This is a genomic window from Thiocapsa rosea, from assembly GCF_003634315.1.
In the GTDB taxonomy this organism is placed as follows: domain Bacteria; phylum Pseudomonadota; class Gammaproteobacteria; order Chromatiales; family Chromatiaceae; genus Thiocapsa; species Thiocapsa rosea.
The window spans coordinates 457,747-515,417 of the sequence record NZ_RBXL01000001.1 but is presented as its reverse complement, the minus strand read 5'-3'; the positions used below and the strand labels follow the sequence as shown (position 1 = coordinate 515,417).

At 65.0% G+C, this 57,671-nt stretch carries 50 protein-coding genes (2 of these 50 only partly in view); 24 read left to right on the top strand and 26 right to left on the bottom strand.

The window, feature by feature from the left end; translation table 11 throughout:
* The 3 genes from BDD21_RS02240 to BDD21_RS02230 all read right to left on the bottom strand — a co-directional run.
* Positions 1–629 carry the 5' portion of an ERCC4 domain-containing protein gene (locus BDD21_RS02240; protein WP_120795759.1) on the bottom strand. Its footprint begins 109 nt before the window's first position, so only the first 629 of its 738 coding nucleotides appear in the window; the start codon lies at positions 627–629; its stop codon lies off the left edge, out of view.
* 78 nt (positions 630–707) lie between these two features.
* Positions 708–1,154: a hypothetical protein gene (locus BDD21_RS02235; protein WP_120795758.1), complete on the bottom strand. Its 447-nt coding sequence runs from the start codon at positions 1,152–1,154 to the stop codon at positions 708–710.
* A 249-nt stretch (positions 1,155–1,403) separates the two neighbouring features.
* Positions 1,404–1,769 (bottom strand): cupin domain-containing protein, encoded by a 366-nt coding sequence (locus BDD21_RS02230; protein ID WP_120795757.1) that lies wholly within the window; start codon positions 1,767–1,769, stop codon positions 1,404–1,406.
* A gap of 576 nt (positions 1,770–2,345) precedes the next feature.
* On the opposite strand from BDD21_RS02230, the gene BDD21_RS02225 reads away from it, so the two are divergent.
* A complete protein-coding gene (locus BDD21_RS02225) occupies positions 2,346–2,819 on the top strand; it encodes a hypothetical protein (protein ID WP_120795756.1) in 474 nt (157 codons plus the stop codon).
* A gap of 108 nt (positions 2,820–2,927) precedes the next feature.
* On the opposite strand, the gene BDD21_RS02220 is transcribed toward BDD21_RS02225, so the two are convergent.
* From BDD21_RS02220 to BDD21_RS02200, 5 genes are all read right to left on the bottom strand, one after another.
* A complete protein-coding gene (locus BDD21_RS02220; protein WP_120795755.1) occupies positions 2,928–3,365 on the bottom strand; it encodes a CoA-binding protein in 438 nt (145 codons plus the stop codon).
* A 442-nt stretch (positions 3,366–3,807) separates the two neighbouring features.
* Positions 3,808–4,665: an HvfB family MNIO-type RiPP peptide maturase gene (locus BDD21_RS02215; protein WP_120795754.1), complete on the bottom strand. Its 858-nt coding sequence runs from the start codon at positions 4,663–4,665 to the stop codon at positions 3,808–3,810.
* 19 nt (positions 4,666–4,684) lie between these two features.
* Complete coding sequence (locus BDD21_RS02210) at positions 4,685–5,005, bottom strand: HvfA family oxazolone/thioamide-modified RiPP metallophore (protein ID WP_120795753.1); 321 nt, start codon at positions 5,003–5,005, stop codon at positions 4,685–4,687.
* Between the two features lie 159 nt (positions 5,006–5,164).
* Entirely contained in the window at positions 5,165–6,073 is a 909-nt protein-coding gene (gene nhaR / locus BDD21_RS02205; protein ID WP_120795752.1) for a transcriptional activator NhaR, read from the bottom strand.
* Positions 6,074–6,483: 410 nt separating this feature from the next.
* Positions 6,484–7,254 carry a DUF2189 domain-containing protein gene (locus BDD21_RS02200; protein WP_120795751.1) on the bottom strand — a complete coding sequence of 257 codons (771 nt, stop codon included), beginning with the start codon at positions 7,252–7,254 and terminating at the stop codon, positions 6,484–6,486.
* 322 nt (positions 7,255–7,576) lie between these two features.
* On the opposite strand from BDD21_RS02200, the gene BDD21_RS02195 reads away from it, so the two are divergent.
* The 11 genes from BDD21_RS02195 (at position 7,577) to BDD21_RS02145 (ending at position 24,481) form a co-directional block, all read left to right on the top strand.
* Positions 7,577–8,224 (top strand): CDGSH iron-sulfur domain-containing protein, encoded by a 648-nt coding sequence (locus BDD21_RS02195; protein WP_120799698.1) that lies wholly within the window; start codon positions 7,577–7,579, stop codon positions 8,222–8,224.
* A gap of 220 nt (positions 8,225–8,444) precedes the next feature.
* On the top strand, positions 8,445–9,077 hold the full coding sequence (locus tag BDD21_RS02190) for an HAD hydrolase-like protein (RefSeq protein WP_120795750.1): 633 nt from the start codon (positions 8,445–8,447) through the stop codon (positions 9,075–9,077).
* Between the two features lie 158 nt (positions 9,078–9,235).
* Positions 9,236–10,300, top strand: a complete 1,065-nt coding sequence (locus BDD21_RS02185; protein WP_245969367.1) for an AAA family ATPase — start codon at positions 9,236–9,238, stop codon at positions 10,298–10,300.
* A gap of 12 nt (positions 10,301–10,312) precedes the next feature.
* Entirely contained in the window at positions 10,313–11,323 is a 1,011-nt protein-coding gene (locus BDD21_RS02180; protein WP_120799696.1) for a DUF58 domain-containing protein, read from the top strand.
* Positions 11,320–11,886: a DUF4381 domain-containing protein gene (locus tag BDD21_RS02175; RefSeq protein WP_120795749.1), complete on the top strand. Its 567-nt coding sequence runs from the start codon at positions 11,320–11,322 to the stop codon at positions 11,884–11,886. Before BDD21_RS02180 ends, BDD21_RS02175 begins: the two co-directional genes overlap by 4 nt.
* A 417-nt stretch (positions 11,887–12,303) precedes the next feature.
* Complete coding sequence (locus BDD21_RS02170) at positions 12,304–13,320, top strand: VWA domain-containing protein (RefSeq protein ID WP_120795748.1); 1,017 nt, start codon at positions 12,304–12,306, stop codon at positions 13,318–13,320.
* Positions 13,310–15,316, top strand: coding sequence for a VWA domain-containing protein (locus BDD21_RS02165; RefSeq protein ID WP_120795747.1), 2,007 nt, complete (start codon positions 13,310–13,312; stop codon positions 15,314–15,316). The genes BDD21_RS02170 and BDD21_RS02165 overlap by 11 nt, the downstream gene beginning before the upstream one ends.
* A gap of 69 nt (positions 15,317–15,385) precedes the next feature.
* Complete coding sequence (locus BDD21_RS02160; RefSeq protein ID WP_170164667.1) at positions 15,386–17,350, top strand: BatD family protein; 1,965 nt, start codon at positions 15,386–15,388, stop codon at positions 17,348–17,350.
* Between the two features lie 63 nt (positions 17,351–17,413).
* Entirely contained in the window at positions 17,414–21,481 is a 4,068-nt protein-coding gene (locus BDD21_RS02155) for a CHASE domain-containing hybrid sensor histidine kinase/response regulator (protein WP_120795745.1), read from the top strand.
* Positions 21,482–21,661: 180 nt separating this feature from the next.
* Positions 21,662–22,621, top strand: coding sequence for a DUF368 domain-containing protein (locus BDD21_RS02150; protein WP_120795744.1), 960 nt, complete (start codon positions 21,662–21,664; stop codon positions 22,619–22,621).
* 387 nt (positions 22,622–23,008) lie between these two features.
* Complete coding sequence (locus BDD21_RS02145; protein ID WP_120795743.1) at positions 23,009–24,481, top strand: Fic family protein; 1,473 nt, start codon at positions 23,009–23,011, stop codon at positions 24,479–24,481.
* A 54-nt stretch (positions 24,482–24,535) separates the two neighbouring features.
* Here BDD21_RS02145 and BDD21_RS02140 read toward each other — a convergent pair whose 3' ends face one another.
* On the bottom strand, positions 24,536–25,456 hold the full coding sequence (locus tag BDD21_RS02140) for a LysR substrate-binding domain-containing protein (protein ID WP_120795742.1): 921 nt from the start codon (positions 25,454–25,456) through the stop codon (positions 24,536–24,538).
* A 311-nt stretch (positions 25,457–25,767) separates the two neighbouring features.
* Here BDD21_RS02140 and BDD21_RS02135 point away from each other — a divergent pair, with 311 nt between their 5' ends.
* The 5 genes from BDD21_RS02135 to BDD21_RS02115 all read left to right on the top strand — a co-directional run bounded on the left by BDD21_RS02135 (position 25,768) and on the right by BDD21_RS02115 (position 31,575).
* Entirely contained in the window at positions 25,768–26,307 is a 540-nt protein-coding gene (locus BDD21_RS02135; protein ID WP_147430970.1) for a hypothetical protein, read from the top strand.
* 105 nt (positions 26,308–26,412) lie between these two features.
* On the top strand, positions 26,413–26,880 hold the full coding sequence (locus tag BDD21_RS02130) for a hypothetical protein (RefSeq protein WP_245969366.1): 468 nt from the start codon (positions 26,413–26,415) through the stop codon (positions 26,878–26,880).
* 164 nt (positions 26,881–27,044) lie between these two features.
* Positions 27,045–27,710: a hypothetical protein gene (locus BDD21_RS02125; protein WP_245969364.1), complete on the top strand. Its 666-nt coding sequence runs from the start codon at positions 27,045–27,047 to the stop codon at positions 27,708–27,710.
* A gap of 459 nt (positions 27,711–28,169) precedes the next feature.
* Entirely contained in the window at positions 28,170–31,139 is a 2,970-nt protein-coding gene (locus tag BDD21_RS02120) for a hypothetical protein (protein WP_120795739.1), read from the top strand.
* Between the two features lie 112 nt (positions 31,140–31,251).
* Positions 31,252–31,575 carry a BrnA antitoxin family protein gene (locus BDD21_RS02115; RefSeq protein WP_120795738.1) on the top strand — a complete coding sequence of 108 codons (324 nt, stop codon included), beginning with the start codon at positions 31,252–31,254 and terminating at the stop codon, positions 31,573–31,575.
* 231 nt (positions 31,576–31,806) lie between these two features.
* On the opposite strand, the gene yhbY is transcribed toward BDD21_RS02115, so the two are convergent.
* The gene (yhbY, locus tag BDD21_RS02110) at positions 31,807–32,109 is read right to left on the bottom strand and encodes a ribosome assembly RNA-binding protein YhbY (RefSeq protein WP_120795737.1); all 303 of its coding nucleotides are present in this window, start codon (positions 32,107–32,109) and stop codon (positions 31,807–31,809) included.
* 471 nt (positions 32,110–32,580) lie between these two features.
* On the opposite strand from yhbY, the gene aroA reads away from it, so the two are divergent.
* From aroA to ihfB, 4 genes are all read left to right on the top strand, one after another.
* Positions 32,581–33,930 (top strand): 3-phosphoshikimate 1-carboxyvinyltransferase, encoded by a 1,350-nt coding sequence (aroA, locus tag BDD21_RS02105; RefSeq protein ID WP_120795736.1) that lies wholly within the window; start codon positions 32,581–32,583, stop codon positions 33,928–33,930.
* A 945-nt stretch (positions 33,931–34,875) separates the two neighbouring features.
* On the top strand, positions 34,876–35,553 hold the full coding sequence (cmk, locus tag BDD21_RS02095) for a (d)CMP kinase (protein ID WP_120795734.1): 678 nt from the start codon (positions 34,876–34,878) through the stop codon (positions 35,551–35,553).
* Between the two features lie 138 nt (positions 35,554–35,691).
* Positions 35,692–37,371: a 30S ribosomal protein S1 gene (gene rpsA / locus BDD21_RS02090; RefSeq protein WP_120795733.1), complete on the top strand. Its 1,680-nt coding sequence runs from the start codon at positions 35,692–35,694 to the stop codon at positions 37,369–37,371.
* A gap of 89 nt (positions 37,372–37,460) precedes the next feature.
* Positions 37,461–37,802, top strand: a complete 342-nt coding sequence (gene ihfB, locus BDD21_RS02085) for an integration host factor subunit beta (RefSeq protein ID WP_120795732.1) — start codon at positions 37,461–37,463, stop codon at positions 37,800–37,802.
* Between the two features lie 279 nt (positions 37,803–38,081).
* Here the strand turns inward: ihfB and BDD21_RS02080 are convergent, their stop codons facing one another.
* The 6 genes from BDD21_RS02080 to putP all read right to left on the bottom strand — a co-directional run bounded on the left by BDD21_RS02080 (position 38,082) and on the right by putP (position 46,160).
* Complete coding sequence (locus BDD21_RS02080; protein WP_120795731.1) at positions 38,082–40,838, bottom strand: response regulator; 2,757 nt, start codon at positions 40,836–40,838, stop codon at positions 38,082–38,084.
* A 156-nt stretch (positions 40,839–40,994) separates the two neighbouring features.
* Positions 40,995–41,888, bottom strand: a complete 894-nt coding sequence (locus BDD21_RS02075) for a transporter substrate-binding domain-containing protein (protein ID WP_120795730.1) — start codon at positions 41,886–41,888, stop codon at positions 40,995–40,997.
* 252 nt (positions 41,889–42,140) lie between these two features.
* Positions 42,141–43,592: a phosphate regulon sensor histidine kinase PhoR gene (gene phoR, locus BDD21_RS02070; RefSeq protein ID WP_120795729.1), complete on the bottom strand. Its 1,452-nt coding sequence runs from the start codon at positions 43,590–43,592 to the stop codon at positions 42,141–42,143.
* Positions 43,593–43,597: 5 nt separating this feature from the next.
* Positions 43,598–44,284 carry a phosphate regulon transcriptional regulator PhoB gene (gene phoB, locus BDD21_RS02065; protein WP_120795728.1) on the bottom strand — a complete coding sequence of 229 codons (687 nt, stop codon included), beginning with the start codon at positions 44,282–44,284 and terminating at the stop codon, positions 43,598–43,600.
* Positions 44,285–44,457: 173 nt separating this feature from the next.
* The gene (locus BDD21_RS02060; RefSeq protein WP_120795727.1) at positions 44,458–44,661 is read right to left on the bottom strand and encodes a hypothetical protein; all 204 of its coding nucleotides are present in this window, start codon (positions 44,659–44,661) and stop codon (positions 44,458–44,460) included.
* Entirely contained in the window at positions 44,658–46,160 is a 1,503-nt protein-coding gene (putP, locus tag BDD21_RS02055) for a sodium/proline symporter PutP (RefSeq protein ID WP_120795726.1), read from the bottom strand. The genes BDD21_RS02060 and putP overlap by 4 nt, the downstream gene beginning before the upstream one ends.
* 267 nt (positions 46,161–46,427) lie before the next feature.
* Between putP and BDD21_RS02050 the strand changes: the two genes are divergently transcribed.
* Complete coding sequence (locus BDD21_RS02050) at positions 46,428–46,994, top strand: NUDIX hydrolase (RefSeq protein WP_120795725.1); 567 nt, start codon at positions 46,428–46,430, stop codon at positions 46,992–46,994.
* A 187-nt stretch (positions 46,995–47,181) separates the two neighbouring features.
* Here the strand turns inward: BDD21_RS02050 and BDD21_RS02045 are convergent, their stop codons facing one another.
* From BDD21_RS02045 to BDD21_RS02030, 4 genes are all read right to left on the bottom strand, one after another.
* Entirely contained in the window at positions 47,182–48,012 is an 831-nt protein-coding gene (locus BDD21_RS02045; protein ID WP_120795724.1) for a metal ABC transporter permease, read from the bottom strand.
* Complete coding sequence (locus tag BDD21_RS02040) at positions 48,009–48,608, bottom strand: ATP-binding cassette domain-containing protein (protein WP_120795723.1); 600 nt, start codon at positions 48,606–48,608, stop codon at positions 48,009–48,011. Before BDD21_RS02040 ends, BDD21_RS02045 begins: the two co-directional genes overlap by 4 nt.
* Entirely contained in the window at positions 48,605–49,510 is a 906-nt protein-coding gene (locus BDD21_RS02035) for a metal ABC transporter substrate-binding protein (RefSeq protein WP_120795722.1), read from the bottom strand. Before BDD21_RS02035 ends, BDD21_RS02040 begins: the two co-directional genes overlap by 4 nt.
* A 355-nt stretch (positions 49,511–49,865) precedes the next feature.
* On the bottom strand, positions 49,866–51,557 hold the full coding sequence (locus tag BDD21_RS02030) for a TonB-dependent receptor (RefSeq protein ID WP_120795721.1): 1,692 nt from the start codon (positions 51,555–51,557) through the stop codon (positions 49,866–49,868).
* Positions 51,558–52,026: 469 nt separating this feature from the next.
* Here BDD21_RS02030 and dksA point away from each other — a divergent pair, with 469 nt between their 5' ends.
* Positions 52,027–52,452, top strand: coding sequence for an RNA polymerase-binding protein DksA (gene dksA / locus BDD21_RS02025; protein ID WP_120795720.1), 426 nt, complete (start codon positions 52,027–52,029; stop codon positions 52,450–52,452).
* 51 nt (positions 52,453–52,503) lie between these two features.
* On the opposite strand, the gene BDD21_RS02020 is transcribed toward dksA, so the two are convergent.
* The 6 genes from BDD21_RS02020 to BDD21_RS01995 form a co-directional block, all read right to left on the bottom strand.
* The gene (locus BDD21_RS02020; protein WP_120795719.1) at positions 52,504–53,106 is read right to left on the bottom strand and encodes a 2OG-Fe(II) oxygenase family protein; all 603 of its coding nucleotides are present in this window, start codon (positions 53,104–53,106) and stop codon (positions 52,504–52,506) included.
* Positions 53,107–53,196: 90 nt separating this feature from the next.
* Positions 53,197–53,676 (bottom strand): CreA family protein, encoded by a 480-nt coding sequence (locus BDD21_RS02015; RefSeq protein ID WP_120795718.1) that lies wholly within the window; start codon positions 53,674–53,676, stop codon positions 53,197–53,199.
* Between the two features lie 29 nt (positions 53,677–53,705).
* Positions 53,706–54,899 carry a protoporphyrinogen/coproporphyrinogen oxidase gene (locus BDD21_RS02010; RefSeq protein WP_120795717.1) on the bottom strand — a complete coding sequence of 398 codons (1,194 nt, stop codon included), beginning with the start codon at positions 54,897–54,899 and terminating at the stop codon, positions 53,706–53,708.
* 224 nt (positions 54,900–55,123) lie between these two features.
* Positions 55,124–55,762: a hypothetical protein gene (locus tag BDD21_RS02005; protein ID WP_245969362.1), complete on the bottom strand. Its 639-nt coding sequence runs from the start codon at positions 55,760–55,762 to the stop codon at positions 55,124–55,126.
* A gap of 72 nt (positions 55,763–55,834) precedes the next feature.
* Complete coding sequence (locus BDD21_RS02000; RefSeq protein ID WP_120795716.1) at positions 55,835–56,407, bottom strand: Tll0287-like domain-containing protein; 573 nt, start codon at positions 56,405–56,407, stop codon at positions 55,835–55,837.
* A gap of 340 nt (positions 56,408–56,747) precedes the next feature.
* Positions 56,748–57,092, bottom strand: a complete 345-nt coding sequence (locus BDD21_RS01995; RefSeq protein WP_120795715.1) for a YebG family protein — start codon at positions 57,090–57,092, stop codon at positions 56,748–56,750.
* A gap of 393 nt (positions 57,093–57,485) precedes the next feature.
* Here BDD21_RS01995 and BDD21_RS01990 point away from each other — a divergent pair, with 393 nt between their 5' ends.
* On the top strand, positions 57,486–57,671 hold the 5' portion of the coding sequence (locus tag BDD21_RS01990; protein ID WP_120795714.1) for a helix-turn-helix domain-containing protein. It continues 96 nt past the right edge of the window; 186 of the gene's 282 nt are visible here — the first part of the coding sequence; it begins with the start codon at positions 57,486–57,488; its stop codon lies beyond the right edge, outside the window.

Genomic DNA, 57,671 nt, shown 5'->3' with positions numbered 1-57,671 from the left:
CGGATCGATTCGGCGACCGCATCGCCGATGCCGGGCACCGCGGTCAATGCCTCGGCATCCGCTGCGATCACGGCCTCGATGCTGCCGAAGTGCTCGATCAGTCGTTTCGCGCGCTCGGGTCCGATCCGCGGCAGCCCTTGGAGGATATGGCTTTGAAGCCTGGCCTTACCGCGTGGTCGCTTGCCGTGACGCGGGATTGCGCCTCGGGCGAATGCCCGTTGCTGACGCGCGGCGAAGAGCATCAGCCGGGCGGATTCCTCCGGATCCCGAGCGCGCAGCAGCGGCAGACCGAAGAACAAGGTCAAGGTCACGAGCGCGCCCTGGATCGCCTCGCGCCGCATGCGGCTCTCGGTCAGATCCCTTGTGCTGCCTTCGAGGATCAGCGCACCGCGCGGCCCGGCATTGGCCAGACGTTCGGCCTGTGCGAAGAGACGCCCGTCCTTGATCGATGCCGCGAGATCCATCAGCGTCTTGCGCTCGAAGAGCAGGCTGTCGTCGATCAGGTAGTCGCCGACCGGGAGGCGCTCGACCTGGATTCGGAATTGCGGGTGACCACGCAAGGCCGCGAGGACGGGGCTTGATGCCTCGCGATCGTCCACACGCATCGAGAACGCCTGACTCGGATCCATTGCCTCATGCCTCCATCCGGGGATCACGCTGCCGACATGCGATGCCGCATCGGCGTTCCATTCGGGTCCAAGCCCTGTCTATCCGAACAATCGATTCCACCAGCGCCGCCGGTTCTTCGGCGGAGGGCGCGTGCTCGGCAGGTCAATCGGCGGAATCAGACTCATGACCCAGCCGGGCAGGGGAGGGGCGTCGCTGAAACCGCACACCACGCCCAGATTGTTCGGATCATAGATCTTCACGAAGGTCGGTGCGCGCGGATCATCGGCATAGACGATGCCGCAAAAGTCTTCGCGATGCTCGGCGCGCAACAGCCGGTCGATCTCCGCAACGAAGGCCCTCACACCATCCGCACCGGTCGCCGCAGTGGGCGGCGGCTCTCCGACCGCGTAGAGAAACCACCCCGCATCCGCGCAGGCGTCGATCCGTGCCCAGAGCTCGTCGAGCTGATGCCAGCGCAACGCGGAGGTGAAGCTGCCGCGAAAGGCGTGCAGGTAAGGGGCCTCTGTGGTGTCGGCTTGGTTCATGCTCGTCTCGGCTCGTGATCGGCGCGCGCATCGTTTCCGCCGATGCAGATTCACCGCAGGCGCACGGGTGGTCGAGTTGCACTCGACCGGCGGATCTCGGCGATCATCGTGTCGATCCCGCCTGTCCCGGCAAGAAGGACGCAAGGCGCGACCGCCCCGAATCGACGAAGACCGCGCCGGTCGGGGAAAGGTCACGCGAGGAGGCGGATCAGTCGGCCCGCCGGGGACACACACCGCACCGGGCGCGGTTTAGTGCCGATGTTCGGGTGGGGCGAACAGAATCAGCTCGACCCGGTCATTCCCGTCGACATAGGCGTCGTGGCCTGGCGGAATCTCGAAGAAGTCACCGGGACCTATGCGGGTTTCGATGCCTGACGCGATCATGCGGACGACCAGTTTGCCAAAGATGCAGTAGCCGGTATGGGCCATTGGGCATGCCTCCGGAGAGCCGAGGAGCGGTTTCTCGTCGACCTCCCATGTCCAGCCCGGCTCGAATATCGCTCGCATTCCGGTCGTGCCGTCCGCCATCTTCACGATGGCGATGCCGCCATGCTCCTTCATGTCGAGCACGTCGTCGGGGTTCTCGAACCGTTTGATCTCGATTTCTGTGTTCATATCGACGTCCCTCCGCGATGAAGATCGGTCTGGAAACGTGAGGATCGGGCGGCGAAGACACCGGCGGGGCGGTCGTGCAAAACGGTGGTCTCTCCCTGAGCCCGAATCTCCTCGCCGAGGGCCGATGCATCGGGTCTCTGGATGTACGAAAGCGCTTCTTCGGTAGGGGGTGACTGAGGTGTTTCCGGGAATCGTCATCTCGATTGCGCCTGCCTTGAAGGCATCGAGTCCCCCTAAGCCGTCAGTCTTGAGCAAACCATCGCAGAATTTTCCGTTGTCGTTGTCGTTGTCGTTGTCGTCATCGGATTCCGGACGAACCGATCCTTCCGCGCACATCCGATCGGCCGGAAGCAACGTCGCGAAGCGGCGACCGTTGGCTTCACTTCCGACCCATCGTCTGCGCAGTTGGGATGTCGATTCCCGCAAAACACCTTAAACGCGCCGTCGCGTCCCGCCATGCCCCTGAAGTCTAGTGTGAAAGTGTCGGTTTTTCTACCCTGGACTAGACTGTGAACAGGGTCCGTCGCAGCCCCGTCGAGGCCGCGGTGGACGGCGTCAACTGCAGAGGAGATCGCTATGTTCCAAGTCCATTCGATTCGCATCGCGACCGTTGCCGCTCTTGGCGTGCTCCTGATTCTGTCGGGGACGGCCCCGGCGGCGCAGGGGCTCAAAGAGGACGCGGCGGCGAAGCTCGAGGTCCGGGTACTGGAAGCGCAGGTCCCCGTGGGGCAGGGAGAGCGCTCCGACGTCCTCTATCGCATGGAAGTCATCTCGGTGCTGCGCTCCGCCTCCCCGGTGACGCCGGGGGACACCATCACCGTACGCTCCTTCGCCTTGAGCCAGGAGGCCCTGGACAGGGGAGTCGCGGGACCACAGGTCCTCGCTCCGGGCTGGCTCGGGGTCGCCTATCTCAACCCCGACCCCGAGGCCGGTGGCCCCGATGCAGGCCGGCAGTTCACCATCGGCGCAAACGGCGACAGCTTCGAGGACATCCCGCCCGGACCACCCTCGGTGAGGTGGATCGAGGAGGTTGAAGTGGGCACCGAGTGAGTTGCCGCCGGGCCGTCTTCCCGTTGTCTTTACAGGCGCACCTCGAGAATCAGGTTGAAGTGCGTCTCGGCCGCGCGCCGCTTCTCGGGGGCGATCGACGATCGCGCGTCAATACTTCCCGGTCAGTTTCATGATGAGCTTATGGATCCCGTGGTAGGACATGCCGGGGTTCAGATACATGACGGCGCAGGTCCCGGTGCGCAGATTGATGCCTTTCTCCGCGGCGAGTGCCGTCGCCTCCGGGGTCTCGTGAGCCATGTGGATCCAGACATGACCGATGCCGGCATCCGCGGCCGCGGCAACCCAGTCCACGGTCTCGGACTTCGGCACCTCGATGATGAGCCCATCGACGGCTTGGGGTAAGGACGCAAGCGTGGGATACGCGGGATCACGGTCGACGAGCATGGTGCTGGGATCGATCGGATAGACGGTTTTGCCCATCGCCTTCAGGCGCCGATAACTCAACAGCGGAAAGGGTTTGGCTGTGGTGTGTCCGACGATGCCGAAGCGGTCGAGGTTGAAGAAGCTTTCGTAATTCGAGGCCATGAGGGCGGGGTTCCGGTTGAATGGGTGATTGGGGCATGCGTACCGACGGGGCCGGAACGAAGCGCGAGCCTGTTGCGGTCGGGTTCTCCCGCGGCGGCTTGCGGGGTGGCCGATACTACTCGGTCGGAGCGAGGCTGTATCAGACGATTTCGCCTCGGGGCGGGGTGACGAACGCCAACGTCGATGATTTGCGAATCCCGATGTCCGCCGCTCCCCGTCGGCGAGCGACCTCTCCGACCCGGAAAACAGAAGGCGCGACCTTCAGGATGCAGCTGCGCGAACGGTCCCGAGCAGGTGTGCGGCGAGCGCGCGCAGCGCGGTATGCGATGTTTTTGGATGGGATCGGCCTCGGCAGACATGACGACCGCTGGTTCCGGCGCGGCCAAGCCATTCCAACACCTGATGCATACCGCACCGGACGCGGTTTAGCTCTGGACGCGGTTTAGGCATCGGCCGTGCTCCGCGCCGATCGCGCCGCATGGACCTGTTGGATCGTTTTGATCCGATCGACCTCCCGAACCAGCTCATCCACGGGCGGGATGTTGAAGTCGCGCTCCAAGAGCGTGGGGAAGACCCCGAAGTGCGCGTAGGCCAGATCCAGCAGTTCCCACACCGGGTCGATGACATCCGCGCCGTGGGTGTCGACCCGCAGATCCTCGGCCTCCACATAATGCCCGGCGATATGGCCGTAGCGAATCCGCTCCCCCGGCAGGGCTGCGAGGAAGGCGCGCGGGTCATAGCCGTGGTTGACGGCATTGACATGGATGTTGTTCACGTCGAGTAGGAGGTCGCAGTCGGCCTCGGCCAGCACGGCGTTGATGAAGTCGATCTCGGACATCGCTTGCCCGGGTGCGCCGTAGTAGGAAACGTTCTCAAGGGCGATGCGCCGCTCCAGGATCTCCTGCACCTGACGGACGCGCCCGGCGACATGCCGTACGGCCTCATCTGTAAAGGGGATGGGCAGGAGATCGTAGAGGTGACCGTCGTCGGAGCAGTAGCTCAGGTGCTCCGTGTAGGCCCGGATCCCGTGGTCGTCCAGAAACGCCTTGATCTGCCGGACGAAGTGCAGGTCGAGCGGGGTCGGGGCACCGATCGAGAGCGAGAGTCCGTGACAGACGAAGGGATGGCGTTCGGTCAGCGCGCGCAGGCGGCGCGCGTTCACACCGCCCATGCCGATCCAGTTTTCCGGGGCGATCTCGTAGAAATCGACCGCTTGCGGAGGCCGCTCGGCCAAGGCGCTCAGGAAGGAGCGCCGCAGGCCGAGACCGGCGCCATGAACAGGGTAGGGTGCAGTGTTCATGGCCGTCGACGCGGTCGCTCTAGGTCGCGCTGCCGGTTGCGCCGTCCTTGTCCTTGCCCTTATCGGCGCCGCATTTGCCTTCACCGCACTTGCCTTCGGTGCCCTTGTCGGCACCGCACTTGCCCTCGCCGCATTTACCTTCCGCATCCTTGGTTCCACCGCATTTGCCTTCGCCGCACTTGCCTTCGGTGTCGGCACCGGCGAGCTGCATATAGCCTGCTTCGAGCGGCTGAGCGGCGAACGGGTTGCCGGCGGCCTGGGCAACGCCGAAGGCGCCGAGGCTGCCGACGATGGCGGCACCGACAAGGGCTGCGGCGGGCGTGATGGTGTGCTTGTTCATGGTCTCGTCCTCGTGTCGATCGATGCGGGGGACTGCGTCCGGAATCGGACTCGGTGTCTAGTATCGCAGCATTGCACTCGGATTTGATACCACGAAACCTCCGGGGTTCAATCCGGGTGCGTCGACCTGAGTCCGCGCATTCGGTCGGTCCCGAGCACGTCACTCCCGCAGCGCAAAGAGGTCATGCCGTGCCGACTCCGTGATCGTCGAGACCGCGGGGTGCTTGATGTGGCGCTCGGCGGAGATGGCGTAATAGCGCTCCTTGATGTCGTCGACCCGGGCGATCAGCGCGACCCCGTACTTTTCGAGAATGTCCTGCTCCACCGCGGTCGGCGTCGTGAAGATCCCGACCCCGGCCTCGCCGAAGACCTTCATGAGTGCGCGATCCTCGAACTCGGCGACGACGCGCGGCTTGACGTCGTGTCGCTCCAACCAATGCTCGAGTGCGCGATAGAGTGCGCTCGAGCCCGTCGGCATCAGCATCGGCGCACCGTTGAGCGAGCGCGGAAAGTCGTCGCGATGGCGCGCTGCGAGCTCCGGAACCGCGAAAAAGCTGATCCCGGATTCGCCCAGGACATGGTTGTAGGCGCGGATGTTGAGCGCCGGATTCACCGGGCTGTCGGCGAGGACCAGGTCGAGCTTGTGCACCGAGAGGTCGGCCAAGAGGTCGGTCAGGGGTGCTTCGTGACAGACCAGGCGCACCGGCTCCGGGAGCGCCAGCACGGGCGCCAAGACGCGATAGGCGAGCAGCTTGGGCACGACCATGGCGATTCCGACCCTGAAGGTGATGCCGGACGCCGGCGGGCGGCCCGACACTACGTCCTGCAGCTCGCCCGTGAGCCTGAAGATCTCGTCGGCATAGGAGAAGACCACCTGTCCGCTTTCGGTCAGGGCGAGATTGCGTCCCGATTTACCGAACAGCTTGGCCCCGATTTGATCTTCGAGCTCGCGCAGCTGACCGCTGATGGTCTGTGGCGTGAGGTGCAGTACCTCCGAGGCGCGGGCAATGGAACCGTGCGTCGCTACGGCCCAGAAGTAGCGCAGGTGCTTCATGTTCAGGTTCGGCATCGGGGGCGGATCCGCGCGATTGGGGTGGAATGCGAAGGATCCGGTCCAAGGTGTTGTCCAAGGGCGCTCTCGGCGATGGCTATCGGCAGTGGCTATCGGCGGCTGAGCGACGGAGGCCGGGACCGGATCGCTCGGGATGATAACCCGAAAGCCGTTTTGCGAACGCAATGCCCCGCGCGGCTCGCCGCTCGACCGCCTGCGCTGCCGCTCGGAGCCCGTGCCCCCGCGCCCCGGTGGCTCTGCGACATATCGGCGCGACCGGTGGGGACAAGCGAAGCGCAGTCCACCACCATTGGTCCGAGGATCGGTGGGCTGCGCTCTCGCTCGTCCACCCGACCAACCGCTCTCAACGATCAAGGGCGATCGGCGGGGGCGCGGGAGTTGCGATCTGCTCGGCAGCGCGCGCCGGACTATGCCACCAGCCGCCGATAGCTGTGCCAGGTGGCGTATCCCAACAGCGGAAACAGCACGACCATGCCGACAAAAAACGTGAGGATCCCGATCCCGCTCACGGCGACGATGAGCGCCGCCCACAAGGTCATGGCGGACAGGTTCGAGCGCACGGCGCGATAGCTGGTCTGCATCGCCGTGATGGGCCCGGCGTCTCGGTCGAGGATCATCGGCACCGCGACCGCGCTGATCGTAAAGACAACGGCGGCGAGAAGAAGACCGATCCCGAAAAAGAAGGCCATGACGACAGGGTCGAAATGCCCGGATAGGATGCCGACATAGCCCTCGATGCTCGGTGAGAACATATTGAACTGGACCGCGAAAAGCAGGGCGGAAAGGCGCACCCAGGCTGCGGCGATCAGCCCGAGAAGCAGGGCGAAGAGACTCAGATTGGTGCGTCGCTCCCAAACGAGCTCGAAACCGGCACGGATGCTGACCGGCACGCCGGCCTCGTGTTGACGGGCGGCGACATAGAGCCCGGCCGCCAAGAATGGACCCAGCAGCAAGAGGCCCGTCACGAAGGCGATCGTAAACCAGGGCAGTGCCCAAGTCAGTCCCAGCGTAGCCCAGCAGGCCAGGGTAAAGAGCGCGCCGTAGACGAGGCTGCATGCACGAGCAGCAGCCAAGGTACGAAAGCCGGCGGCGATCCAGTCGAGTGGCTCCGTGATGTCGACCTGGTGGATCGTGGGAGCCGTCTCCGAAAAGGAGGGATGAACGGTCTGCGTTTTCATGAGTGAAGGTCCTCGTTTCAAATGGGCTCGGGGGCCGAGTGTCCTTCGAGATACGACGACTTCCTTGCGCATCGGATCCGCGACGTTGGTCAAAGTTCAAGCTCGCGTTGCATCCGTACGCAGTGAATTGCCGTGCAAGGCGTTGCCTGTTCCTTTGCGGACCCCCACACTCACCCGAGCACGAAGACGGCAATCGCCGCCCGCTTGCGAATCCCCGGGGTCGTTGAGTCGCCCCGGTGCGAGAACCTATCAATCCCAAAACATCGGCGGATCGTCCCGCAACATCGCGGGTCTGGCCCCGGCCGATCCCATCGAGGCACGCATGAGCAAGAAACGGCAACTGGACTTTGCGGGGAAGGAGATCGACGTCCGGTTCGACGGGCGTCTCTGCATCCATGTCGGCGAATGCGGTCACTCCGAGGGAGACCTCTTCGTGGCCGAGCGTCAGCCCTGGTGCATGCCGGACCTGGTGTCGAAGGAGGAGGTCCGCGAGATCGTCGAGCGCTGTCCGAGCGGCGCCTTGACCTACACCGACAAGGCCGGTGCTCCCGAGTCCGCGCCTGCTGAGAACAGCCTGACCGTTGCCTGTAACGGCCCGCTCTATCTCACCGGCGATTTGGAGATCGAAGGTGCCGAAGACGACATGCCCGGCGTTCGTTTTCGCGCAGCGCTCTGTCGGTGCGGGGCGTCAAAGAACAAGCCCTTCTGCGACAACAGTCATGTCGAGGCCAAGTTCGAGGACTATGGTGCCGTGGGCAAGAAGGGGCCGGGGCTCACCGCGACGGGCGGAAAGCTCAACGTCGAGATGCGGCCCGATGGGCCGTTGGTCCTGACCGGAAATCTGAGCATCCACGCCGGCACCGGCCGGCTCGCCTGGCAGGGTGACAAGGCGTTTCTGTGTCGCTGCGGGGCCTCGCAGAACAAACCGTTCTGCGACGGGACGCATAAGAAGATCGGTTTCAAGGGCTGAGCCGCAACTGAACCGCGTCCGGAGTGACAGGCGCCGTCAGTCGCTCTGTTCGGCCTCGTCGCGATCAACGCCGAAGGCGAGACGCGGTTCAGGAATAAAAAACACCATCTTAAACTGCGTCCTCTGCGGTAGCTTCAGACTGAGCTGCAAGTCAGCCTGCCGGAAAACAATGCATAAACCGCGGGACGCAGTTTAACGGGACGCAGTTTATCGAGGGCCGATGGCGGTTCACATCCTGTTCGATTTCGACGGCACCCTTGTCGACAGTCTCGAGGTGGCCTTCACCGCCTTCCGTCAGGTCGGCCCCGAGTTCGGGTGCACACACCTGAGTCGTGAGCGGCTGGAGCGGCTCAGGGGGATGCACGCGCTCGAAGTCGTGCATGCCTTGGGCGTGCCTATGTACCGGCTGCCGCAGCTCGCGACACGGATGCGCCGTGCCATGCGTGCCGATCTGATGGAGACGGCCCCGATCGAGGGTATCGGCGAGGTGCTGGAGACGCTGCTGCAGCGAGGCCATCGGTTGGGTATCCTGTCGTCGAATGCGCGGGCGAGCGTGCACGCGTATGTTCGACGTCACCGGCTGCCCGGTCTGGATGCCGTGATCGGCGGAACCGGCCTTTTCGGAAAGGCCGGAGCATTGCGCCGACAGACCCGCGTGCAGGGGATCGAGCCCGGGCGCTTGGTCTATGTGGGCGACGAGCTGCGTGATCTCGAGGCGGCCCGCGAGGCGCGGGTCCGCTTCGCCGCGGTGGCGTGGGGTTACACGCCATTGGAGAGCCTGGCCGCCGCAGGGCCTGATTTTCAGTGCCGCCATCCGCGGGATCTCCTCTCGATCGACGTGGAGATGCCCTAGGTCACAACTCAGAAACAAGGTGAACGCTTGGCGCGGGATGGATGGGTTTCGCTGTCGCTCTACCCATCCTACGCCGTGACTAGCCCGCGACAACCGGAGCACGGGCGAAAAAGAGACGCATGACGGCAGGGGCCGATGGCGTCCGAGACGACACCACGATGAAGGAACCGACGACCTTGGATCAGATCACCGCCTCGAAACACGACGCCTCAACGACGGCTTCGTCCACGCCCGGCCGCGCTGCTGCCGAGACCTCGCCTGACTTACTCACGAGCGAGTTTTCCGCACTGCGACAGCAGGTCGGCGAGACCATCCTGGGTCAGCGTGACCTGATCGATCGGCTGCTGATCGCCCTGCTCGCCGACGGCCATCTGTTGGTCGAGGGCGCCCCCGGGCTGGCCAAGACCACGGCCGTGAAGGAGCTTGCCGCCGGACTCGAAGGCGATTTCCATCGCATCCAGTTCACCCCGGATCTTTTACCGGCGGATCTGACCGGAACCGAGGTCTATCGCCCCCAAGACGGGACCTTCCGCTTCGATCGCGGCCCCATCTTTCACAATCTGCTGCTCGCCGACGAGGTGAACCGCGCGCCGGCGAAGGTGCAGTCCGCCCTGCTCGAGGCGATGGGCGAGCGCCAAGTCACCGTCGGCCGCGAGACCTACCCCTTGCCGCGGCTCTTTCTGGTGATGGCCACACAGAACCCCATCGAGCAGGAAGGCACCTATCCGCTGCCCGAGGCCCAGCTCGACCGCTTCCTGATGCACGTCCGGGTCGACTATCCGGATATCCAGACCGAGCGTGCCATCCTGCGGCTCAATCGCGAGGAGGCCCGGAGAGATCGGGCGGCTTCTCCGGGTGTCGTCCTGAGTCAAGCCAGCGTCTTTGCCGCACGGCACGCCATTCTCGATATCTACATGGCCCCCGAGGTCGAGGATTATCTGGTCCATCTGGTGATGGCGACCCGCAAGCCCGAGGCCTATTCCCCGGACCTGGCCGGTTGGCTTCGTTTCGGCGCGAGCCCGCGCGCGACCATCGCCCTGGACCGCTGCTCGCGCGCCCTGGCCTGGCTGAACGGGCGCACCTTCGTCTCGCCCGAGGATGTCCAGTCGCTCGCCCCGGATGTGCTGCGTCATCGCGTGCTTCTGTCCTACGAGATGGAGGCGGAAGGCCGCCGGCCGGACGACTTCATCGAGGCATTGCTCGCACGCGTCCCGGCGCCCTAGGCGGTGTTTGGCATGGGAACGAACCTTCCGGGTGCGCCGCGCGCGAAGGACGCGAAGCCGCCTCATGCGGGGACCGAGGGCGTCCTCCCCGCGCTGACCGAGCTGATCGCCCTGCGCGAGCAGGCGCGGCGTCTGGATCTCGCGCCGCGCGGTCGGGTCTTGGCGACGCGCACCGGCGGCCATGTGGCGCGCTTTCGCGGGCGCGGAATGGAGTTCGACGAATCGCGCGTCTATCAGCCCGGCGACGACCCGCGCAACATGGACTGGCGTGTCACGGCCCGGGCCGGTCGTGCGCACGTCAAACTCTTCCGGGAGGAGCGCGAGCGCCCGGTCTGGCTGCTGGTCGACCAGGGTCCGTCCATGCGCTTCGGCACCCGTATCGCCTTCAAATCCGTCGTCGCCGCGCGTGCGGCCGCGCTGCTCGGCTGGGCCGCCGTGGATCGCGGCGATCGGGTCGGCGGTCTGGTCTTCGACGAGACCAGGCATCTGGAGCGCCGCCCGGCCTCGCGTGCCGCGGGACTCCTGCCGCTCCTCGACCGTCTGGCGAGTCCGGCGCCCGCCTTCTCCGCCGACGCGGGGTTGTCCGGCCAGGCCGGCGGCTACACCTCGCTCGGGGACGCCGCGGGACACCTCGTCAGGCTGGTGCGCCCCGGCAGCCTGGTCGCGGTGATCAGCGATTTCGCCGACATCCTGCGCGCGCAAACACGCTGGATGACCGAGCTGGCCGCCGGCTGCGAGGTCATCCTCCTGCCGGTCCACGACAGCATCGAGTTCCAGGCGCCGCCGTCCGGACGCTACCCCGTGACCGACGGGCACCGGCGCGGCCTGCTGGATCTGACCCGCTCCGGAAGCCGCGAGGCGTACGAAGACCTGTTTCGCAGCCGAATGGATGCCTTGGAACGGCTCGCGCGGCGTAACCGCGCCCACCTGCTGCGACTGACCGCCGATATCCCGGTCGGTCCCGCACTGGCGCTCGGTCTCGGCGGGCGAGGGCGTTTGCCTGCCGCAGGGGGCTTCGCATGAACGGCGATCCGCTGGCGCAACTGCGCGACTGGCATCTGCCGGATCCGATCCAATGGTGGCCGCCGGCCCCCGGTTGGTGGATCTCCGCCGCCGTGCTCCTGGCGGTTCTGTCTTGGGTTGCCGGTGTGCGCTGGCGTCGGCATCGGCGACGGGGTGCCGCCGCCCGTTCGGCCCTTCGCGAGCTCGCCGAGCTGCGGACCGCCGTCCGGGCCGACGGGGACACCCGCGCCTACGTCGCCGCACTCTCGCGTCTGCTGCGACGGTTCGCCCTGGCACGCTACCCGCGCGAGCAGGTCGCCGGACTCACCGGGGATGCCTGGCTGGCCTTCCTGGATGCGACCGGCGGCGGGGACGGCTTTCGTCACGGACCGGGTCGAGCACTCGCCGACCTGGTCTACGGCGCGCTCCACGCCGGTGATCCACCACCCAATCCGGATGCCCTGGCCGAGCTAGCCGAAACCTGGATCCGCGCCAACCGTCGCCATGGCGCCCCCTCGCCTCGAAAGGCCAGCGGAACCCGTGTTGCCCCAGAGACCGAAAATCCGCCCCTTGCAACAAGATGACCCCCAAAACCACCCCAAAAACAACCGACGTAGGATGGGTAGAGCGCAGCGAAACCCATCCTCCCCGCGCCGAGGCATCGGTTCCCGCGCCGTTAGAGCGCAGCGAAACCCATCCTCCCCGCGCCGGCGTCTCGGTTACCGCACCGGTAGAGCACAGCGAAACCCATCCTCCCCGCTCCCACGCATCGATTCCGGCACCGGTAGAGCCCAGCGAAACCCGCCTTTTCCGCGTCGCCACAGGGATCGGGCGTTTGAGCGGGGTGGATGGGTTTCGCTGCGCTCTACCCATCCTACGTGTTTCGGTTGGTTCTGAATCGTTCCTAAAACCTTCTGAAACGCGCCGCTCCAAGGCCGAGGTGTCGCGCCACCGCGAGGCCATGCGATGACGATTCAGAAAGCCGACGAGCGCGTTTCAGCATGATCACGCTGGCCTGGCCCCTAGCCCTCCTCGCCATGCCTCTCCCGCTCTTGGCGACCTGGCTCCCGCGCGCCCCCGACGAACAGGGCGCTGCCCTGCGCTTCCACCTGGATTCGGATCTCGCATCGCAGGTCGCGCGCGGCACCCGAGGGACCGGCTCGCTGAGTCCGCGCATGATCCTCGCCTTGGTCGCCTGGGTCCTGCTGGTGCTCGCCGCGGCGCGTCCGGAATGGGTCGGGGAACCGGTCAGACTCCCGGTCTCGGGCCGTGACCTCATGATTGCGCTGGACATCTCCGGGAGCATGGAGGTGGCCGACTACGAGCTGAACAACCGCATGGTCTCGCGTATCGCACTCGTGAAGGCGGTCGCGGATCGATTCATCGCGCGGCGCGAGCAGGATCGTCTCGGACTCATCCTCTTCGGCTCCCGGGCCTATCTGATGACGCCGCTCACCTTCGACCGCACCACGGTCGGGACCATGCTGAGCGAGGCGGTGGTTGGACTGGCCGGGCGCGAGACCGCGGTCGGCGATGCCCTTGCCTTGGCGGTGAAGCATCTGCGCGATCAGCCGGAGGACAATCGCGTCGTCATTCTCATGACCGACGGTGCGAACAACGCGGGGCATATCGAGCCGCTGGCGGCCGCGGAGCTGGCGGCTCAGGCGGGCGTGCGCGTCTATACCATCGGGATCGGCGGCGGAATCGGCGGCGGGATGGCGCAGTCGCGCTCGCCCTTCGGCGGCGTTCCGGCGCGGGCGGGCAGCGATTTCGATCCGGTCACGCTCCAGCGCATCGCCGAGATGACCGGCGGGCGCTTCTTCTCGGCCCATGCTCGCGAGCAGCTCGAAGAGATCTATGCCGAGCTCGATCGCCTCGAGCCGAGCGAGCGCGACGAGCGCTCGCTCACGCCGAGACGATCGCTCTACATGTGGCCGGCGGCCGGTGCGCTGCTCCTGAGCTTCGGGTTGGCCGCTGCGCCGCTGCTGTCCGCGGGGGTGCGCCGTCGTGTGGCCTGAGTTGCAGCTTCTGCGTCCCATATGGCTGCTCGCCCTCGTCCCGGCGCTGATCCTGCTCATGCTGCTGTGGCGACGGCCGGCCGGTGCGCTGGTGTGGCGCCGCCTGGTCGATGCCCATCTGCTGCCGCATCTCCTGGTGGGTGCGGATCGTGCACCGCGACGCCTGCCTCTGTGGCTGTTGGGTTTCGGTTGGCTCCTGGCGACGCTGGCCCTGGCCGGGCCGGCCTGGGAGCGTGTCGCACAGCCCCTCTATGGCACCGGTGCGGCGCGGGTCATCCTGCTCGACCTCTCCCCGAGCATGAACGCGGCCGATCTGAGGCCATCCCGTCTGGCGCGCGCCCGCTTCGAGGTCATGGATCTCCTGAAGGCATCGGAGGAAGGGCAGGTCGCCCTGCTCGCCTTCGGCCCGGAGCCCTTCGTGGTCTCGCCGCTGACACGGGATGCGGCGACCATCTCGGTCCAGGTGCCCCAACTCACGACCGACCTCATCCCGGTGCAGGGAAGGCGCGATACCGCTCGGGCCTTGAACGCGGCCGGGGAGCTGCTGGGACGTGCTTCCGCCCATCGCGGCGACATCATTCTGGTGACCGACGGGGTCGGCGATATGGCCGCGGCCCGGTTTGCCGTGCAGGCATTGGTGACAGGTGGGCATCGCGTCTCGGTGCTTGCGGTCGGCACCTCCGACGGTGCACCCGTGCCCCTGGCCTCGGATGCGAGCCGTGGTTTCGAGCCGAGCAGCGACGGCGGGGTTCGGATCGCGCGCCTGCCCGAGTCCGACCTGCGCGAGCTGGCTCGGCTCGGCAACGGCCGTTACGTCGAATCGCAGGCCGGCGACGCGGACACCCGCGCACTCATGGGCCTAGGCTCCATGGATGCGGAGTTGACCGAGGAGCCGTCGTTGCTGTCCGATCAATGGCGCGAGGAGGGGCCTTGGCTGTTGCTCGCGCTCTTGCCCTTCGCTGCATTGGCCTTCCGGCGCGGATGGCTCTTGTCGATCCTTGCCTGTGTCATGATCCTGCCGCCGTCCCCGGGCTGGGCCTTGGAGTGGTCCGACTTCTGGTGGCGACCCGATCAACAGGCCGCCCGTCAGTTCGAGTCCGGCGCGAACGCCGAGGCGGCCGAGCGGTTTCGGGATCCGGCGTGGCGTGCCGCCGCCAGCTATCGGGCCGGCGATTACGCGCGCGCACTCGCGGCCTTGTCCGACGTGCCGGATCCTGATGTGGACTACAACCGCGGCAATGCACTGGCTCGCCTCGGACGGCTCGACGAGGCCATCGCCGCCTACGAACGTGTGCTGGAACGCGATGCAGACCATGCGGATGCGCGTCACAACCTGGAGCTGCTCGAGGCACTGCGGGACCAGCCGCCGGAGTCGTCCGAGAACGGAGAATCGGGCGACGGCGATGGCGAAGGCGAGGGCGGCGAACCCGCGGACGGGTCGCAAGGCCCCTCGGGCAAAGAGCCCTCGGGCGGTGGTGCAGATCCGTCCGACGCGCCCGGAAGCGGCGACGCGCAAGCCGACGCGACCGAGAGCCCAGAGGACTCGGAGGACTCGGCGGGTGAAGGCACGGAAGGCTCGGATGCGGCGTCCGAGCCCGCGTCCTCGGATGCATCCGCAGCCGAGCCGGGGACCGACGCGTCGTCCGATCAGACCTCCCCGAACCGAACCGAAACCGGACCGGCATCGAGCGGAAGGTCCGGACCGACCGGCGATCCGGGGAATATCGGACCGGACGATATCGCCGAGACCGAGGATGTCGCGCTTCCGGAGGAGGCACCCGCCGGATCGGCGCAGCCCTCGGAAACAACCTCGGATCCGATGACCGAAGACGCCGCGCCGACGGACAGCACCTTGTCGGACGCGCGGAGCCCCGAGGCGCTGGAGCGCGAGCAGGCGATGGAGGCGCAGCTGCGTCGAGTCCCGGATGACCCCGGTGGCTTGCTGCGACAGCGGTTTCTCCTGCAGCATCTGCGCCGCGAGGGGCGCTTGCCCTGAGCCGCGTCATGCGCGACAACGACACCTCGACACGCACGCATGCGTCGACCTTGATCCTGGATGTGTAACGTGATTCGACTCGACCGGCCATCTCCTCCCCGCGCGCGCAACACGACCGGCAAGCGGCCTCGGCCCCCGCTGCTCGCCGTCCTGCTCCCGATGCTCTATGCCGCCACGCTGTTGACGGTTCCGCTGTTGACCGCCCTGACGGTCGTCGCTCCGGTGCTTGCCCAAGGCACGGTCTCCGACGGCGTTCGCGCCGAGATCGATCGTGAGCGAATCGCCGCGAACGAGACCCTGATCCTGCAGCTTTACGGCGACGGTCGACTCTCCGGGGAGCCCGAGCTCCAGGCCCTGGAGGCGGATTTCGACATCCTGAGTCGGAGCCAGAGCGAGCGTATGAGCGTTCTGAACGGCGCCGTGTCGCACACGCGCGAATGGCGTATCGAGCTTGCCCCCAAGCGACTGGGTCGACTGGAGATCCCCACGCTGGTGTGGGGCGCTGCGCGCAGCGCGCCGCTCACGGTCGAGGTCGTCGAGGACGCCGCGGCCGGTGACCCCGCCGCCGGCCCGAAGCCCATCTTCGTGCGGACCGAAACGGACGCGCCGGCTCCCTACGTGCAGCAGGCATTCCACTATCGCGTTCAGGTGCTCTACCGCGAGCGCGAGGCGCCGCAGCGGGCGGTCCTCTCCGAGCCGCAGGTGGAGGGTGCGACGATCGCGCGCGACGGCGAGGATCGCGCATCGGTGGAGATGATCGACGGCATGCGGTATCAAGTCATCGAACGACGCTTTCTCGTGGTGCCGCTGCAAAGCGGCCCCCTCGTCATTCGCGGTCCGCGGCTCGAGGCGGTCATGCCGGCGCCGCGGCCGGCCGGACGCAGTGCGGCTGACGACTTCGACGCGCTGTTCGGCGCCGGACCCTTTCCCGGGCTGTCGGGAATGAGCGCCGGCGGACGGCGGATCGTGGAGCGTGCCCCCGACCTGGAGATCCAGGTCCGTGCGCAACCACCCGGATCGAGCTCGCCCTGGTTGCCGGCGGAGTCCGTCGAGATCTCCGACGAGTGGATCCCCGCGTCGCCGCGATTCCAGGTCGGTGAGCCGGTAACCCGTGTTCTGACGGTCACTGCGCGCGGCGCCACCGCGGCCCAGTTGCCGCCGCTCATGCTCGATCCGCCGGACGGCGCGCAGATCTACCCCGGTCAGACGCGCGCCGAGGACCTTCCCGGCGTGGGTGCGCCGGTCGGACTCAGGAGCCTTGAAGTGGCCTTCGTGCCGACCCGCCCCGGGCCTGTGACCCTTCCCGAGGTGCGTGTTCCCTGGTGGGATACGGGCGAGGATCGCGAGCGGGTGGCGATCGTACCCGCCCGGACGCTGGAGGTGGCCGCTGCGCCGGCGGGAACCGCGGGCGGCGGGTCGACCGGTGCCTTTGGGAGCGCGGGAGAGTCGGCGCCGCAGGACACGGCCGCCATGCCGGATCGCGTCGATGCGGACGCCGAGCCTCGACAATCGGGTACTCTGCCGTCCATGCTGGAAGACAGGCTGCGTCGGGCCATCGCCGGCCCGATCGGCCTCGGGCTTTCCGCGCTCGGCCTCATCGGTCTCGGTTGGCTCGCGGCACTCGTTTGGATCAAACGGGGATCGCGCCTTCGCGAGGCCCCGGATCGCTTCGAAACCCGCGCCGCGCCGCAGGCGCTGCGCGAAGCACGCAGGCGCGTCGAGCAGACCTGCCTGGACAACGACGCCCGCGGTGCGCGCATCGCCTTGCTGGACTGGGGGCAGGTCCGCTGGGCCGGGCAGGCTCCGGCGGGGCTCGGCGCTTTGGCCCGGCGGCTGGACGATGCTGCGGCGGCCGAGACCTTGGCGCAGCTCGACCGAGCCCTCTATGCGGGCACCGGTGCCGGCGCAGGGGCCGGGGCCGCATGGGACGGTGTCGGTGCTTGGCAGGCACTCGCGCCCTGTCTGTCCGATGACGAGGCAGCCGTGTCCGATCGTTCGACGGCCCTGCCGGAGTTGTATCCGCGCCGGATCTGACACGACCGCCCGAGGGCTTGCGCTGATCGGTTCAAGAGGAACACCGCGAGGCATGGACACCCGATGACAACCCCCGTCGTTTCTCGGAAGGCCGTTTCCCGGAAGGCCGTTTCGCCGAAATCCCCATCCACGGTGGTCTCGACCGCCGGGCTCTTCGCCCTCCTTCTGGTCGCCGGCACCCTGCTCGTCGGTTGGCAGGTCTCCCGGACCGATCGCGAGATGCGCGAAGACTTCCTGGTCGAGGCGCGCATCATGGCGCAGGCCGTCCCGGTCGAGCGCATCGCCGCCTTGTCCGGAACCCCCGATGACCTGACGACGGACGTCTATCGTCGACTCAAGCAGCAGTTCGCAGCCGTGACGACGGCCAAGCCAAGCTGGCGTTTCCTGTATCTGATGGGGCGTCGGGCAGACGGAACCATCTTCTTCTTCCTCGACTCCGAGCCCGCGGGCTCGCCGGACGAGTCCCCGGCCGGCCAGGTCTACGAGGATGCCGCCGAGCCCGATCATCTGGCCTTCGACAGCGCCGAGCCGATCGTCCACGGTCCTTTCACCGATGCGTGGGGCACCTGGGTGTCCGCGCTTGTCCCGATCCTGGATCCGGGGACCGACGCCGTGATTGCGGTCCTGGGCGTGGATCTCGACGCGGGTGATTGGCGGCGTCGTCTGGTCCATTCCGGCGTGGTTCCGACGGTCTTCGTCCTGACGCTCGCCCTGATCCTGCTCGGCGGCTCGGCCGCGTTGGCTCGACGTCGACGTCTCTCGCCCGAGCAGCAGGTCCGTCGGCGCCACCTCGAGGCCGCGCTCGCTGTGTTGATCGGGCTCACGCTGACCGCGGTCGCGACCTGGTCGGCGCAACGGATCGAGGCGCGTAATCGCGAAGACGCCTTCGAGCAGCTCGCCGCGTCGCAAACCGCCCGGGTTGCCGACGAGCTGGGCGGGGTCCGCGATTTCGCGCTGGAGGGGCTTGCGCGCTTTCTCGAAGGTGCGCAACAGATCGATCAAGAGACCTTCCTCGGGTACGCGGGGTTTCTGACGCTCGATCACGCGATCGACGCCTGGGTTTGGGCGCCGGTCGTGGCGGCGGCGACGCGTGCCGCCTTCGATCCGGACGGCACCGGCATCCGTGAGCTGGATGCCGAGGGCCGACCCATCCCGGCCGGCGCGCGCGAGGTCTACTTCCCGATCGCTGCCGTCGTCCCCGAGTCGGCGCGCGCGAGATTGTCCGGGCTGGATTTGGGGGCGGATCCTGTGCTGCGCGCGGCGCTGACCGAGGCGTTACGCTCCGGCCTCATGACCGGGAGCGACCCGGTCGATCTGAATCGACCGAACGGGCCGGGTCGGGAAATGCTCGTCTTTCGCCCGTTCGAGCATGTCGGGCGCTCGGGCCGCGAGCGCGGGTTCGCCGCTGCGGTCATCGACTTCGATCGGATCCTGCTGCGCAGCAACGGCGCCTCTCGGCGTGCGGATGCGTCCGTCTTGATCCTGGACCTTTACCAACTGCGCGCGGGTGAAAGACCGGAACGCCTGGCATCCACTGCCGCCGCGGATCGCCGAGGTCTCGGGTCGACCCTCCCGACCGATCGCGCGCGTGCGGCGTCTTTGTTTCGTCCACTGCTCGTCTCCGGGCAAACCTATGCGATCCTCGCCTCCGAAGGCCCCGAGTTTTCGTCCCTGTACGCGCAGCGTGCGGCGGCTGTGGTGGGCGTCTCCGGCCTGCTCCTGACCCTCGCGTTGAGCGGGCTTATCGGGACCTATTCCAATCGGCGCCGTGTGCTCGAGCGCACCGTGCTGGAGCGCACCCGTGAGCTGGAGGAGGGCAAGGGCCACTTGGAGGCCACGCTGCGTTCGATCGGCGATGCCGTGATCAGCACGGATGCCGCGGGTCGGGTCACCAGTCTCAACCGCGTCGCGGAGGTCCTGACCGGCTGGCCGATGGGCGATGCCTTGGGGCGCCCGATCCCCGAGGTCTTTCGCATCATCCATGCGCGGACACGCTCGGAGGCGGAAAACCCTGTTTTTCGGGCGCTGGCGGAGGGCGTGGTGGTCGGCTTGGCCGATCAATCCGTGCTGGTCGACCGCGAGGGTATCGACCGACAGATCGCCGACAGTTGCGCACCCATCAGGCTTGCGGACGGCGCCGTCCTGGGTGCCGTGCTGGTGTTTCGGGATGTCACCGAGGAGTCGCTGATCCGCGAGGATCTCGCGCGAAGCTCGCGGCTTCAGATGATCATCATGAACCTGGCCATGGAGTTCGTGAATGTGCCCTTGGACCGGTTGGACGAGCAGATCAATCGCGCGTTGGCTCGCATCGGAGCCTTCGCGAACATCGATCGCGCCTATCTGTTTCGCTATGACTTCGCCGCGGGTGTCATGTCGAACACCCATGAGTGGTGCGCACCCGGTGTGACGCCGGAGATCGACAACCTGCGGGATCTGCCGTGCGGGCTCTTCCCCGAGTGGGTCGACACCCACCGCGCGGGCAGGCCGCTGCATGTCCCGCTCGTCTCGGATCTGCCGCCGGACAGGCATCTCAGGCAGGTGCTCGAGCCGCAGGGCATCAAGACACTCATCACATTGCCGTTGATGAAGGGCGAGGTCTGTTTCGGATTCGTCGGGTTCGATGCCGTTCGGGATGCGCGTGAATGGACCGATGTGGAGCGCTCGCTCCTGTCGGTCTTCGCGGAGTTGATACAGAACGCCGAAATGCGCAAACAGGCCGAGGAAGGGCTGCGGGCGGCCAATGCGGAGCTGCGTGCCGCCAACGTCCGCGCCAACGAGATGGCGGTGAAGGCCGAGCTCGCGAATGTGGCCAAGAGCGAGTTCCTCGCGAACATGAGTCACGAGATCCGCACGCCCATGAACGGCGTCATCGGCATGACCGGGCTGCTGCTCGATACCGAGCTCGACGCGACACAACGGCATTTCGCCGAGGTCGTGCGCGGCAGTGCCGATTCACTCTTGTCGCTGATCAACGATATCCTGGATTTCTCGAAGATCGAGGCCAACAAGCTCGATCTCGAGATCCTGGATTTCGATCTCCATCGCATGCTCGACGACTTTGCCGCAAGCCTGGCGATGCAGGCCGCTGCCAAGGGTCTGCGATTCGTGTCCGCGCTGGATCCGGCTGTTCCGGTCATGCTGCGCGGGGATCCGGGACGGCTGCGTCAAGTCCTCAACAATCTCGCCGGCAACGCCATCAAATTCACGCGGCAAGGCGAGGTCGTGATCGAGGTTCGGCGACTCGACGCGGTACAGCCGGAGCCAATGCCGGAGCCCATGCCGGATCCCGTGCCTGATTCAGTGCCTGATTCAGTGCCGGAGCGGGCGCCTGCCGCCGACCCCGAGCTGACCTTGCTGTTCACCGTTCGGGATACGGGTGTAGGCATTGCACCCGAGAAACAGGAATTGCTGTTTCGCAAGTTCAGCCAGGTCGATGCCTCCACGACGCGCGAATTCGGCGGAACCGGGCTGGGGCTTGCGATCTGCAAGCAATTGGCCGAACTTATGGGCGGCGAGGTCGGTGTCCGCAGCGAGCCCGGGCGGGGCTCGGAGTTCTGGTTTACGGCGCGTCTGGGTGTCCCGGTCGCAGAGCAGACCTCGCCGAGCGTGCCTGCGGAGCCTGCCGGTGTCCGCACCTCGGTGATCGAGGAGTCGGCCGGGTCCGCCCGCTTGCAGGGTCTCGTCCTGGTGGCCGAGGACAGCCCGGTGAACCAGACCGTGGCGCTGGGCATGCTCAAACGGCTCGGGCTGCGTGCCGATGCGGTCGGCAACGGCCTGGAAGCGATCGAGGCGCTGAGCACCATCCCCTACGACCTGGTCCTGATGGATGTGCAGATGCCCGTCCTGGACGGACTCGAGGCCACGCGGAGGATCCGCGAGGAGGCATCGCCGGTGCTCGACCGCCGCATCCCCGTCATCGCGATGACGGCGAACGCGATGCAGGGCGACCGCGAGGCCTGTCTGCAGGCGGGCATGGACGACTATGTCGCCAAGCCGGTCAAGTCCGAGGCCCTCGCCGAGGCGCTTGCGCGCTGGTTGCCGCATACCGCGGCAACCCGGGTCCGCCGGATTCATCCGGCACCCGGGGACGGGCGACTTCAGTCGCCCGAGAGCGCCCGCGGGGCGGACTGAAGTCCGCCTCCCCGGGGGCCGACTGAAGTCGGCGTACCCGGGCGTGCCGACTGAAGTCGGCGTACCGGGGAGGGCCGACTGAAGTCGGCGTACCCAGGGGGCCGACTGAAGTCGGCGTACCGGCGACGCGTACCGCAACGGGCGCGGTTTCATTTTTAATTGATCATTTAAGGATAAACGATGTCGCGCTTAAGCCTGATCCTGAAGGGTGGTGCCATGGGTGTTGCGGAGGTGATCCCGGGGGTGTCCGGCGGGACCATCGCCTTCATCAGCGGCATCTACGAGCGCCTGCTCGATGCCGTGAAGGCGTTCGGCCCGGGGCTGATCGGCGAGTATCGGCGCGAAGGGCTCGCCGGTCTCTGGCGTGCGATCGACGGGGGCTTCCTGTCGCTCCTGCTCGCCGGAATGGCGATGGGCATCCTGGTCGGCGTCTTCGGTGTCTCCTGGATGCTCGAGCATTATCCGCCGCTGATCTGGGCCTTCTTCTTCGGGCTGATCCTCGCCTCGATCCTCTTTATGGTCCGGCGTATCCCGCAATGGCGCGCCGGCGAGGTGGGGCTCTTCGTCCTCGGGGCGATCCTGGCGTTCGGGATCACCATGCTCACGCCCGCGAGCGGCAACGAGGCGCTCTGGTTCGTCTTTCTCTGCGGCGCCATCGCCATCTCGGCACTCATGCTGCCGGGCGTCTCCGGGAGCTTTATGCTGCTGGTGCTGGGGATGTATCAGTTCATTATCCAGGACACCCTCAAGGGGCTGTTGGTCGACTTCTCGCTGGATAAGCTCCTGATCCTGAGTGTCTTCGCCCTAGGCTGTCTGGCCGGGATGATGACCATGTCGCGCCTGCTCTCCTGGACCTTCAAGCGCTACAGAAGCCTCACCCTCGCCATCCTGACCGGATTCCTGGTCGGCTCGCTCAACAAGGTCTATCCCTGGCGCAACGCCGCGGACTGGTTGCGGGACAGCTCGGGTCAGGTCGTGATGGCCGCCGACGGTCTCACGCCCGAGAAGATCCTCTCCGAGGTCAACGTCCTGCCCTCCGGCTACGAGGGCGACCCCCTGGTCCTCGGCACCGTCTTGACCTGCACGCTGGGATTTCTTCTCGTCTATGCCTTCGACCGCTTCGGACCGCGGACGGACTGAGTCGGTCTCCAGACATTTTCATGCCGGAGTGTCGAGCATGCGAGGCACAAGCAACCGTCGGCGGAAGTTGTGCTTCCTATCGTCAGCACAACCTAGTACAGCACGTGAGATGTATCGAGACCGTTCGTTGTCGTTGTCGTTGTCGTTGTCGAGCATCGATAGGACAACGACAACGACAACGACAACGAACACGAACACGAAGACTCAGGTCTGCCCCTGCCAGACTTGCATTTACGCGTTGTCATGGACGACGGCCACGGCTTGACCCTGAACCTGGGTCCAGGGACTCATAATGAGACGATTTCGATGATCGGCCTGATTGGCGCTATGATCTGAATTCATTTCGATGCCCCTGAGGTTTTTTCGAGTGCTGCCCGCGACCGCGCGATGCAACGTCTAGGTTACGCGTACCTGATCGATCGATTCGGCCTGCCGGTGGTGCAGAGCGGACCCGTGGCGCGCACGTCGCGATCGGTCAATCGGCGGGTGGACACCGACGCCGAGATCTTGTTTCCGGTCAGTGTGGCGCTCGACGATAGCCCGCTTGGCCATCTGGGGTTCGCGCTGCGCCATGAAGGCGTCGATCTGGCGGTCATCGCCGCGGCTCTTCGGCAGATTGCCCGCGAGGACGTCATCGCCGGATTGCGGGCGACCCCCAACGGCGACTCCGTGCGGCGCATCGCGTTTCTGTGGGAGTGGTTCTACGAGGCCCCGTTGGATGCCGGCGTGGCGGTCTCGGCACGTTATGTGGAACTTTTTCCCTCCGACCGCTATGTCACTGCGGCGCATCCACGACGACAGGCGACCTACCGTGTGCTCGACAACGCATTGGGTGATCGCCGCTTCTGCCCGGTGGTCTCTCGCACGGCCGCTCCCGGATGCGACTTCTTGCCGTCATTGCTTGCCCGGTTGAGTGCGTTTGCCGCCCAGGCGCGCCAGGACGGCAGCTACGCGCGCACTCTGCAGTATCTGTATCTTTCGGAGACGCGCGGGAGTTTTGCCATCGAGCGCGAGACGCCGAGCGCAAGCAAGGAGGCGCGTTTCGTGCAGCTGCTCCACAAGGTGTCGGAGCAGGCCGCCATCGACGAGGAGCGGTTGGTCGAGATTCAGAATGCATCCGTGCGGGATGTGTATAGTCAGGAAGCCGGTTATCGCACGCGGCAGAATTGGCTGGAAAGCCACACAGGCCGTATCCGTTTTTTTCCGCACCCGCCGGAGGGCTTGCGCGAAACCATGGCGGGTTGGGAGTCATTCATCAATGACCGCTCGCGCGGCATCGATCCGCTCATCCAAGCCGCCTGTGCTGCCTTCGGTTTCGTCTATCTGCATCCGTTCATGGACGGCAACGGACGCCTCCACCGCTTTTTGATTCATCAGGTGTTGGCGCATTCAGGCTTGGTCCCGGCGGACTTGATCGTACCGGTGTCGGCGGTGATCATGAAAAATATCCCCGAGTATCATGCCGTACTGACTGGATTCTCCGAGCCGACGACACGGCTGTGGGATTACCGCCGCCATGACGATGGCCCGGAGATTCTCCGCCATCCCGGGCCAACGCCCTATCGGTATTTCTGTGCCGATCGGGAAGTGCGCTTTTTGACCGCGATGATCCAGGTCGCCATCGAGGAGGAGATTCCTCGCGAGCTTGCCTATCTGAGCGGCTATGATCAGGCGGTTGAGCGCATCGATGCGCAATTCGATCTTCCGCAAAAAGACATCAGTCGCCTGGTGCGTATGATTCAGGGGAACGGTGGAACACTCTCGCGGAATAAACGCTCGAGTTTTCCGAGCTTGCCGGATGATGTCGTCGAGCGCGTCGAGACCATCGTCCGGCAGGCTTTTTCCGATACACATCGATGACGAACCACGGCGGTTTGGAGGATGGGTTTCGCTTCGCTCTACCCATCCTACGAGCTACGAGCCGATGGCGTCGCCGATGGTGGTCGGGGTGATCTCCGGTGCGAGGACGCTCAGGAAGTTGAAGACATGGCGCGGGGGGGAGGCCCAGCGCGGCAGCACCAGGTCCGTCGTCAAGGGCCGGAACAGATGGGTCACATCCAGCCCGCATAGATTCGGGTATTCGGCGGCCGAAAAGGCGGATTCCGCCACGATGGCGACGCTGATCTTGCTGTTCACGAACTGCAGGATCAGGTGGCTGCTGGCGAACGAGATGTTCACCGGAGAGTCGAGTCCGGCTTGAGCAAACGCCTGGTCGATGACAAGGCGCGATGGGGCCATGGTTTCGTAGGAGCAGACCGAATACTGCGCAAGGTCTTCGAGCCCAATCATCGGCATCCGCCGCAGTGGATTGTCCCGCGGCACGACCAACAGCAGCCGCCACTCCTCGACCGGAAAATAGAGCAGGTCCGGATCCTGGTCCGGTCCTTCCGCCAGCAGTCCCAAATCGGCTTGGCCGACCCGCAGCATGGCGATCGCCTCGATCGTGTTTTCCTCCGAGACGGTCACATTGACCTCGGGCATCATCTCGTGAAAGTCGACCACCGCATGATGCAGGAGGTTGTGCGCGGCGTGCCGATTCGCGACGACCTTCAGATTATCGTGCCGATCGTTCGCGATCGAGCGACCGATCTCGCGGATCCGCCGCACGTCGATCAGCACACGCGCGACGATCTCGGCGATCTCCATCCCGGCACGGGTCAGACCGACCAAGCGCTTTCCTTCGTGGAGGAAGAGCTCCACCCCCAGTTCGTCGGCCAGCTCGATGAGCTGGCGGCTCACGCCCGGCTGAGAGGTGTAGAGCGTCTTGGCGGCGGCCGAGATGTTGAAATCCTGCTCGATGACCTCGTGGAAATATTCTAATTGTCTGAGTTTCAATGCCTTAGATGCCTTTTGCGTTGGGCATCCGGCCCTATAGCTTCCGGGTATATAAGCATAGCCTAAAGGTATTTCACCCGCGAGTCACCGCCGACCATACTCCAGCCATGCGGATCGAGCAACGGGCCTAAGCCCCGAGACCGCATCGAGGGTTCGGGGCCACTGCGGCGTCAAGCCCGGGAGGGTTTCCGGACGATCGAGGTCGGCCAGGGACGGCCGCGTGTCCGACCGGACAAGCCTCGCCGATCCGCCGTTTCGAGTATCAACAGTACGCACAGAACAGGGTGAATGAGATGAGAACTAACACGACGATGAAACTGACGGCATTGGCGGCGGCGATGGGGATGCTCGTCGGTGGTGGCGCGTTCGCGGCTGATACGAACGTAGCTAGTCAGGACGTGGGTTACCAGATTGACGAGGTCGCGCTGATTTCGGTGGACGGCGATCCAGGCGATCTGGTCATCAATACGACAGTAGATGGCGCGGCCGGGGCAATCCTTGCCGACGACACGGATGCCAGCTCCACTTGGGCGATCACGTCGAACAAGGGCACGAACGCGAAGAAGGTCACGGCTGTGTTGACCGGTGATATGCCCGCGCATACCGAGTTGTTCATCACGCTAGCAGCACCGACGGGCGCCGTTTCCGAGGGAACAGGTGAAGGTGAGAATGGTGTTTCTTTGAACACTCGGTCAACCGGTGCCAAGGCGGATGCTCAAGATGTCGTCACCGGGATCGACCCCGTGGCCGAATCCGACAAGACCATCACCTATCGCTTCAGTGCCGACGTGGAAGCGGGTGTCGTGCCACGCGCCGAGGCTGAGGTGACCTTGACACTCACGAACACCTGAGTTCGAGTGAGGGCAGTGTCTTCGGCAAGGATCCCGAACGGCCCACGTGGCCGTCCAGGGATCCGTTCGACGGCTTGACTCCACGTGCCCCAAAGTATTCATCCCATGCACATCTTCGGCCTCATGCTGGCAACTGGAGTGCTATCGCTCAGTGCCATTCCCGGCGCGAACGCGGCGAGCGTCAGCCTCATGGGCGATTGGTTGCCAACGATCGGAGCGCCCGAGCTCGTCGGAGGGGCCGGGACGGATTTCCGTTTCACCATCGAGAGTTCGGCCTATCAGGCGACGCTTAGCGTGGCCTATACGGGCGGGGCGCCTTGGCGTCTTGTCGTCAACCGTTCCGGATTCAGTCTGCCGGCGGGTGTTACGCTCGCCGTTCGGCGCAATGGCAGCGGAAGCTGCGGTAACCTGATCGGCGGGCTCGACTATCTAACCGTGAGCGATCAGGGTCAGGAATTGTTCAGCGGCACGGGCGATTGCAGCGGTATCGGGATTCAGCTCAGGCTCGAGGGGGTTTCGATCCGCCAACCGCCTGGTTTCTATGAGACGACCGTCCTCTATACGGTCCAGTGACGAGGGTTTCGGCAATGTGCCGATCGATGGGTTGGGTCTCTGTCGCGTTGGCTCTCGTAGCGTCGATGCTCTTCAGCTCGGTGTCGGCAGGGGTCTTTGTCAACAGTGATATGACGCAAGAGAGGGTTGCCACGCCAGGTGAAACCTATCGTGGAACCATCGTCTTGAAGAATCTCGCCGACACGCCCGCCGAGGCGAAGGTCTACCAGACCGATTACAGCTTCACGGCTGATGGGAGCAATGAGTACGGTGAACCCGGACGGCTTCCGCGCTCCAATGCGCGCTGGGTCAGCCTGAGTCGCGAGCTGGTCACGGTGCCACCCAAGGGGACCGAGCTACTCGATTATGAGGTCAAGGTTCCCGCCGGCACGAGTCTGTCGGGTAGCTATTGGAGCCTGATCATGGTCGAGCCGATCGCCCCGGACTCGGGAGAATCGGCGGCCGAGCTTCCGGAAGGGACCGCGCGCATCAAGCAGACGCTGCGTTACGGGATTCAGGTCGTGACGCACTTGGGTAGCCCGGGTCCGGCCGGGCTGGAGTTCACCAATCCGCAGGTCATCAAGGATGACGATCAGCGCCTCTTCGCGATCGATGTCAAGAACACCGGACAACGCTTATTGAGACCGACGCTCTCGCTCGATCTCTATAGCGCTTCGGGAAACCCGATCGGTAAGTTCCAGGGGATCGCCACGCGTTTGTTCCCGGGAACCTCCGCTCGGTTCAAGATCGATCTCGGCAAGACTCCCGCAGGCCAGTATCTCGGCCTCGTCGTCGCCGACGGCACCGGCGACAACCTCTTCGGCGCCAACGTCGAATTGGAGATCGAATAACCTCCTTGGTCCGGGCTGACCGCCCGCGGAAGCGGGCGGTCAGCCCGGACCAAGGACACGCGTCACCCACTCCCGGCGGTCGGCGTCGGGTCGGGTTCAAGCCAAGGACGCCGCTAAGGACAGGCGCGGGCAGAACCCTTCCCGGCTCCCTCCGTTCGGGAACTCACAAGGACGAGCGTCGCGTTCCCGGGCGGAGCCCTGGGCCCGCGACGACTCGATACGGAACAACAGAACAACAACCCGCGACCGATCGGCCAAGCCCAAAGGTCGCACAGCTCGGTCAAGGGTGACGCACGCCACTGGATCTGTCGCTCCCGGTCCGGCTCAGGCTCGGACCGCCGCGCCGCTCGCCTTCACGGCGGATGCGGTGCCTCGGTTCGCGCAAGGCCGACATGCCGGTGAGCGTCCGAACGCTCAGCGGTCCAGACGGTCGACGCCCGCGACCCGGAGGTTTTCCGGATGTCCCGGCCCGACGGCCGCAACCACGCAGACTTCGCATCCCGATACGCGCCCCGGCGCGGCGGGCGCGGTGTGCGGTGGTTCGAGCGGCTGCTTCCGGGTCTCGCACTCCTCTCCTGGGTCCTTCTCGCACTCCTCCTGACGCCCTCGCCGGTCTTCGCGCAAGCACGCGGTGTCGATGTGCGCCCGATGGACGCGCGTGTCTTCACGGTCGATCCGCGCGAGGTGGTCACGGTGGTCTTTCAGGTGTCCAACCGTACGGGCGGCGCGGCGGACCTGGAAGGTCGGCTGCTGATGCCCGAGGGCTGGCGCGCCATCACCCCCGAATTCCCCTTCACGCTCCCGCCCGGCGGGACTGTGATGCGCTTGGTCAGCTTCTTCGTGCCCGAGGGCACGGCGGCGGGCGGGTATCGCGTGAGCTATCAGGTCGGCATTCGCGGTCGCCCCGGTGCCTTGGGCGGCTCGACCTTGAACGTGCGGGTGCGGCCCGTCTTCAAGCTCCAGGTCGACATCCTGGAGATGCCGAGCATCGCCATCGCCAACGAACCCTACAAGGCGGTCTTTCAGATCGGCAACTCCAGCAATACCGCGCTGACGGTCGGCTTCGGCGCACAGAGCAGCCGCGAGTCCAAGATCGAGCCCGCGGTCGGCACCCTGACGCTGGCGCCGGGCGAGTCGCAGCCGATCGAGATGACCGTGCGCCCGCCTGCCCTCACCGAGCCGACGCGCGACGAGATCAGCCTGACCGCGACCGCTGCGGTGGGGGATCAGGGCGAGACCCTCACGGATACCGCCAAGCGCAGTGTGGAGACCCTGCCTCGCGTGACCGGCAAGGAGGCGCCGCCGCACAGCATCAAGACCTATTTCACGCGCCGCGTCGGCGGAAGCTGGAGCGGGCGGGACGACGGTCAAAACGGAGCGGGTGTGCAGCTTGAATGGTCGGGCAGCGGATCGGTCGACGGCACCCAAGAGCGGATCCTGAGTTTTCTGCTGCGTTGGCCCGGATTGAACGACGAGACGGTGTTTGGACAGGACAGCTGGTTCTACGTGGACTATCGCGGGCGCGACTTCGACGTGACCCTCGGCGATGCCAGCTATGGTCTGTCGCCGCTCACCGAGATGGGTATAGGCGGACGCGGGGCCAGACTCGCGTGGCGCGGCGAAGGCATCGAACTCTCGGCCTATCATGTCGGCTCCTTCGACTTCGGCGACGACGACGCCTTTCTGCAGGGCCACCAGACCGGGCTCGGACTCCTCTACGCGCTGCGCCCGACCTGGATGGTGGGGCTGAGCTTTCTCGACCAAACCGACAACGAGAACGGTCACAACCGGATCCTCGGCGTGCGCCAGACGGTCGATCTGACACCCGAGACGGTCTTGGATGTCGAGGTTGCCGGCAGTACCGGCGATGCGGGATCGGGCATGGCCTTTTGGGGCAATCTGGTCAAGCTGGGCGCGCCTTGGCGGTACCGTCTGACCCTGCTGTATTCCTCGCCCGACTATGCCGGCTATTACCAGAATCAGGATCGCGCCTATCTGGATGTCGACTATGCGCCGCTCGATCGGCCTTGGAGTCTGACCGCCTTCTATCATTACGATCGCGACCATCTCAACGCACAGCAGCGGCGCCAGTACGTCGACGAGAACGACTTCTACTGGAACCCGGAGAACTGGGGTTGGTACGGGCCGGACAGCGAGGAGCACGAGGCCGGCATCCGGTTCAACTGGCGCACGGCCGACGAGACCCGCTATTCGGTTGAGCTGCGTCGTCGTCAGCGCAGCGATCTGAACCCGGCGCCGACCTTCGACGAGGTCGAGAACAGCGTTCGATTCGGCTACGGCAAGAGCTTCAAGGATCTGAATCTGAGTCTGAATACCAGCCTCGAACTGGGCGAGGAATACGACCGGGTCACCGGCGAGAGCTCCGCGACGCAGGCGTTTCGCGGGTCGCTCTCGTGGCGCGCGACGCGGCGCCTGAATCTGGGCGGCTATCTGTCGTGGGAGAACGAGGCCGCGGCGACCTTCGATCAAGCAGCGCGGTTCACGGGCGGGGCGAGCGTGAACTATGCCGTCAGCCCCAAGTCGGACCTGAGCCTGAATGTCCAGGGTCAGCAATACAACAACCAGAACAGCGTGATCGCCAACGCGTCCTACCGGTATCGGCGCGACAACGGGAGCCTGATTACGGTCCAGGCGCGCCACGGCTCGCGCTATGCGTCCATCTACGACAACGGCATGAACATGGAAAACAGCATCATGCTCTCCTACATGGTGCCGATCGAGGTGCCGACCGTGCCCCGGCGGGATGTGGCGACCGTGCGCGGCCGTGCATTCGACCAAGAGACCGGCGCCGGGTTGTCCAACGTGGTGCTTAAGCTGGATCGTCTGGTCGCCATCACGGACGAGAACGGCTATTTCATGTTCCCGTCGGTCAAGCTGGGCGTCTACGACCTGACGCTCGCGGGCGGCAGTCTGCCGGTCGGGATGATCCCGACGCTGGAGATGCCGCGGCCGGTGGATCTCTATTTCGATGCGGGTGCGTCGATCGACGTGCCCTTCATCCGCGGTGCGACCATCGCCGGCAAGGTCCAGCTCTACGAGCCGGACGCCAGCCTGCTGCCGTCGCAGACCTTCGTGCGCGTCGGGCAGGGCGTGAAAGCCCCGCCGCCACCGACCTCCGAGGAGCTCAAACCGAGCCGCGGCCTGGGCGGGATCCTGGTCGAGGTGCGCAGCGGCGACCAAGTCTATCGCCGTCTCACCAACGGCAACGGCGAGTTCCGCTTCGCCGGTCTGCAACCCGGCACCTGGACCGTGACCATCGACCCCGCCAAGCTGCCCGAGAACGCGACGATCGAGGAGACCGGCTACACCCTCGACGCCGAGCCCAGCGCCGACCAAACGCTCGAGTTCAGGGTCGAGCTGAAGATCCGCACCATGCGGATGCTTGCGCCGTTGAAGGTGAAGGGTTAAACCGCGTCCAAAGCGACATGCGTCATTTTCACTTTGCGTCTGGCTTTGGAGCCGGGCCACCCGACATCCGGCGCCATCGTCGGCGCATCGTTGTCAGCGAGGGCAACGAAACATGAAACCAGAATCTATCTCCAAGCGGTTTCCGGAAAGCGATGAGGAGCGTCGCGCTTTGATCGATGCGGCGCCGGATTCGGCGTCCGATCCCGAGAGCGCCTACGACGCGAGCGACCCCGCGGCGGTCGAGTCTTTTTGGCGCGGCGCCGTCGTTCAACCTCCAAGGAGGCGCCAGCCCCAGACGATGGATGTGCGAGAGCAAAGCCAGCCGGTCACCTTGCGCCTGTCGCGCGAGGTGCTTGAGTACTTTCACGCCGGCGAGCAGGGATGGGAGCGCCGTATCGACCGTGCGTTGCAGGACTATGTCGAAGAACACCGCTAAACCGAGTCCAGAGCGAGATGCGACATTTTCGAGTGAGCTCGACGTTTGGTGCATCCACGGCCTTTAGCGGGGGCGCGGTTTAGGACCCTGTCCGACTCCAGACACACCAGACCGAGCCCAGGGCATCGGATCGAAACCCGGCAACGCGGTGGTTTGGAGGATGGGTTTCGCTGGCGCTCTACCCATCCTACGCTGCTTGTCCGTCCGGCCGATGCGATCGGCGAGGTGGTCTCAGAGGTTCGGGAGCAGGATCGGATCGCGCTTTTCGGGATTGGCGCGGTAGAAGGACGCCACGTGACCGATGCGCCCGACCAGGACGGCCTCGGTGCGCTCGCCGATCAGCGCGATCGCGGCGTCGCGCTCGTCGCGATCGCCGGCATTGACCTTCACCTTCAGCAGCTCATGGTGGCTCAACGCCAGCTCGATCTCGGCGAGCACGGCCTCCGTGAGCCCATGCTGGCCAAGCGTGACGACGGGTTTCAGGTGGTGTGCTTGCTTCTTGAGCCAGCGTTTTTGTTTTTCGGTAATCGACATGATGGTCCTGATGACGGAATGGATGCCCTGAACCGCGCCCAGTGCGGTATGCGATGTTTTTGGATGGGATCGGTCCCGGCAGATTTGACGACCGCCGGCGGCGGCGCGGTTTAGGTTCAACGGCTGCGGTCAGCCCCCGGCACGTCGACGGCATGCTACACCGTGCGCAGGGCTTAGGCGATTTCACGTCTGATGATTCACCGGTCGAGTCATGGAGGCGACCACCCCCTGCTTGGCCTTGGTCATGCTTTCGTCCAGGCATCATGGGTTCCCCGGGTGGTCGCGGTCGGTGACCTGTTCACCTGCCGATGTGACCGAAACGATGATCGAGGCCCGCTTCCCTCGTCCACTCTACCGGCCCGCTTTCGGGGGCTCGCGTGCGCACCGAGGATTCCGCAGTTTACCCACTCCCCCGGCAGGACTAACATACCGGGCTTTTCACCGTCCGGGCGCAGTCGCGCGGGAGAGCACTTGGCACAGCCTTCGGATACCCGCTACCTGGTCGCGCCGGGCGGCACCTTACGCGGGCGCCTGCGCGTTCCCGGCGATAAGTCGATCTCGCATCGGTCCATCATGCTGGCCGCGATCGCTGAGGGCGAGACGCGCATCAGCGGGTTCCTCGAGGGTGCCGATGCCTTGGCGACCTTGAACGCCTTCCGGCGCATGGGCGTGCACATCGATGGCCCCGACGGCGGCGAGGTGCGCGTGCAGGGTGTCGGGATGCGGGGTCTTCAGGCCCCCGACGGCCCGCTCGACATGGGCAATTCCGGCACCTCGATGCGTTTGCTCTCGGGTCTCTTGGCCGGGCAGTCGTTCCCGGTGACCTTGACGGGCGATGCCTCTCTGTCCAAACGCCCGATGCGGCGCGTGACCGAGCCGTTGGCGCGGATGGGTGCGCGGATCGGCACGACCGAGGGCGGTACGGCGCCGCTGGATCTCACGCCGGTCGTGCGTCTGACGGGTCTTGACTATGTGATGCCGGTGGCCAGTGCGCAGGTCAAGTCGAGCCTCTTGCTGGCGGGCCTCTATGCCGAGGGCGAGACCTGCGTGACCGAGCCTGCGCCGACGCGGGACCACACCGAGCGCATGCTCACGGCCTTTGGCTACTCGGTTCGGCGTCAAGCGGCCAAGGTCTGTCTGACCGGCGGCGGACGGCTGACGGGCTGTCGGTTGACGGTGCCCGCCGACATCTCCTCGGCGGCCTTCTTTCTCGTCGGCGCCAGTATCGCGCCGGGCTCGGATCTGATCCTGGAAGGGGTCGGGATCAACCCGACACGGGTCGGTGTCATCAACATCCTGCGCGCCATGGGCGGGGATATCGAGCTGATCGACCGTCGCACGGCCGGCGGCGAGCCGGTGGCGGACATCCGGGTGCGTCATGCGCGTCTGCGCGGGATCCGAATCCCGGTCGATCAGGTGCCGCTGGCGATCGACGAGCTGCCGGTCCTCTTTATCGCGGCGGCCTGCGCCGAGGGCGAGACCATCCTCACCGGCGCCGAGGAGCTGCGGGTGAAGGAGAGCGACCGCATCCAGGTGATGGCCGACGGTCTGGCCAAGCTCGGGGTGTGCGCCGAGCCGCTGCCGGACGGGATGCGGATCCACGGCGGGGCGCTGGGAACGACGAGCGATGCGCCGGCGATCGATGCGCCCTGGATCGATGCCCACGGCGACCATCGGATCGCCATGTCCTTCGCCATCGCGGCCTTGCGCGCAAGCGGCCCGGTCGCGATCCGGGACTGCGCCAACGTGGAGACCTCATTCCCCGGATTCGTCGAGCTGGCTGGAGCCGCCGGCTTGAGCATCCAAGCGACGCGGGGCTAAGGCGATGTCGGCCCCGGCGGCGTTGTTTCTCATCCCGGCCGTAGGGTGGACGAGCGAGAGCGAAGTCCAGCCGACTCGGGGGCGGCGCTGGTGGACTGCGCTTCGCTTGTCCACCCTACTTCGCTTGTCCATCCTACGGCTGCGATCGGCGACGTGGTACCGGGTGGCCGCGGGTGGTTACCCACCCGCGGCTCCCACAGATCCGGACGTGCGGGACTACCGCATCCGGCTCCTCGGTTGAGCGCTCGCTGCACGACAACTGTCGCACACCCGATGGACCATTCAGCCCATGTCGCGATCTCCTGTCGTTCTGTTCAGATGGTCAGGTGACTCGATGTTCACGCCATCGTCCCTTCAGAAGGTGTCTCAACCGATCGGCCGCTTCCCTCCCATGGGTCCGCTCGGGTGCGTTCCCCACGCTCAACGGTACTATCAGCCGACTCTGACTGCTCAGTCGCCATCGCGCCGCACTTCGTTGCCTTCGCTTGGCGCTACCTTGCCGTCGGTCCTGTTCGCTCCCGTCGGCCGGACCAGCGCCGTCGGGCCGGGGCGGCTTCTTACGCGGTGCCCGCGCCGCGTCTCGGGCAAGGAGCAACTGAGCGCTCCCAGGTTCCTGGACGACCCGTGCGTACATGCCCTGCTCTTAGACCCCGGCGGAGTCTCGACATCAGGCCGTTACGATGCCGAAACTGTTGCCTTCCGGTGTTCCGAATACGTCGGCTCCGCTGAACTCAGTAACGGGGCTCCATCACACGGCCTGCACGCCCCCTGTGTACGCTTCGCAGGCGGGATCGCTCCCGCACCACACAACACTCGGTTCCGGTGGATGGCCACTCCTTACCGGCTCGGGACTTGCACCCGGTGGGTCGCAAAAAGGAGTTTCCGATTGGCTTATCCGTTCGCTATCTTCCTCTCCTTCCAGGCTTTGCCTGGCGCAACGGGTCTATGAGCGAGGCCGCCCCGATCATCACCATCGACGGTCCGTCCGGAACGGGCAAGGGCACCATCGCCGAGCTGCTGTCGGACCGACTCGGCTGGCGGTGTCTGGACAGCGGCGCGCTGTATCGCGTGCTCGGTCTCGCGGCGGAGCGCCGCGGGGTTGCGCTCGACGATGCCGGCGCCGTCGCCGAGGTCGCGGCCGATCTGCCGGTCGCCTTCGTCTCGGGCCGGGTGCTCTTGGACGACGAGGACGTGAGCGAGGCGATCCGCACCGAGCAGGCCGGGATGGCCGCCTCGCGGGTCGCCGTTCATCCGCCGGTGCGCGATGCCTTGCTGCAGCGCCAACGCGCCATGGCATGCCCGCCGGGCCTGGTCGCCGACGGGCGCGACATGGGCACGGTCGTCTTCCCGCTGGCCCCGTTGAAGATCTTTCTTGACGCGAGCGCCGAGGTGCGTGCGGATCGCCGGTATAAACAGTTGAAAGGAAAGGGGTTGGATGCTAACCTCTGCGCCCTTGTCGAAGACATCCGGGCGCGCGACGCGCGTGATCGTGGTCGCAGCGTGGCACCCTTGTGTGCCGCGGAGGATGCGGTGATCGTGGATTCCACCGCGATGTCGATCCAAGAAGTGCTCGATCGGGTCCTGAAAGAGGTGAGGCGCGTCTTTCCGGAGCTGGTCCTCTAAGAAATCGTCAGTCCGTCCAGCGGGACTTCTGTCGATCCAGTCGGGTCGGTGCCGAATGCGCCGACCTTTTCATCTCATTCATACCCCTCGTCCCGGATGGGACGGGTCAGCGCGCCGTTCTCAGGATAATTTCATCTTATGACCGAAAGCTTTGCCGAACTATTTGAACAGAGTCTGAGCACCACCCAGCTGCAGCCTGGCACCATCGTCATCGGAACCGTGATCGAGATCACCTCCGACAACGTTGTGATCAATGCCGGGCTCAAGTCCGAGGGCGTGATCCCCAGAATTCAATTCATCGGCCCGGATGGCCAGCTCGAGGTCGCGATCGGCGACGAGGTCGAGGTCGCCCTGGACGCGGTCGAGGACGGCTTCGGCGTGACCCGTCTCTCGCGCGAGAAGGCAAAGCGGTTCGCCGCATGGGATCATCTGGAGAAGGCGTTCGAGGCTGCCGACACCGTCAAGGGCATGATCAACGGCAAGGTCAAGGGCGGCTTCACGGTCGACCTGGGCACCGTTCGCGCCTTCCTGCCGGGTTCCTTGGTCGATGTCCGCCCCGTGCGCGACACCACCTACCTCGAAGGCAAGGAGCAGGAATTCAAGGTCATCAAGCTCGACCGCAAGCGCAACAATGTCGTCGTCTCCCGCCGCGCCGTGGTGGAAGAGGAATACAGCGCCGAGCGTGATCAGCTGCTGAAGAATCTGGAAGAGGGCATGGAGGTCAAGGGTATCGTCAAGAACCTGACCGACTACGGCGCCTTCTTGGATCTGGGCGGCATCGACGGCCTGCTGCACATCACGGACATGGCTTGGCGTCGCGTCAAGCATCCCTCCGAGGTGGTCGAGATCGGCGACGAGGTCACCGTGAAGGTGCTTAAGTTCGACCGTGATCGTCAGCGCGTCTCCCTGGGTCTCAAGCAGATGGGCGAGGACCCCTGGGTCAACATCTCGCGCCGTTATCCCGAGAGCACCCGCGTCTTCGGCAAGGTCACCAACATCGCCGACTACGGCTGCTTCGTCGAGATCGAAGAGGGTGTCGAGGGTCTGGTCCACGTCTCCGAGATGGATTGGACCAACAAGAACATCCATCCGAGCAAGGTCGTGGCACTCGGCGACGAGGTCGAGGTCATGGTGCTGGATATCGACGAGGAGCGTCGCCGCATCTCGCTCGGCATCAAGCAGTGCGCGATGAATCCTTGGGACGAGTTCGCGGTCACCCACAAGAAGGGCGATCACGTCTCCGGCAAGATCAAGTCCATCACGGACTTCGGTATCTTCATCGGTCTGGACGGCGGCATCGACGGTCTGGTGCATCTGTCCGACATCTCCTGGGACGAAGCCGGCGAGCAGGCCCTGCGTCGCTACAAGAAGGGCGACGAGCTGGAAACCGTCGTGCTGTCGGTCGATCCGGAGCGCGAGCGTATCTCCCTGGGTGTCAAGCAGTTGGATAAGGATCCCTTCTCCAGCTTCGTGGCCCTGCACGAGAAGGGCAGCGTCGTCACCGGCGTGATCCTGGATGTCGACCCCAAGGGTGCGACCATCGCGCTGGCGGACGGTGTGGAGGGCTATCTGCGTGCCTCCGAGATCTCGCGCGACCGCATCGAGGATGCACGTGCCGTTCTGAAGGCAGGCGAGGAAATCGAGGCCAAGTTCCTGGGCGTCGACCGCAAGAACCGGACCCTTTCGCTCTCCATGAAGGCGAAGGATGTCGAGGAAGAGCAGGCGGCCATCAAGGGTTACTCGCGCGATCCATCCACGGCGACGACCCTCGGCGATCTCCTCAAAGAGCAGATGGAAGAGGCCCAGCGCGGAGGCTGATCCCAGCCCTTCGCGATGTCTCTCGTGTGATGTCTCTTTAGGCGGGGCCCGTAGTGCGGGCCCCTTCTCCTTTTCCAGGAGTCGACACCATGACCAAATCCGAGCTGATCGACGTTCTGGCGGCGGCGCAAGACCACCTTCCCTACAAAGACGTGGAGGAGGCGGTACGCAAGACCCTCGATCGCATGAGCACGGCGCTCGCCACCGGCGAGCGGATCGAAATCCGAGGTTTCGGAAGCTTTTCGTTGCATTACCGGCCGCCCCGGATCGGGCGTAACCCGAAGACCGGTGACTCGGTCGCCTTGGCCGGGAAGCATGTCCCCCATTTCAAGCCCGGCAAGGAGCTTCGGGACCGCGTCAACCAAGCGTTTCAAGACGAGCAGGGCGCTCAGGAAGAAGAGCGCATTCCGCTCGCTGCGGCCTCTCGCTGATCCTGTTCACATCTGGCACCGCGTTCGCGGTGCCTTCTCGGTCGCACACCTCCCGCACACCTCGACAGGTGATTTCCGGAAAAGGATCTACCGGCAGCGCCGCGTGAACGGGAAAAGTGGCCGAAGGCTCTATTCGTTGTCGTTGTCGTCATCGACCATCGATACGACAACGACAACGACAACGACAACGACAAATTTTGCGACGGTTTGCTCAAGACTTACGGCGTAAGGGACTCAATCGCATCCGGAGCGGCCTTCTCACTCCTCACTTCTCCCTCCTCACTTCTCACTCCTCACTTCTCTCTCCTCACCCACCGTGGCGAGACGCTCAAGCAGGTCGAGCAATTCGGCCCGGTCGAGCGGTTTTGTGAGATAAGCATCGACACCTGACGCCAGTGCAGCCGCGCGCTCGTCCGAGAGCGCGGCGGCGGTCAGGGCGTAGATCGGGATGCGCGCCGACATCGGGTCGGCGGCCTCGCGCTCGCGGATCAGCCGGGTCGCCTCCAAACCACCCATCACCGGCATCTGCATATCCATCAGAATGAGATCGAAGGTGTCGCGCTCGACCTGCTCCAGCGCCTCGCTGCCGTTGTGGGCCAGGGTCACTTCGTGGCCCCACTTGCCGAGAAGTCGGAGCATGAGCTTCTGGTTGACCAGATTGTCCTCGGCCAGCAGGATCTTCAGAGGCTTCGCGGGCTGCTGCGGCGAAGGTGCTTGCGGCGGTACCTCGGGCGGCGTATCCGGCATGCGCGCCCCCAAGGCGTTTTGCACGGCTTTCAGCAGCTCGTCGTCGGCGACGGGTTTGGCGAGGAGGGCGTCGATACCCAAGTCTCGGCAGCGTTCGGCATGGCCGGGTATGACCCCGGAGGAGAGCATGATCTTCTTGAAGGGTGGCGTGCTCGGGACCCGCCCGAGCGCGGAGACGACCGCAAAACCGTCGAGATCGGGCATCTCGTAGTCGATCAGGAGCAGATCGAACGCCCGGATATCCGGGTCGGCGACGATGGTAAGGCATTCGCGACCGTCGCGCGCTTGGGTGACCCGCATGCCCCACTGTACGAGCATGCGGCAGAGAATCCGGCGATTCACCGCGTTGTCGTCGACCAGCAAGACGCGTTTTCCACTCAATTCGGGCGGTTGCTGCGCCGCGACGTTCGTATCGCCGACGCCGAGCGGAAGAGTCACATGGAAGGTGCTGCCCTCTCCGAGTGTGCTCTCGACCCAGATGCGCCCGCCCATCAAGGCAGCCAACCGATTGGAGATCGTCAGACCCAGACCGGTGCCGCCGAAACGGCGCGTGATCGAGCCGTCCTCCTGCGAGAATGCATCGAAGATGCGTTTTTGATTCTCCGCCGAGATGCCGATCCCGGTGTCGCGTACGGTGAAATGGACCTCCACCTGGTCTTGGGCGATCGGTCGTGCATCCACCTGCAGAGCGACCTCGCCCTGCTCGGTGAATTTGATCGCGTTGTTCAGAATGTTGACGAGGATCTGGCGCAGGCGGCCCGGGTCGCCGATCAAACGGCGCGGGACGCCCGGCGCGATCTCGCTGAGAAGCTCAAGCGGTTTCTCCTGTGCCTTCACCCGCAAGGAGCGCAGGATCTCGGTGAGGAGGGCATGCAGGTCGAGATCGATCGACTCGACCGCCAGCTTCCCGGCCTCGATCTTGGAGAAATCCAGGATATCGTTGATGATGGTCAGAAGGCCGTCGGCGGATGACTTCACGACGACGAGACAGTCGCGTTGCTCGTCGGTCAGTGAGGTCTCCAGGGTCAAGTCGGTCATCCCGATGATGCCGTTCATCGGGGTTCGGATCTCGTGACTCATGGCCGCCAGAAACTCGGATTTCGCGCGGCTGGCATCCTCGGCGCGCGCGACGCTGGTCTTCAGGGATTCCGCCATCTCTTCGAGTCGACGGGTATTGTCGAGCAGATCCTGCTCCAGTGCCTCGCGGCGCGCGATCTCTTCGGAGAGGCGTTGATTTTGGTGCTCGAGGCGGTCGCGCAGACGATCCGATCGGGCATACTTCTCCTCGTAGAGCATCGCCCGCAACCGCATGCGATCGAAGGCGACCGCCGCAAACAGCAGCACGAAGGGAAAGGCACCCAAGGTGTAGAGAAAGAGCTGCGAGCTCAGATGGCCGTAGACGGAGGATTCCGTCATCACGGTGAGCAGCGATAAGGGCGTACCCGCGACCGGGCTGCGCACCGCCAGCCACCCTTTGAGTTCCGCTCGACTGACCCCTCGACGGTCCCCCCGACGGCCCGATCGGCGGTCCGATCGGCGGTCCAGACCTGCATCCACCGGCAGCAGGGTGTCTTCGGGCAGGCGCGCAAGCGCCTGCGCCATGTCGCCGTCGATCCCGATTTTTGGTCCCGGGGGCGCGATCACCAGGCCGTTCGGTCCGACGAGAAGCTCCTGATAGCGTGCCGAGGATGTCTCTTCGTCCCCGCTTGCGATCAGCAGCCAGGCGAATGGATCGAGACTGCCGACGGTGACGACGACGCCCTTGTATATCCCTTTGTGGACCACCGGGGCGCTTGCGACGAACCGATGGCTGTCGTTTTCGATCGAGATCTTGGGTTCATGCTCGAATCCGTCCGGGAGATTGACGGGCGGCATCTCGGGTTGCAGGTCGACGAGCGTTGCCCCCTGCTCGTCTCGGTAGAGGATCCGTTGGTAGAGGGGCGACCCACGCAGGGTCTTCTGCTCGCGATGTCGGCGAAAACGCTGCTCGATGGCATCGAGATTGGTGTTCAATCCGTACTGCAGCGACATGCCCAAGGCGAGATTGATCAGGTAGGCCTCGATCTCATGGCTTGCGGCAAGGTCGATTGCGCTGTTGCGGCGCTCGGCGGTGAAGTCCGCGACGGCGATCGCGCGACGTTGGCTGTCCGCAACCAATCGGGCGTCCGCGGCGGAGCGCAGCAGATCTTGCGCCGTGAAGACATTCCAAAGCAGGACCAGGGTGTAGACGCAGAAAATGGCCGCGATCAGGAGCGGCCAGCGCGGGGCAAGTCGACCTAGCAAGGCCATCTTGGCGAGGATCGCCGGAGGTCCGCGGTGCTGTGCGCGTCGACCCGGGGAGCAGCGCGGAAGGTGTGCTCGCACGGCATTGCAGGGTCAACCCGCTCGGACGATGTTTGCGGTTCGCGACGCGATCGGGCCGGCAGCACCCCGACGACGCCCGACTCAGGAGTCGCGGTCGAAGAATCCCGGAAAGTAGCGGCGGATGCCCGGGTAGTAGGTGTCGACCAAGCGATCGTAGGTGCCATCGGCCTTGATTCTCGAGAGATAATCGTCGAAGGCGTCGCGCAGCGCGGGTGCGCTCTTCGGGAAAGCGGCGGCAAGATCCTGATGCTCCGAGATGGGGCCGATGACCTTGATATGCCCGGCCCATTTCTTCAGATCGAGAATGGCGTCCGGGACGTCCAACAGGGTCAGCTCGGCTTCTTTGTTGAGGAGCGCCGGGACCATCTCATTGAGGTTCGAGCTTTTGGTATAGGACTTCAGATCGAGCCCGGCACCGGTCAAGCCGTAGTTGGCCGGATCGAGACAGGTCCGCTCCATCACCAAGAGGCTTTTCGACCCGATCATGTCCTTGGTTTGAAGGATATCACGGGATAGGTCGGTGCTACCCGGGATCGGCGAGAGCTCGGATTCGGAGCGGGCCACCAAGAGAACCTGAGACGGAAAGGTGGGTTGTGAATACAGCAGCACCTGCTCGCGCCAGGGGAGCACAGTAAACCCGGCCGCGATCATGTCCCCGCGGACCGGGTAGTCGCCTTCGAGGGTGACCTCCGAGCCGTTGCGCACGACATCCTTGCCCAACAGATCGCGGATCACGTTGTAGAAATTGGTGTCGACGAGGACGTAGTCGACACCGAGATCCTGCGCAAAGCCCTTGACCAATTCAACGTCGAAGCCGTCGCCGGAGCCGGTGACGAAGTTGGCATATTTGATGCCGAGATGACGCAATTCGCCGCGCTCCAAGATCTCGTCGAGATCGGCGCACCACGCCGCCGAGGACAGGCCGGCGAAGACCAAGGCAAAGCCGATGGCGAGACCTTTGCTCAAGTCGTTCATCAGCGAATCCTCCGGGAGCTGTTTCGACCGGCGTTAAACCGCGCCCGGGGCGCGGTATGCGATGTTTTTGGATGGGGTCGGCCCCGGCAGACTTGACGATCGTTCGAGTCGGCGCGGTTTAAGAGATTAAAAAATATAAAATTTTACACCGCGTCCCCCGCTAAGGGTCGTGGATTCACCAAACGTCGAGTTCACTCGAAAGTGAGCATCTCGCTCTAGACGCGGTGTAGATCCTACGCCCGCGCGCCCGCATCAACAAGCGGCCGAGCGCTCATCTGTGTTCAGGTGCGGGCATGCCGTATCCGACCCCGAGGTCGATCGGACCTCGGCCGTCGGGTGGGGCAATGCGCGAGGTGCGGTCTCCTGTTCGGTCTCCTCTCGGAGGATCGCCCGAGCGCGCGGGAAGACGCACGAAAAGGTCGAGCCCCGATCGATCTGGCTCGCGATCAGCAGGCGTGCATCGTGCCGATTCATGATGTGCTTGGCGATGGCGAGACCCAGTCCGGTGCCTCCGGATTCGCGCGAGCGGGCCTTGTCGATCCGATAGAAGCGCTCGGTCAGCCTCGGCAGATGCTCGGGCTCGATGCCGGGTCCGTTGTCCTGGATGTGCAGCGCCAGGCTGTCGCTCGATGCCGCCCAGCGGATGCGGATCTCGGTGCCGTCGGGCGTATGCTTGACCGCGTTGAAGACAAGATTGGAGAAGGCGCTGCGCAGCTCGGGCGCGCTCCCGAGCAAGAGCAGATTCTCGTCGATATCGGTCGAGAAGGCGTGCCGGCCGTTGCTCAGTGCATGCGCCTCCTGCAGGATCAGATGCAGCTCGTCCGGGACATCGACACGCTCCTGCACCTCCGGGTGCTCGTGCATCTCCAGGCGCGAGAGTGTCAGCAGGTCTTCGATGATGAGGCGCATGCGCTCGGCCTGATTGTGCATCAGGGTCAAGGGGCGACGATGATTCGGCGGCGTGGCCGCGGCGTCGATCAGGCTCTCGAGGAAGCCGGCGATGACGGTCAAGGGCGTGCGCAACTCATGCGACGCGTTGGCGACGAAGTCGCGCCGGATCATGTTCAGGTGATAGATCTTGGTGATGTCGCGAGCGACCACGAGCCGCTGACGCTTGCGCTCGCCGAACGGGGTGATGCGCAGCGACAGCATCAGGGCGCGATTGTGCTCCGGGGCGAGATCCATCGGACGCAGGGATTCGCCGGTCTCCACGAAGTCCTTCAGATCCGGATGGGTCAGGATCTCGAACAGAGGCCGCCCGTCGTCCTCGGGCCAATGCACGTTCATCAAGGCCGCTGCGGCGGGGTTCGCCCAATCCACTCGATGCAGTTTGTCGAGGATGACCAGACCGTCCGGGACCGCGTTGGCCGCCTCGCGAAAGCGACGGGTAAAGCGGATCTGGCGCTTGCGGCCCTTGCGCCCGCGTTGCTGATACTGCGCGATGCTGCGATAGATCTCGCCCCAGAGTCCGCGCGGAAAGGGCGGGATCAGCCGGTGGTGACGCCGGATCAGCAGCGCGAGACGCGTGAGCAGGTAGAGCTGGCGCAGCAGGTAGGCGGCGAGGAGCGGTGTTCCGACCCAAGCCCATTGGGGTGCGATCAGCCAGGGCGTGATGCACAGGACGACCGTGGCCGCGAGCAGCCACACCTCGAACGACAGGGCATGACGCCAGGACTCTCCCCGTGGGTGTGGCTTGCCGGCCAATCGTGTCAGGTCTTGTCCGAGAAGCGGTAGCCCACACCGCGCACGGTCTGGAGCAGTCGGTCATGGCCGGACGTCTCGAGCGCCTTGCGCAGGCGGCGGACATGCACGTCGACCGTGCGCTCCTCCACATAGACCTGATCGCCCCAGACGTGATCGAGCAGCTGCGAGCGGCTGAAGGCGCGATCGGCGTGGGTCATGAAGAAATGCAGGAGGCGGTATTCGGTCGGGGCGATGTCGACGGGTCGTCCCTCGGCGGTGACGCGATGGCTGATGTTGTCGATGCGCAGACCCCCGACATCGATCTCGTCCGCCGGCTCGTCGGTCTTCGCGCGCCGCAGAACCGCCTTCACGCGAGCGACCATCTCGCGCGGCGAGAAGGGCTTGGCGATATAGTCGTCCGCCCCGGTATCGAGACCCTTGATCCGGTCTTCCTCCTCGCCGCGGGCGCTGACCATGATGATGGGCACGGCGCGGCTTTTCGGATTCTGCTTGAGCTGTTGGGCCAGCTCGAGACCGGAGCGTCCCGGCAGCATCCAGTCGAGCAGGATCAGGTCCGGGCTCTCGTTGGTCAGGAGCTTGCGCGCTTCGTCCGCATGGGATGCCTCGATCACGCGGTATTCGGCGTTTTCGAGTGCGAAACGCATGACCTCGCGAATATCCGGTTCATCGTCGACGACAAGAATAGTGGTCATGGTGTTGTGAATCGCGTCGGTAGGGTGGACAAGCGCAGCGCAGTCCACCAGCGGTGGGTCGGTTTTTGACCCGGCGAGTGGGGTTGACGCGCATTCTATTGACGATTGATGACGGCTCTATGACGGGGTGACCCTTTGTCGCCTTCTTTTGCCACCGTCCTTCATCGACACTCTCATGCCTTGCGCGAGTAGCGGATCCCGCGGCCCTGAAGCCACTCCCGCAGACGCTCGACTTTGGTGCGGAGATCGCAGGTCGGGGGCAGCTGCTCCAGATGATAACCATATTCGATCAAGAGCGCGGTCTGCTCCTCGGCGCCGAGGTTATCCCAATCGCGCATCGGCGGACCGGCGTTGGGTGTCGCGGGCTGCTCGCTCATGCCGGCGGTGCTTTGAGCTCGGCCTCGACCTTGGTAAAGCGCGCGGCGAGCCTTTCCTGTTTGCTCTTGTCCGCGCGACTGACCAAGACGATCGCGAGCGTCGCGAAGAGGATGCCCGGTACGATCTCGTAGAGGTCGAACAGTCCGCCTTGGAGCTGCCGCCATCCCAAGACGGTCAAGCCGCCGACCAGGATCCCGGCGAGCGCGCCGAGCCCCGTCATGCGCGGCCAATACAGCGAGAGGACCAGTGCCGGGCCGAAGGCCGCACCGAAGCCGGCCCAGGCGTAGGCGACCAGATCGAGCACCATGGCATCCGGGTCGAGCGCCAGCCAAAAGGCGGCGACCGAGATCACGACGACCGTGATCCGACCGACGGCGACCAGCTCGCGCGCCCCGGCCTTGCGCCGCAGCAGGGTGCGATAGAGGTCCTCGGTGAAGGTGGACGAGGAGACCAACAACTGCGAGTCGGCGGTGCTCATGATCGCGGCCAGGATCGCGGCGAGGAGCAAACCCGCGATCAACGGATGAAAGAGCAGATCCACGAGCAGGATGAAGACGGTCTCGCGCGCCTCGGGAGCGAGCGGCTGCTCGATGATCAGGATGCCCGCAAGACCGGTCAAGGTGGCGCCCGCAAGCGTAACCGCGACCCAGGTGACCGCAATCCAGCGGGCCAGCGGGACCTTTCGCGGCGAGGCGATCGCCTGGAATCGCGCGAGGATGTGCGGCTGACCGAAATATCCCAGGCCCCAGGCGGCCAGCGAGAGGATGCCGATGAGGCCCAGTGCGCTGCCGTCGGCGCGGGTGAAGGGATCCAGGAGGTTCGGGTTGGCGGCCTCGATCACCTCGAGCGCCAATGTGGTGTCGCCGATCTGCGACACGGCCACCAAGGGCACGGCGACCAGGGCCACCGCCATCAGGATGCCTTGCAGGACATCGGTCCAGGAGACGGCCAGAAACCCGCCGACCGCGGTGTAGACCATGATGGACACGACACCGATCGCTACGGCCCAGACGTAAGGCAACCCGAAGACCGACTGAAAGAGCTTACCCCCGGCCACCAAGCCGGCACTGGTATAGAGCAGAAAGAACAGCAAAATGAACACGGCGGCGATGCCGCGCAGCCATCCGGCCCGGTCGTCGAATCGGTTGGCGAAATATTCGGGCAGTGTCAGCGCGTTGCCGTAGGACATGCTGAAGACGCGCAGACGGGCGGCGACCAGGCGCCAGTTCGCCCAGGTGCCGAGCAAGAGTCCGCCGGCGAGCCAGATCGACTCCAAGCCGGCGGCGTAGGCGAATCCGGGCAGACCGAGCAGCAGCCAGCCGCTCATGTCCGAGGCGCTGGCGCTCAATGCGGCCACCCCGCTGCCGAGTCGCCGCCCGCCGAGGATGAAGTCCGATAGATCCCGGGTGCGCCGATAGGCATACCAACCGATCATCCAGACCACGGCGAAGTAGACGGCAAAGGTGAACGCGAGGATGAGCGGATTCTGAGTCGACATGCGGGGTCCCTGCGGTTGGCCGATTCGCCTTGTCGGATCGGTCTCGGAGCGTTAGGAGATTTCCGGGAAAGGATCTTCCGGCAGAACCGGAACCAAGGAAAGTACGCGAAAGCTATGCGCGTTGTCGTCCGGAATCCGATTACGATTACGATTACGACAACGACAACGACAACGACAACGACAACGACAACGACAAAATCCGGACGCGGTTTAGTGTAAGGTCTGCCGGCGGTCGTTTCCAAATTGACCAGATTCGAGGAATCTCCCATGACCGAAGCACGGATCCTGAAACGCGAGCCTGTCTTCCAAGGACGGGTGGTCGACGTCGCCCTCGAGACTGTCGCCATGCCCTCCGGGCACGAGGTGAAGCTCGAGATCATCCGCCATCCCGGCGGGGCTGCAACGGTTGCCTTGGACGAGCAGGACCGCGTCTGTCTGCTGCGTCAGTTTCGGCACGCCGCGGACGGCTGGCTGTGGGAGCTTCCGGCGGGAAAGATCGATCCTGGCGAGACGCCGCGCGACACGGCGACCCGCGAATTGGCCGAAGAAGCCGGCCTGACCGCGGAGGACTGGACGGATCTCGGGCCGATGCACAGTTCGCCGGGGGTCTTCACCGAGGTGATTCACCTCTGGATGGCCCGCGGACTGACCCGCCAGCCGCTCGCTCATGAGCAGGACGAGCTGATCGAGGTCCATTGGCTGCCTTTGGCGCAGGCCCTCGATTGGTGCAACGACGGCGAGATCACCGACGCCAAGACGCTCGTCGGTCTCTATCGTGCGCACGGCATGATCAAGAGCGCCCTCGAAATGCTCTCCGAGGACGCGGGCTGCTAAACCGCGCCCAGCGCGGTTTGCGGTGATTTTGGATGGGATCGGCCTCGGCAGACTTGACGAGCGTTGGAGCCGGCGCGGTTTAGAATATTAAAAAACAGATCATGTTGAACCGCGTCCCATGCTAAGGCTTATGGATGCACCGAACGTCGAGCTCATTCGAACGTGAGCATCTCGCTCTGGACGCGGTTCAACGCACCTGCCGCGGGCGCACGAGACGTCTTCGGCCGATCAAACCTCGCCCTCCCTCGACCGTCGCGGCCAGCGTGATCAGCACCGCCACCAGCACCGGACCGAAGGGCTGGTCCAGCGCCAGTGCCGCGAGGTAGGCCAATAGATAGCCGCCGCCGCCGATCAGGCTGCAGATCACCAGCGTCCAGGCCCAGCCCGGCGCAATGCGAAAGGCGATCCAGGCCGGCGCCAGGACGAGCGCGAAGGCACCCATCAAACCGACGGTCGCGGTGCCGATCGCCATCGCCAGTGCGGTCAAGAGGTCGAAGCTCAGGTGCCAGCGGTGTGCCGGCAGGCGGTTGGCGGTTTCGTCGTGTGGAAAGAAACGCGCGCGCAGCAGCCGGGGCACGAGTCGGGGCAGGGCGGCCGCGGCGAGTCCGGCGAGCGCGAGTGCGGCGGTCAGCTCCAGTGCCCCGGCAAAATAGAGCTGACCGTCGACGAGCGCATGCCCGAGTGTCGCGCCGAGACTGGTGTTGGCCGCGATCAGAAAGAGCGCCGACCACCCGAACAGGATCATGAATCCGTAGGCGAGATTCCCGCGCGCTGCGGTCAATGATTTGACCGCGCCACCGGCCAGCGCGCCGAGCGGTGCACCGAGCACCGCGGGCAGCCCGACGGCAAGTCCCAGCAGTGCGCTCGCGGCGGCCAGGTGCGCCAGTCCGAGTGCGGCCAGCCATTCATCGCGGAGCAGGAGCAAGGCCCCGATCAGGGGCAAGACCAGCGCGATGGTCATCCCGGTGATCAGCGGCAGGCGAAACAAGGGATCCAGAAAGAGATCGAGCGCGCTCATGGGATCTCGATCATCCGCGAGCAGGCATCCTCGAGAAAGCGCCGCTCGTGGCTGACGACGAGCACGCCCCGGTCCGGTCGGGGCTGTGCACCGCTCGCGTCGCGCCGGGCGAGTCGGCTCGGGGTCAGCATCTCGATCAGCAGGGCCTCCCGCGTGGGGTCTAGGTTGTTGGTCGGCTCGTCGAGCAGGATCAGATCGGCCCGACCGGCGATGGCGGCCCAGACGCACAGGAGCTGATATTGACCGCCGCTCAAGCGGTCGATGCGCTGCCGCAAGACCGCATCGATGGCCAAGGGCATGTCATGCAGGGATGCGTCGGCACAGCGCAACAGCTCGCGCCCGGTCACCGGCATGCTCGGCAAGCGGACCGGCTGCTGCGCCTGATAGGCGATGACCAGGCCGGGCATCCGAAGGATGCGTCCGGCCAGCAGGTCGGCGCGGTCGGCAATGGCGTTGAGCAGCGTGGATTTGCCGCACCCGTTCGGACCCCATAGACCCACGACATCCCCCGGGGCGACGTCGAGCGAGACAGGCCCGACCACGGGCCGACCATAGCCGGCCACGAGACCCTCCACGCGCAGCAGCGGGCCGCTCACCGAGATTGGGACAGGGTGTCCACCCAGAGGTCGATGTGGTCGAGATAACCGCTCCCGTCGGCGCCGATCGGCGGGTCGAGCGTGAGACGGCGGGTGTCCCATCCCAGGCCCTTGGCCAGGCGCTCCGGTGCCTGCGCCGAGGTGTAGGGGGCATAGACGATCACACCCGATCGACCCTGAAGACGTTCGGACAGGTCCTTGATCTGCTGGGCCGTCGGCGGTACGCCCGGGATCTCCTCGATGGTGCCCAGCAGAGGTACCCCGAAGCGATCGAGCAGATAGAGCGCATCCCGATGATAGAGGACCACGCCGGGCGTGTCCGCCAGCCGGGTTTGCCACGCGTCCATGCGTTGCTCCGTCGCCGCGGCGAAGGACCGCGCATTGGCCCGATAGGTCTGGGCGCCATCCGGATCGAGCAGGGCCATGCGCTCGCCCAGTGCGGAGGCGACAATCGCCATCCGCACCGGATCCATGTTCACATGCGGGTTGCCGACCGGATGGACATCGCCGAGCGCGCGGTCCGCCGGCGAGCCGACTTCCAACAGATCGACCTGGGCCGCGGCCTCGAAATAGCCCGCCTGGCCCGGCAGGATCCGCGGATTGGCGGCGCTGGCGATGGCGACCGGCAGCCAGCCGACCTCGAGCTCCGCGCCGACGGCGACGACCAGATCCGCATCGCGCAGCGCGCGAATCATGGTCGGTTTGGCTTGGAGCACGTGCAGATCGCGATCCGGCGAGGCCAACACCGTGACCTGCGCGCGTCCGGCACCGACCGTGCGCGCCAGCGCGCCCATACTTGAGCTGGTCGCCACGACATCCAGCTCGGCGGCCTGCGCTGTCCCCAAGGCGAGCAGACCCCCTAGAAGCGCACCGATCACCGAAACAATAAAACCTTTAAACATAACGACTCCCCGTATCAAACGCGTGCCTCGCACGGCTCGGCACAGCCTCTAGGCGCTGTAGGGCGACTTAATTCGCCCCTACACGCCGAAAAACGTCTCTGGAACGATTCAAAAACAACCGAAACACGTAGGATGGGTAGAGCGAAGCGAAACCCATCCTCCAAACCGCCGCGTTGCCGGATGTCGGTCTGTTGTGCTTGGTGCGGGCTGGATGGGTTTCGCTGACGCTCTACCCATCGGTCATCGATACATCCTGAAATCGCGTCGGCTCCGGGATCGCGGATCGATGAGGAGCCCGATCCCGAGTGAACCCGTTGCGTGTCCCCACGAGACGCGATTTCAAAAGGGCGCGATTTCAGAAGGCGTGGGCCCCGTGCGAGCCCATACTCACCAGGAACTGAAGATAGAAGGCATCGAACCGCTCGCGTTCGCCCGGCGCCTGCAGAATGTCGTTGTGCGCATACTGGGCGCGCAGTCGCGAGAATTCCGTGAGGTTCCAGGTGACATCGAAGGTCCAACGATCCGACGAGCCGAAGCTCGCGTTCTTGCCGCCGCTGACCTCGTTGGTCATCCCGAGCACGTCGTAGCGCAGGCCGGCCGTCCATTTCGGGGCGAATCCGTAGATCGCCTGGGCATAGAGGCCGTCCGTGGTGAAGGTGCGGCGTGAGCCGACCACCTCAGGGTGGGCGCTCGAGGTGATCCTCATGTCCTTGATCGAGCGAAGGTACTCGCTCTGAAACTTGAAGTCTTTGTGTCCGTAGGCGCCGCCGCCGTCGTACTTGTAGACCAGATCGACACCCCACAGCTGCGCATCGCCCGCGAGGCCGTTGCGGTGAACCTCGATCTCGTGATGGTGGTCATGACCATCGTCGTGCCCGTTGTCGTGCCCATCGTCATGGTGACCATGGTGCACATGGGTGTGCTCATGGACGGCTTGATGCTGGTTGTTGTTCGCGTAGGACAACCCGAGCTGCAGCGCATGATTGATCCCGATCTCGGGTGCGACTTTGGCGAAGGCGGTCCAGAGGCGCGGGCCGTCCTTGGTGTCGCCGAGCTCCAGCGCCGCCCGGTCGTCGTCGCCCAAGGTCGCGCCGAAGATCTCCTGGTTGCCTTGCAAGCCCTCCACACCGAGCAGGGTATAGAAGGGCAGCTTCGGGAGCCAGGTGAGCTGAAGTCCGGTGTCCTGGAGCCCGTGCGGGCCGAGCAGATTCAGGTAGGGCAGGTTCTGATCGACGAAGTCCCATTCATGGGGATGCTGCCGATTGATGTAGCCGAAGTCGCTGAGGAACTTGCCGCCTTTCACGCGCAGGCCGGCCGGGAGGCTGCGGGTCTGAAAATAGCCCTCTTCCAGCTCCACCGTGCCGTCCCCGTCGATCGCGATGAACAGCGAGGCATCGAAATAGGGGTCGACGGTTGCCGAGAAGGCGATCTCGGCCTCGCGGAAATTGAAACCGTTTTCGGTGAGCCCGTGCACATGGCCGCCATGTCCCTCGTCGTGGCCGTGGTCGTGGCCGTGACCGTGGTCGTGCGGCGCTCCGCGCGAGGGTTGGAATGCCTCTCCGACCACTGTCGCACCCTCGCCGTCGATCCCGTCGTGGTAATAGTTGCCGTCGAGGAAGACCGAGATCTGCGGGTTGAACGCCGTGCCCGAGGTCAATGCGCCGAGGCCCGTCTTGCCCGGCTCCGGGCTCGCGGGAGGCGTGACGAGCGGCGCTGTCATCGGTCTGGACTCGGTCGATGCGACAGCCGCAGCCTGCTCCGCGCGCACCGCTGCCGCCTCCGAGCGCGTTGCGGCCCGGGTTGCGTCACGCTCGGCCTTCGCGAGGCGGGACTCGAGATCCTGAATCCGGCGCTCGTACTGTGATTTCATCTGATCGACCATCGCCCGAAGCTCTGCGATCTCGGTATCCGTGGCAGGAAACGCGGCCATCGGCGTGAGCAAGGCGACAGCGCACGCGATCCGGGCCGGAGCATGCAGCTTGAACCGGCGGGCGACCGGAACCTCCTCCGCCGACGGGTTCCGTGAGCTAACGTTATAACATTTCATAAGTGATAGAGACTCGTTGTGCTCGAAGGTTAAACCGCGCCCGGCGCGGTCTGCGATGTTCTTGGATGGGATCGGCCCCGGCAGACGCGACGCCCACTGGAGCAAGCGCGGTTTAAGATATTAAAAAATATATGATTTAAACCGCGTCCCCGCTAAAGGCCGTGGATGTCGGACCCTTTCGTCTCCGATAGACTTGCCGAACGCTACCCGAATACGCGATGCTCCGCCGACGTCACCTGGATTGCCGGTGATCTGAACGGCTGATGCAAGGACGGTTCGCGGTGCATGCCTCGGTCGGCATGCCGACAAGACTTGCGGTGGTCCGGTCGCGAACGCAGCGGTGCATCGGGACCGAGGCGTTGCGTGGTCCGGGTGCCGACAGCGCGTTCGGGTTCGCCTGCTCAAGAAGGTACTGAAGTCGTGTTATGTTATTACATATTCGATCTGCGTCAAAGTGAGGGGGTGTCCGATGGCTGAGGATCCAGGATCCGACTATTCTCCCGGTCCCGAAGAGGAGTACATGAACGAGCGTCAGTTGGCCTATTTTCGTGCCAAGCTGCTTGCCTGGCGGGCCGAGCTTCTGGAAGAGGCTCAGGGAACGCTCGACGGGCTGCGTGACAGCGCCCATCAAGAGGTCGGCGACGATGTGGATCGCGCCACCCGCGAGGCGGATCAGGCGCTTGAGCTGAGGACCCGCGACCGTTGTCGCAAGCTGGTCCACAAGATCGACGAGGCGCTGGTGCGGATCGAGGACGGAAGCTACGGCTACTGCGAGGAGACCGGCGAGCCGATCGGTCTGGCGCGCCTGGAAGCACGTCCGGTCGCGACCCTTTCGGTCGAGGCGCAGGAGCGGCGCGAGATCAAGGAGCGCCAGCAGTTGAGCGGTGCCATGTGAGGTCGGCCCCGGTTCCGCCCTCGGGCGAGGGCGGCGCGGGCCGGTCGATGTTCAGCGCGGGCCGATATTGATGCCGATCGCCAGACGCGGGAACGCGCTGCGGTTCGTCTCGACGGCATGGGGAAGGTGCGGCGGGAAAAAGAGGAAGGTTCCGGCACAGGGCTCGATATGAATCGTCGATGGCCCGTCGTAGAGGATCAAATCGCCCGAATCCGGCGGGGTCGCGACGTAGTAGACGCCCGAGAGCAGTTCGTCGTGCTCGTCGTGAGTGTGCTTCGAGGTGCCTTGCCCCGACTCCGTGAGATTCAGCCAAAACCCGCAGCGCAGCGTCCCGGGCGCGCGCCCGAGGATCAATCCGGCGCAGGCAAGTGCCTGATCCAGGACTGGCAGAATGGCTGGGATGCGGGTGCGCTCGATGTAAAGGTTCTCGAACCGACCGCCGGTAAAATGGGTGCGACGCTCGAAATCATCCTCTCGCATCGCGTCTACGGCGGTCACGATGGCCGTGTTGATCCGCTCGGCATCGGCAAGGCCGCATCGATGGATCTCGGCGTTCGACCAGCCGACTCGGCTCGGCACTGCAGGAACGGGGTCGCTTCCGCCGAGTGCGATCCTTTTCGTGGCCCTTTGCGCATCTGCGATGGGCTGTTTCATCGAGCTGTGTTCCTCCTTCAGTCCGTCTGCGCAAGATGTGCTTCCTGTCGTCGGCACAACCGACGTGCGGGAACCGGCCCGGAGATCGCCTTATGGCGCTGGGCTGCCCCAGGGCAGAATCGGTACAGCGGTAATGCTGTTCTTGGGCGAGCCTTCGATGACCCTATCGCTGTAGCTCAAGTAGACCAGCGTATGTCGGGGGGCATCATAGAAGCGCACGACCTGGAGGCTCTTGAACAGCAGCGAGGTGCGCTTCTTGAAGACCTCGCTGCCGTCCTGCTTGCCGTCGCGAATGTCGTCGGGCAGGGTGATGTGACCGACCTGAGCGCAGTGGATCGCCGCATCGGAGGTGTCTTCCGCCACCCCGACCGCACCCGAGACACCGCCCGTCTTGGCTCGGCTCAAATAGCAGGCTACGCCCGGGACCTCATCGTCTTCGAAGACCTCGATGAGGATCTTGTCGTTCGGCCCCATCCATTTGAACTTGGTCGCGACGCTGCCGATGATCTCGGCGGCAGCCGTGCCGATCATGAAGGTGAGGGCCAATCCGAGCGCGATGCGTGTTCTCATGGGTGTCTCGATTGGGGTGACGTGGTGTCTTATCCCGCGAAGAGTCGGTCCGACTCGCTGCGGCTGCGTGTCAGGGCGTCCTCGATGGAGACGCCGAGGAACCAGTTTCCGGTGACGGCGAGCCGCGTCCCGGCGAGGGTCTCGTCGAGTCGTCGTACCCGCGCGTTGTGGCCCGTGCGCAGTGCCGGCAAACGGTTGCGCACCCGCGCCTGTGCCGCGATGTGGCTCGGCGTGGTGCCCAGCGCGAGACAGGCCCGCTCGATCTGGGCCTGCTCGCCGAGCACGCCCGGTCGGAAGTGGAAGGCGAATCCGCGGTAGCTCGGGTCGGCGAGAAAATCGCGCGAGACGGCCGAGTAGAATGCCTCGTCGACGGCGATGAGACCCGCGATGGGTTTGAGCCCCAGGTCAGAGGTGCGGAACGCCAGGACCAGGGTCTCGATCTCGGCCACGCCGATATCGGTGATCGCGGCCCGTGCGGCGTCGAAGCCGGCCGGCAGCAGTGCAGTGGCGACATCGGGCGGGACGGCGAGGGTGAGCGAGCCGCAGCTCAACGTCTCCCCGCCGGTCGTGACGCGAAAGCCTTCGCCATTGCGCTCGATCGCCGAGATCTGCGCTCCGGTGCGGACCTCGAGCCCCTCCTGCGCGGCGATGGCCGCCGGGATGGCCGAGAGTCCGGTCGAGAAGGTGAACGCCTTGATGACGTCTTTGCGGCGCGGTTTGCGGCGAAACAGCGCCTCGGCGGGGTAGTTGTCGGCCGGCTGGCAGATCACGGCCTGAAAGGCATGACGCAGCAGGTCGCGATAGTTGCGTCGTCCGAGGACATCGCCGTAATAATCCGAGACACTGCGCCCTTCTTTGGGGGCAGAGAAGATCTTCGGGATCGAGCGCATCGCCTCCCAAATGTGCAGCGCCGAGAGGATCGAGCCGCGTTGCCCTCCTTTCCAAAGAAGATAGCCGACCTTCCCCTTGGGCTGAACGTGTCGGGTCAATCCGAGATCGTCCAGGATCGACAGAAGATTGCCGTAGCTGTTGAAGCAGGTATGGCCACCGGCCTCGGTCCAGAAGCCACCGAGCTCAGGGAAGGTCTGACTGTTGATGCAGCCCCCGACACGATCCGATGACTCCAGCACGAGGGTCCGGTGGCCGCGGCGGGCCGAGAAATGGGCGGCACCCAAGCCGCTGATGCCGGCGCCGATGACGATATGGTCGAAGTCCGTGCTCATACGCTGCTCATGCTCTGCTCATAAACCGCGCCCAGTGCGGTATGCGTTGTTTGTCGGATTGGCTTGGCCGCGCCGGCTCCGACGACCGCCGGAGCCGGCGCGGTTTAAAATTCTGAAAAATATAAAATCTTAAACCGCGTCTCACCGAGGTCGAGGATATCTCCGAAGCCAAACGCAACGTGAAAATGACGCATGTTGCTCTGGACGCGGTTTAGGCCCATGCGTCAGTCGGGCGGCTCCCGGGGCGCGCTCCCCGGGGGCTCGCTCCGAGGGCGCTCGCTCCGAGGGCTCTCGTCGGGCGGCTCGATCTCGGCAAGCGAGAGATAGTCGATGTCGGGAATCGGGATCGGCGTGGGCAGCGGCTCGCAGTCCGCCAAGCTCCAGTCCTGTCCCGAGACGAGGCTCAGCTCGCCTGTGTCGAAGGCCGCTATGTTAACCGTGCGTGAGGGTTCGAGAAAGCCGTCTTGGGCGGTGGCCAGCGAGAGAGGCGGGTTGGCGCTGTCGTCGGGTGAGTCCGGTTGCGGGGATGGGTCGCGGTGCAACGCCGACACGGCCTCGGTCGCGTTGCCGGATGTGAGCGGTTGCGCCTCGGTGTTCCGGGGCGTGTTCAGGGGTGTGTTCAGTGGCGTCACCGTCAGGCGGGCGCCGGCGTGCTCGAAGACCTCGGTAAAGCGTGCCGTGGTCGCGGCATCGGCGTTGCGTTTGACGATCACCGGCCGTCCGGTGAAGAGGCGCTCGGCACCCGCCTCGCTGAGCTTGAAGAGCGCCGTCAGGCGCTCGCGCACCCGGGCAGGGTCGGCTCCGGGAGCCAGATCGCCCTTATAGCTGAGATCGAACCGTTCCTCGGCCATGTCTGATGTCACGTTGGCGCCTCGGCGCAGAGCGCGGAGCGATGCTGAAGCGATCGCCCGGACTGGCGTCCGGGCGCGGTAGGTTTAAAGCGGCTTGGACAGGCTGAATGCGCCTCGGACATCGCCGAGGCTGTAGCCGCGTGCCATGTCATCAGGATAGCGCTCATCGATCGCCGTCGCGAGATCCGGCGTGATGGCGGTGCCGTGGCAGGCGAGACAGACCTCCGCGGTCGGGATGGCCTTCATGAAGCGGAAGGTCTTGCCGTCGGCGGTCTCCACGACCTCGGCATAGGCCATCGGTTGCACGTCTTCTCCGGCGGCGCGACGGGCGTCGAAGTCCGCGAGGACCGTCTGCTCCCAGGCATCCGGCGAATTCTCGGCAGTGTTGCGCGTCTTGAGGCTGGTTCGACCGACCTCCCAACCGGTGCGCGCGGAGAGGTCGGCCGCGATAGCAGGTGCACGGTCTTGACAGACCGCGATGGCGTTGACCGGGCCGCCGTCCTTCATGGCGGCCTGCAACTCGCCCTGCAGCGTCGTGGCGAACTCTTGGACGATGGCCTTGGCTTCGGCAGCGTTCGGGTTCGGCGGTGTCTCGGCACTGAGCGTGGTGGCGGCGAGGATGGCTGTTGCAGCGGTCAGGCGTGCGACGCGTTTCATAGGCAAGGTCTCCGAGTCGATGGGTTGGGGACAGAGTGTCGGGGCGAGCTGGACGAATGCGGTTCGAGCTGCTCGCGCGGGTTGCATCAGCGCGATCCCGTCGCGAGGCTCGCTGTCTTTGACGGATCGACCGTCGAGAGTTCCGCGTGCTCGGTCGTCTGAGGGGACTCTAGACGGGATGGATCCGGCACGCATTGATTTTTCGATGCATTGCACACGCCGGGTATTGTCCGCACTGGCCGAGCCCAAAAAACGCCCGTAGGGTGGACAAGCGCAGCGCAGTCCACCCAGCCGCGCTTGTTCCCGTTACCCTAGGGTGCCGTCCAGCCTGCGGACCCGGTCAGCCAGCGGCCCGCAGGTTTGCGACCTTGGACGTCGCCTCGGGTTGCTCCTCCACCGTCTCGCTGTCGTCCTTCGCGGTTTCGACGGGCTCGATGGTTTCGATCTCGGCCGACTTGCCCTTGAGGATGCGCTCGACCGTTTTGGCGTTGCGCGCAAGATAGATGGTCAGCTCCTCGAGATCGCTTTCGGGGAGGTCCGGCAGGATCTTGTCGTGGCGCAGGAGCTCGGCGAGTCGCTCCGCACTTTCGAGTGCTTTGTCGTAGGCATCGGCGGCCTTTTTGTCGGTCGTACGCAAGCGTTCGGCTCCCTTCTGGTCTCTGACGACGTATTCGATTTCGATCACGGTCTTGGGCTCCAGGGTCGGCTGTGGTGAGCCCCGCGCGAGGGCTTGAGCGGACAGTATACTGTCGAAAAAGACAGGCGTGCACGCCAGGCCGCGGGCATGATGCCGGGCTCCGAGCGAATCGACAGATCGAAATACATCTTGCTGAATGATATCTCCGCGCTATAAAATCATGTCTAAAATATGCTTGGTGATGTTTAAACCGCGCCCGGTGCGGTATGCGCAATTTGTTGGAATGGCTTGGCGGCGCCAGCTCCGACGACTGTCGGAGCTGGCGCGGTTTAAAGTATTAAAAAGTTAAATTTTAAACCGCGTCTCGCTGAGATCAAGGAAGTCCCCGACGCTAAACACAACATGAAAATGACGCATTTCGCTCTGGACGCGGTTTAGAACATGATTATTGCTGCTCAGATCCGTGCCTCACGTGCCCTGCTGGGGCTCGACCAAAGGGGGTTGGCCGAGGCTGCGGGTCTGTCTGTGCCGACCATTCAACGGATGGAGGCCAGTGACGGTCAAGTCCGCGGCAATCTGGATTCGGTCATGAAGCTGATCGAGGCGCTGGATCGGGCCGGGATCGAG

Coding starts and splice junctions, on each gene's coding strand:
- BDD21_RS02235 (WP_120795758.1), bottom strand. CDS start 1,154: ATGAACCAAGCCGACACCACAGAGGCCCCTTACCTGCACGCCTTTCGC.
- BDD21_RS02230 (WP_120795757.1), bottom strand. CDS start 1,769: ATGAACACAGAAATCGAGATCAAACGGTTCGAGAACCCCGACGACGTG.
- BDD21_RS02225 (WP_120795756.1), top strand. CDS start 2,346: ATGTTCCAAGTCCATTCGATTCGCATCGCGACCGTTGCCGCTCTTGGC.
- BDD21_RS02220 (WP_120795755.1), bottom strand. CDS start 3,365: ATGGCCTCGAATTACGAAAGCTTCTTCAACCTCGACCGCTTCGGCATC.
- BDD21_RS02215 (WP_120795754.1), bottom strand. CDS start 4,665: ATGAACACTGCACCCTACCCTGTTCATGGCGCCGGTCTCGGCCTGCGG.
- BDD21_RS02210 (WP_120795753.1), bottom strand. CDS start 5,005: ATGAACAAGCACACCATCACGCCCGCCGCAGCCCTTGTCGGTGCCGCC.
- nhaR (WP_120795752.1), bottom strand. CDS start 6,073: ATGCCGAACCTGAACATGAAGCACCTGCGCTACTTCTGGGCCGTAGCG.
- BDD21_RS02200 (WP_120795751.1), bottom strand. CDS start 7,254: ATGAAAACGCAGACCGTTCATCCCTCCTTTTCGGAGACGGCTCCCACG.
- BDD21_RS02195 (WP_120799698.1), top strand. CDS start 7,577: ATGAGCAAGAAACGGCAACTGGACTTTGCGGGGAAGGAGATCGACGTC.
- BDD21_RS02190 (WP_120795750.1), top strand. CDS start 8,445: ATGGCGGTTCACATCCTGTTCGATTTCGACGGCACCCTTGTCGACAGT.
- BDD21_RS02185 (WP_245969367.1), top strand. CDS start 9,236: ATGAAGGAACCGACGACCTTGGATCAGATCACCGCCTCGAAACACGAC.
- BDD21_RS02180 (WP_120799696.1), top strand. CDS start 10,313: ATGGGAACGAACCTTCCGGGTGCGCCGCGCGCGAAGGACGCGAAGCCG.
- BDD21_RS02175 (WP_120795749.1), top strand. CDS start 11,320: ATGAACGGCGATCCGCTGGCGCAACTGCGCGACTGGCATCTGCCGGAT.
- BDD21_RS02170 (WP_120795748.1), top strand. CDS start 12,304: ATGATCACGCTGGCCTGGCCCCTAGCCCTCCTCGCCATGCCTCTCCCG.
- BDD21_RS02155 (WP_120795745.1), top strand. CDS start 17,414: ATGACAACCCCCGTCGTTTCTCGGAAGGCCGTTTCCCGGAAGGCCGTT.
- BDD21_RS02150 (WP_120795744.1), top strand. CDS start 21,662: ATGTCGCGCTTAAGCCTGATCCTGAAGGGTGGTGCCATGGGTGTTGCG.
- BDD21_RS02145 (WP_120795743.1), top strand. CDS start 23,009: ATGCAACGTCTAGGTTACGCGTACCTGATCGATCGATTCGGCCTGCCG.
- BDD21_RS02135 (WP_147430970.1), top strand. CDS start 25,768: ATGAAACTGACGGCATTGGCGGCGGCGATGGGGATGCTCGTCGGTGGT.
- BDD21_RS02130 (WP_245969366.1), top strand. CDS start 26,413: ATGCACATCTTCGGCCTCATGCTGGCAACTGGAGTGCTATCGCTCAGT.
- BDD21_RS02120 (WP_120795739.1), top strand. CDS start 28,170: ATGTCCCGGCCCGACGGCCGCAACCACGCAGACTTCGCATCCCGATAC.
- BDD21_RS02115 (WP_120795738.1), top strand. CDS start 31,252: ATGAAACCAGAATCTATCTCCAAGCGGTTTCCGGAAAGCGATGAGGAG.
- yhbY (WP_120795737.1), bottom strand. CDS start 32,109: ATGTCGATTACCGAAAAACAAAAACGCTGGCTCAAGAAGCAAGCACAC.
- cmk (WP_120795734.1), top strand. CDS start 34,876: ATGAGCGAGGCCGCCCCGATCATCACCATCGACGGTCCGTCCGGAACG.
- rpsA (WP_120795733.1), top strand. CDS start 35,692: ATGACCGAAAGCTTTGCCGAACTATTTGAACAGAGTCTGAGCACCACC.
- ihfB (WP_120795732.1), top strand. CDS start 37,461: ATGACCAAATCCGAGCTGATCGACGTTCTGGCGGCGGCGCAAGACCAC.
- BDD21_RS02080 (WP_120795731.1), bottom strand. CDS start 40,838: ATGGCCTTGCTAGGTCGACTTGCCCCGCGCTGGCCGCTCCTGATCGCG.
- BDD21_RS02075 (WP_120795730.1), bottom strand. CDS start 41,888: ATGAACGACTTGAGCAAAGGTCTCGCCATCGGCTTTGCCTTGGTCTTC.
- phoB (WP_120795728.1), bottom strand. CDS start 44,284: ATGACCACTATTCTTGTCGTCGACGATGAACCGGATATTCGCGAGGTC.
- BDD21_RS02060 (WP_120795727.1), bottom strand. CDS start 44,661: ATGAGCGAGCAGCCCGCGACACCCAACGCCGGTCCGCCGATGCGCGAT.
- putP (WP_120795726.1), bottom strand. CDS start 46,160: ATGTCGACTCAGAATCCGCTCATCCTCGCGTTCACCTTTGCCGTCTAC.
- BDD21_RS02050 (WP_120795725.1), top strand. CDS start 46,428: ATGACCGAAGCACGGATCCTGAAACGCGAGCCTGTCTTCCAAGGACGG.
- BDD21_RS02045 (WP_120795724.1), bottom strand. CDS start 48,012: ATGAGCGCGCTCGATCTCTTTCTGGATCCCTTGTTTCGCCTGCCGCTG.
- BDD21_RS02035 (WP_120795722.1), bottom strand. CDS start 49,510: ATGTTTAAAGGTTTTATTGTTTCGGTGATCGGTGCGCTTCTAGGGGGT.
- BDD21_RS02030 (WP_120795721.1), bottom strand. CDS start 51,557: ATGAAATGTTATAACGTTAGCTCACGGAACCCGTCGGCGGAGGAGGTT.
- dksA (WP_120795720.1), top strand. CDS start 52,027: ATGGCTGAGGATCCAGGATCCGACTATTCTCCCGGTCCCGAAGAGGAG.
- BDD21_RS02020 (WP_120795719.1), bottom strand. CDS start 53,106: ATGAAACAGCCCATCGCAGATGCGCAAAGGGCCACGAAAAGGATCGCA.
- BDD21_RS02015 (WP_120795718.1), bottom strand. CDS start 53,676: ATGAGAACACGCATCGCGCTCGGATTGGCCCTCACCTTCATGATCGGC.
- BDD21_RS02010 (WP_120795717.1), bottom strand. CDS start 54,899: ATGAGCACGGACTTCGACCATATCGTCATCGGCGCCGGCATCAGCGGC.
- BDD21_RS02000 (WP_120795716.1), bottom strand. CDS start 56,407: ATGAAACGCGTCGCACGCCTGACCGCTGCAACAGCCATCCTCGCCGCC.